This is a genomic window from Acrocarpospora corrugata (assembly GCF_009687845.1).
Taxonomy (GTDB): domain Bacteria; phylum Actinomycetota; class Actinomycetes; order Streptosporangiales; family Streptosporangiaceae; genus Acrocarpospora; species Acrocarpospora corrugata.
In genome coordinates, this window is the sequence record NZ_BLAD01000087.1 from 1 (window position 1) to 55,988 (window position 55,988).

The window sequence follows — 55,988 nt, forward strand, 5'->3', positions numbered from 1 at the left end:
GAGGAGTTCGGCTTGGGGGTGGGTGGGGGCGCAGAGGTAGGTGTAGAGGCCGATGAGGAGGCGTTGGACGTCGGCGTGGGGGCGGACTACCAGGCGGAGGAACTGGCTGGTGGTGCCTAGTTTGTTGCCGCATTCGCGGACGAAGACGCTGTGTTCGGCCATCAGGTAGTCGCGCAGGTCGCGGCCGTCTTTGCCGGGGGGGAGTTTGACCAGGACGAAGTTGCCCTGGGAGGGGAAGACGGTGAGGCCGGTGAGGGAGCGGAGCTGGCGGAGCATGGTTTCGCGGTCGTGGGCCAGGAGGCGGAGGCTGTGCTGGTATTCCTGCATGTGCTCCCGGAGCATGAACACGACGACTTCCGCGAACGAGTTCAGATTCCACTTAGGTAAGGATTTCCGGATATTTCCGGCGATGCCGGGGTTGGCTACTAGGTAGCCGAAGCGGATGCCGTGCAGGCCGAAGTTCTTGCCGAGGCTCTTGAGGACGATCACGTTCGGGCGCAGGGCGGCCTGGTCGGCCACGCTCGCGTACGGCTCCGCGTCCACGAACTCGATGAAGGACTCGTCCACGATGACCAGGTCGAGGTCGGTGAGGCGGTCCAGCATGCGGATGACCTCGTGCCGGGCCAGATATCCGCCGTCCGGATTGTTGGGGTTGCAGATGACCGCCACCCGCGAACCCCGGTCCCGTACAAAACGGATGTAGGACTCGATGTCCAGCCGGAAGCCCTGCGTCTCCAGGAGTGGGTACATGTCCACGCGTTTGCCGGTCTCCAGCGGCTGGTCGGTCCAGCGCCCGAAGGTGGGGACGGGGATGGCCAGGCTCTCCCGGACCAGCAGGTGGTCGATCCAGGTGATCAGCTCGGTGGAGCCGTTGCCCATGGCGACGGTGGCCGGGTTGAGGCCGAGCGTGGCGCAGAGTTCCTTGGTGATCGTGTCGGAGTCGCTCGGGTAGTACTTGAGCACGTCGACCAGGTTCCGGCGCAGCCCCTCGAACATCTCCTTCGTCGGAAAGTACGGGTTGCACGGAATGCAGAAGTCCACCAACTCCCGCCGATGGCCGGATGAACCACGCTTCAGCGCGAAATACGACGGGCTGTGCGCGCCGTTCCGCATCAACGCGAGATCGACCGATCCGCTCAACTCGCTCATCCTCCTCCGCGCGGGCACCCGCCCACACGCCCTGGAAGCGCGCCGGCTACGGGAAGCGCGCCATCACCCAGGGGTACGCGCGCGGTCACGCCCCGGTTCGACCCCGCGATCCGGCGTAGTCGACTTCTTGACCCTTGCTAACCATATGACTAGGTTGTATTCATTATCATGAAATAGGTGTTAGGCGAGGTCAGGCGCGTGACGGAACGTTCGCAAGTGTTCATCGGCGGCCGTTGGGTCACAGGCACCGAGTCGCGACCGATCGAGGTGCGCAACCCCGCCACCGGCGCCCGGGTGGGCCGCGCCGTCCTCGCGTCCCGGGCGGACGTCGACGACGCCGTCGCGGCGGCCCGGGAGAGTTTCGCGGCGGGCGGCTGGTCCGGCGCCACCCCCGCGCACCGCGCCCAGGTGCTGCGCACGGCCGCCGACCTGCTGGAGAAGCGCGCCGCCGAACTCGCCCGGCTGATCACGGCCGAACTCGGCTGCCCGATCTGGTTGAGCGAGCGGACGCACGTGCCAGAGCCGATCAGCCGGCTGCGCCAGTGCGCGGACCTGGCGGAAAGCTTCGAATACGAGGTACGCGGCGACCACAGCCTGGTCACCAGGGAGCCGGTCGGCGTGGTCGGCGCGATCACGCCCTGGAACGGCCCGCTCAGCATGCCCACCCTGACCGTCGCGCCCGCGCTGGCCGCCGGCTGCTCGGTCGTGCTCAAACCGGCGCCGGAAACCCCCCTCACCGCCTACCACCTGGCCGAGGCCCTGATGGAGGCCGGGCTGCCCGACGGGGTGCTCAGCGTGTTGCCCGGCGACCGGGACGCGGGCACGCACCTGGTCGAACATCCCGAAGTGGACCAGGTCGCCTTCACCGGCGGCAGCGCGGCCGGCCGCCGGGTGCTGACCGCCTGCGCCGATCGGATCGCCCGGGTGACACTGGAACTCGGCGGCAGATCGGCGGCGGTGATCCTGGGCGACGCGGACCTGGACCACGTCGTGTCCGGCCTGCTGCCCCAGGCGCTGCTGGTCAACGGCCAGACGGGGATCACGCAGACCCGGCTGCTGGCGCCCCGCCCGCTGGCGGCGCGGCTGGCCGAAGCCGTGGCAGAAGGGCTGCGGGCGCAGCGGCTGGGCGATCCGATGGACTCCGGCACCACGGTCGGGCCGATGGTCAGCCGGCGGTGGCGGGACCGGGTCGAGGCGTACCTCGCGCTCGCCCGGGAGGAGGGCGCGCAGGTGGTCGCCGAGCAGCTGCCCGCCGCGCTGCCGCATGGATGGTTCGTCGCGCCGACGCTGCTGACCGGCGTGGACAGCACGATGCGGGTGGCCCGGGAGGAGATCTTCGGGCCGGTGCTCGCGATCATCCCGTACGACCGCGAGGAGGAGGCGGTGGCGATCACGAACGACGCGCCCGCCGGCCTGTCGGGGTCGGTGTGGAGCGCCGACGAGGAGCGGGCGCTGGGGATCGCGCGCCGGATCAGGACCGGGACGATCAGCCTGAACGGACGTACGCAGGCAGCCGGGGAGCTGGGCCCCGACGCGCTCCGCGGTTACCTCGTGATGAAGTCCATCGCCCTCTGACCACGGGCGATCGGTGTGGCAGCCGCCTGACGCGCAGGTCCGGATGAGAACCTCTTCGGACCTGTATTCGTAAGGAGAGCGGTGTCCTCGGTCGAGATAGCACCCAGGGACACGGCGCTCTGGATCAACGAGGTGGTTCCGGACGGCGAACTGGGGGCAGCGGTCGACCGGTGGCTCGCCGAGATCCACGGGCTCTGCCCGAGCCGCCTGGAGCTGGCCAAGCTCCAGATGACCGTCGGAAAGGGGCCGGTTCATGAAGTACTTCCGTGAGCTGCGGCCGACGTTCGCCGACCGTACGGACTGGGCGCTGCCGGCGGTGTTGCGGCAGCACGCGGCGGCGCGCCCGGACGCGGTCTGGCTGGACGCGCCCGAGGAGGGCAGGACCTGGACCTTCGCCCAGATGCTGGCGGCGGCGGAGGCGGTCGGCGGCGGCCTGATCGAGGCCGGGGCGGTGCCGGGTGAGCGGGTCGTGATTGTGGCGGGGAACTCGTCCAGGTTCGTCCGTAGCTGGCTGGGGTGCGCGGTGGCGGGCCTGGTCGAGGTGCCGATCAGCACGGCGTACCAGCAGGAAGTCCTGGCCGATCAGGTCGGCACGGTCAAGGCCAGGTTCGCGATCGTGGACGACGTGTACGCCGAGCGCTTCGCGGAGATCACCGAGGCCGCCCAGGACATCGAGAGGTTCTGGGTGATCGACACCGGCCGGCTGGAGGACGCCATCCGGGTGCTCAACGGCGCCGGCTGGCCCGCCGCCCCCTGGGACGACCTGGAGGCACCCCGCGACGTGGATCTCCCGGTGGTCTCGCCCCGCGATCTCGGCGCGATTATGTTCACCTCCGGTGTCGGCGGACCCGCCAAGGGCGTGGCCATGCCGCACGCTCAGATGTACTTCTTCGCCGACCTGAGCGCCGCGCTGACCAGGCTCACCCCGGCCGACGTCTGGCTGGCGGTCACGCCGCTGTTCCACGTCAACGCCCGGTTCATGGCGGCCTATCCCACGCTGGTGACGGGGGCCAGGTTCGTGCTGCGGAGCCGGTTCGGCGCCGGCGAGTGGCTCGGCCAGATCCGGGAGAGCCTGGTCACCGTGACCAACGTCATCGGCGTGATGATGGACTTCGTCTGGAAGCAGCCGCCCAGGCCCGACGATGCCGACAACACGCTCCGCTGCGTCCTCGCCGTGCCGACGGCGGCCGCTCTGGTGGAACCGATGAAGGCCAGGTTCGGCATCGAGGCGTTCGTCGAGGTGTTCGGCCTGACCGAGATCGGCGCCCCGATCGCGACGCCGTACGGGGAGGATCGCCCGCCCGGGGCCTGCGGGCTGCAGGCGGACGAATGGTTCGAGGTCGCCCTGGTCGACCCGGACACCGACGAGGAGGTTGACACCGGGGAGCTCGTGGTCCGGCCGAAGGTGCCGTTCATCTGCGGCGACGGCTACTTCGGCAGGCCGGACCGGACCGTGGAGGCGTGGCGCAACCTCTGGTTCCACACCGGGGACGTGCTGAGGCGGGACGCGGACGGCTGGTTCTACTTCGTCGACCGGGTCAGGGAGACGCTGCGGCGAAGCGGCGAGAACTTCAGCCCGGGGGAGGTGGAGGCGGTGATCCTGGCTCATCCGGCGGTGCTGGAGTGCTGCGTCGTCGCCGTGCCGGGCGAGGACGAGGTGATGGCGTACCTGATCGTGGGAGACGAGGTCAGCCCGGAGGAGGTCTGGGCCTGGTGCGACAGCCGGATCCCCAACTTCGCCGTGCCGCGCTACCTGCGCTTCGTCGCCGACCTGCCGAAGACGCCGTCGCAGCGGGTCCAGCGGAACACGCTGCGGGCGGCCGGGGTCACGCCGGACACCCACGATCGCGTCTCAATGGGCTGAGACCCCTCTCTTCTCGCTCGTCCCAACTGAAGTCGCGTTGATCGCTTCCGATGCCAGCGCGTCGATGTGGCACTGCGGACCGGGCCTGACCCAGGCTGGCCCACCTCTACCGATTCGGTAGAAATGACGGTATTTCATCGCCGATCGGGTGGGCGTCTCACCGCCCGTGCTATGCGCCAGGCTGTTGAGGCGAGTACGTTCCCAGAAGCCGGGATGTCCGTTCAACCCTGACGTTGAGAACTGCTCAGGCGGAGCCCCAGACGACGGGGGCGGCCAGGGCTTCGGGGAACTTGCGTTCGGCGTAGCGGAGGTACTCGTCGAGGTGCCCGGCCATCGCCGTTTCCGAAGCTTCCGGGGAGCGTTCGGCCAGGGCCTGGTAGACGCGCAGGTGGGCCTTGTGGACGGCGCCGCGGCGGGCCTCCGGGTAGTCGACGCCGATGGCCGAGCTGTCCAGGACGCGGAGCAGGGCGTCGACGAGGTAGCCGAACATGGCGTTGCCCGAGCCGCGCGCGACCAGGTCGTGAAAGCGCCTGTTCTCGGTCAGGAAGACGCCCTGGTCGTCCAGGTTCTCGCGCATCCTGTCGACGCTCGACTTGAGCTCGGCGAGCTGCTCGTCGCTCATCCGCTGCGCGGCCAGCCGGGCCATCATCGGTTCGAGACCGGCCCTGGCCTCGGCGACCGTACGGAACGGCGCGTTCTCGAACTGGAGCAGCAGCGTCAGGGCGGTGGCCAGGCTGGTGGCGTCGGGCCGCTGGACGACGGGGCCGCCGCCGGGGCCGGGCTTGAGCGAGAGCACGCCCTGGAGTTCGAGGAAGCGCAACGATTCGCGCAGGGTGCCCCTGCCGACCTCGTAGGTGTCCAGCATCGCCTTCTCCGGCGGCAGGCGGTCACCGGCCCGGTTCCCGCGCCGGTTGATGTCCGCGACGATGCGCTGGGCCACCAGCATGGCCGTCTTCTGTGGACGCAATGACACCTGAGCCATGCTGCGCGACCTCCGGAAGCCCGTCCTTCGATGCGCATGAATACTACCGTTGACCGGAGCCGCCGGTGGGCCTCATCGCCCGCCGGCGGCTCCGGGACTCAGAAGCTGGACTCCAGTTCGATGGCCCGTCCGGTGCGTGCGGACTCGTGCGCCATGAGCATGATCTCCAGCGCGTGCCGGGCCACCTCGGCCCCCATGACCGGCTCGGCGGTCCCCGCCACCAGGTCCGCCAGATGGTCCACCAGCAGGGCCCGGCGCAGCTTGTCCACCCGCTGCTGCGCGGGCTCCAGGTGCGCGAGGTCCACGTCGATCCACCCGCTCAGCCCGCCGACCGCGTCCAGCAGGAACAGGTCGATGGTCCGGCCGCCGTTCTGGTTGATGTTGTTCGGCAGGTTGAGCGTGCCGGCCCGCCCGAACACCTCCAGCCGGGGGCCCTTCGCGGCGTTCACGTTGAACGTCCCGTCCACCACCGCGAACGTGCCGCCGCCGAAGTCGAGCATGATCAGCGTGTTGTCGTCGGTGGTGACGGTGATCTCCTTGCCCGCGTAGGGGCCGGACCGGACGACCCTGGTCGGCTCGGTGATCCCGGAGAACGCGCTCACCCGCTTGGCCGGACCGAGCAGGCCCAGCGCCTCGGTGATGCCGTACACGCCGACGTCGAAGAGCGGCCCCGAGCCCTCCTGGTAGAACCAGGTCGGGTCGGTCGGCCAGTTCATCATCGACGCGGGGCCGCCGTGCGAGGCGCGGATCTTCGCGAACGCCACCTTGCCGATCCGGCCCTCGCGGATCAGCCGGGCGGCCTCGATCCGGGTCGGGTAGAGCATGTTCGGCGGCGAGCACACCACCTGCAGGCCGCCCGCCCGAGCCGCCTCGATGATCGCGTCGGCATCCGCCATGGTCGTGGCCAGCGGCTTCTCCGTGGCGAGATGCTTCCCCGCCTCCAAGATTCGCAGCGAGGTCGACCCGTGCGCCGGGATCGGCGTCAGGTTCAGCACCGCGTCGATGTCCGCGCCGTCGAGCATCGCCTCCAGCGAGTCGTACGTCTGCGCCGCCCCGAACCGCTTGGCCGCGTCGGCGACCCGCTCCTGAACCGGATCGGCGAGCGCCACCAGCTCGACCTTGTCCTTGATGTGGTGCAGGTTGGGCAGCACCCCGTAGTCGACGGTGGCGATCGCGCCCACGCCGAGCACGCCAAGCTTCAGCACAATGAATCCTCTCTGAGGCGGGTCAGCCCTTGACGGCGCCCGCGACCATGCCCTGCATCAGCCGCTTCTGGACCAGCAGGAAGAACACCACCACCGGGATCGTGAAGATCACGCTCGCGGCCATCACGCCGCCCCAGTCCGAGTAGTAGCTGGAGAAGTACTGCTGCAACGCGACCGGCAGCGTCTCCCGGTCCGACTGCTGCATATAGGTGGCCGAGAACATCAGCTCGTTCCAGGAGGTGATGAACCCGTAGATGGAGCTCGCCGCCAGACCAGGCCAGACCAGCGGGAACACCACGAGCCTGACGGCCTTCATCCGGCTGGCGCCGTCCACCATGGCCGACTCCTCCAGCTCCACCGGGATGTCCAGGTAGAAACTGCGCAGCATGTACGTCGCCAGCCCCACGGTCAGCGCCAGATGGGACAGGATCAGGCCCTGGTAGGTCCCCAGCAGGCCGGTGTTGCGCAGCACCACGAACAGCGGGATCACCAGCACGGTCTGCGGCAGCATCTGGATGGACAGGATCACGATCAGCAGGTAGCGCTTGAGCGGGATCTTGTACCGGGCCAGCGCGTACCCGGCCAGCAGCGCGATCACCCCGGTGATCAGCGTCGTCGCGCCCGCCACCAGCACCGAGTTGAGGAACTGCCGGGGCACCGCGCCGTCGAACAGGTGCACGTAGCGGTCCAGGATCGGCGACGTCGGCAGGAACTCCGGCGTCTTGGTGAAGATGTCCTGGTCCGGTTTGAGGGAGGTGACCACCATCCAGAAGAACGGGAAGAGGCTCACCACCACGATCACGAGCATCGCTCCGTAGAGGAGCACCCGCCTGGTCATCGGTCCTCCTTCGAGAGCCGCACGTAGACCGCCGTGATCGCCGCAAGCAGCACGAAGGTGACCACCGCCATCGCCGCGGCGGCACCCTGGTCGAGCACGGTGAACGCCTGCAGCCAGGTCAGCAGCGACAGCACCTCGGTGCTGTGGCTCGGCCCGCCCGGCGGCGTGGTCATCACCAGGAAGTGGTCGAACGACTGGTACGCGAAGATCGTCGACATCACGCCGAGGATGGTCAGCAGCGGCTTCATCATCGGCAGCCTGATCCGCAGCAGCGACTGCATGAAGCCGGCGCCGTCCACCCTGGCCGCCTCCAGCACCTCGCCGCGGGTGGACCGCAGCCCGGCCAGCATCGAGATCGCGATGAACGGCACCGAGTGCCAGACCACCGCGATGGTGATCGCCACCAGCGAGGTGAACCCGCTGTTGAACCAGGCGAAGCCCTGGAACCGGTCGAAGCCGAGGCTGACCAGGAGCCAGTTGGCGATGCCGTACTGGTCGTTGAAGATCCACTTCCAGACGATGCCGGAGGCCACCCGGGGCATCGCCCAGGGCAGCAGCACGATCACCGTCACGATCTTGGCCATCCACGAGCCCGCGTCCAGCACCAGCGCGACGGTCAGGCTGATCAGGAGCGTGCAGGCGACGCAGACGATCGCGAACACCGTGGTCCTGATCAGCGCCGACACGAAGTACGGATCGGCGAACAGCGCGGTGTAGTTGTCCAGCCCGTTGAACGGGCCCGAGATCAGGTTCTCGCCCTCGTGGAAGGAGAGCCAGACGGTCCGGACGATCGGGTAGCCGACGACCCCGACCACCACCGCCAGCAGCGGCGCGATCAGCAGGCTGGGCAGGCCGTACCCGGCCAGCCGCCGGAATCGGGGGCGCCGGGGGGGACGGGCGCGCCGCGGCGCGCCCGCCTCCCGTTTCGCCGGTGCGGTAACCGTCATTGCTGACCGATCGCCGCGTCAATCTGGCCGGCCAGTTCCTGCATGGCCGCCTCGGCGGTCTTCTGCCCGTTCATGATCGACTGCATCGCGTTCACGATCGCGCCGGTGCCCTCGACCTTGCCCCAGGTGGACACGGCCGGGATCGACCGGGTGTTCGGGGCCTGCTCGGCGTAGGCCTTGAGCAGCGGCGCGGAGAACGAGCCGGTGGTGCGCTCCTTCTCCAGGGCGTCGGTGGTGGCCGGCAGCAGGCCGATCTTCGTGGTGACCGGGACCAGGTTGTCGGTCTTCATCATGAAGTCCACGAAGCTCTTCGCGGTCGCCTTGTTCGTACAGCCCTTGAAGATGGCCAGGTTGCTGCCACCGGCGAAGGTGTCGTTGTTGCCGCCGGGGCCGCTCGGCATCGGCGTGGTGGCGAGCTGCGCCTCCATGCCCGGGTTCTGGGCCAGGATCGTCTTCAGGTCCCAGCTGCCGCCCACCATCATGCCCACCTGGCCGAGTGCGAACGCCTTGGCCGCGTCGGCGCCCTGCCAGGTCACCGCGCCCTCGGGGGACAGCTTGTGCTTGGTCAGCAGGTCGGCGTAGAAGGTGAAGGCCGCGATCGCCTCCGGCGAGTTGACCTTCGCGGTCCAGGCGCCGCCGGTGTTGGTGGCGATCTCGCCGCCCCAGTTCCAGATCATCGGCAGCCAGTACCACTGGTTCCCGCCGACGATGCCGAAGCCGCTGACGCCCTCGTTGGCCTTCTGCACGGCGGTCGCCGAGGTCAGCACCTCGTCCCAGGTCTTCGGCGCGGCCAGCCCGGCCTTGTCGAACAGGTCCTTGCGGTAGATGAGGGCGCGCACCCCGGTGTCGTACGGCACCGCGTACGACACCCCGTCCAGCACGGTCGAGTCGATCATGCTCTGGGTGTAGGTGCCCTGCATCGACGCCGGGTCCTGGGCGATCGGCTCCAGCGCCTGCAGACCGGCGAACTCCGGGCTCCAGGTGTTGCCGATCAGCGCCACGCACGGCACGGTGCCGCCCGCGATGCTGGTCAGGTACGTCTTGTGCGCGTCCGCGCCGAGGAAGCGCAGATTGACCTTGGTGCCCGGGTGGGCGGTCTCGTAGTCCTTGGCGAGCTGGATGACGACCGGCTGCTGGGTGGCGCCGATCGGGTCGCCCATCCAGACGTCGATGGCCCCGGTGACCTCACCAGACCCGGTCGCGGGGGCGGGGGTGTCCTCCCCGCAGGCGGACAGCAGCAGCAGGCTCGCCGCGGCGGACGTCGCCGTCAAAATTCTCCATCGATCTTGCATGTTCACTCCTGGCATGGCGTTCTCGGTAGCGGTGTATGAGCGCCCCCGCGCGCTTTGCGTTGTCTGGGGTAGGAGCACGGCCTCGCGGCCGGGCTACCGGGGACGTCCACGTCCGGGAATCGGCCGTGACGACTTGTGGGGCTCCAGGTTGTTTCTGGCCATCACCTCGGCCTGCTGGAACTCCTCGTAGAGCGGTTCGTACCTGCGCACCAGGTCCGGCTCGGCGGGCACGGTTCTGGTGGTTCGCACCCATCGGTCGCGGAGGGTCGCCAGGCCCTCCAGGCCGTTGGGGTCGATCGCGGTGGCCGCGATCATGGCCGTACCGAGCAGTCCTGCCTCGGTGGTCTCCGGCACGAGCAGGTCGCGCCTGAGCACGGCGGCCAGGACGCGCAGCCACACCTGGCTCCGGGCTCCGCCGCCGACGGCGATGAGCTCGGCCGGGTCACGGCGGTCGAGCTCGGTGCCGGCGGCCGTGCGCAGCCACATCGCCGTGCCCTCCAGCACGGCTCTGGCCAGGTCGGCGCGGTCGTGGGCGAGGGTGAGGCCGAGGATCACGCCTCGGGCCGACGGGCGGGGCGCGTCGCCGCGCTCGCCCATCAGGTGGGGGAGGACTTTCACGCCGCGCGCACCCGGCGGTACGGCTGCCGCGGCGGCGGCGAGCGCCGGGGCGTCGTCGCCGACCAGGTCGGCCAGCCAGGCCAGGGCGGAGCCGGTCGCGGTGGTCGCGGCGAAGCAGAGCGGCTCGGTCAGCCGGTCGGCGGCCTGCGCGGACGCGAATCCGCCGACGGCTCCAGCGGTGCCGAGGTAGACGCAGGCCCGCCGCGGCAGTACGGCGGCCGAGCCGAGCAGGGTCGCCATCCAGTCGCCGGTGCCGGTGGCGACGGGAGTTCCGACGGCCAGGCCGGTACGGGCGGCCGCGGCGGGCGTGATCTCGCCGGCCAGGTCGTGCGGCTCCCGGATCAGCGGCAGCTGTTGTACCGAAATTTCGGCGTATGAGGTGGTGGTGGGGGACCAGGTGCCGCCGTCGGCGAAGCCGGTGCCGCCCGCGTCGTAGCGGTCGGTGGCGATCTCGCCGGTCAGCCGGAAACGCAGGAAGTCCTTGACCGGCAGATACCAGCGGGTACGGGCGGCGGCGTCCGGGTTCTCCGCCACCCACCACCGCATCCGCTCCACGCACGAGCCATCGGCCATCGGCCGCTGGTCGGGCCAGAGCAGGGCGGGCCCGGTCACGGTCCCGTCCTCGCCGAGCGGGACCAGCGTGTGCATGAAGCCGCAGACGGCCACCGCGCTGATCAGCTCGGCCGGAATCGGGCCGTTGAGCACCTCCCGTACGCAGGCCACCAGCGCCAGCCACCAGCGCTCCGGGTCGGCCTCGGCGGCGACCACGTCGGGATGGTCGATCGGGGTCCGCCGGGCGGCCTCCCGCAGCAGCCGGCCGGTGTCGTCGAAGACGGCGGCCTTGGTCCCGCTGGAACCCTGGTCGACAGTGAGCAGATAGGACAACGGGATCACCTCCGGGCTGTGCTTCAGGGCTGGATGAGGACCTTCATGGCGAGCGAGCGGTCCTTCTCCTCGGCGGCGACGAACGCCTCGACGATCCGGTCCAGCGGGTAGCGGTGCGTGATGAGCGCGTCGGCGTTCACCGACCGGGAGGCCAGCAGGTCCAGCGCGGTCACGTACTCGGGCGGCGCGTAGCTGTTGGACCAGTGCAGCGAGACCTCCTTGACGTAGGCCAGGTGCGGCTCCAGCCGGGGCGGGCTCGGGTAGACGCCCAGCACGCAGACGTGCCCGCCCGGCGTGACCAGCTCCACCGACTGCTGGAGGGTGACCTCGGGAACGGCCACCGCGTCCACGACCAGGTCCGCGCCGCGCCCCTGGGTGAACTCGGCCGCGGCGGCGGCCACGTCGTCGACGCCGACCAGCGCCACCTCGTCGGCGGCCCCGGCCTTGACGGCCAGGTCGAGCGACTCCCTGGTCATGCCGGTCAGCAGGACCTTCAGCCCGTTGGAGCGGGCGACCTGGCCCATGGTCAGGCCCATCGTGCCCGCGCCGAGGATCACCGCCGTGCTGCCTGGCGGGGACTCCACCAGGTTGTAGGTGTGCACGCCGCACGCGTAGCAGTCCAGGATCGCCCCCGCCGCCAGCGAGACGTGGTCGGGCAGCGGATGCGCGCGCCCGGCGGGGCAGAGGTCGTATTCGGCGAATCCCTCGCTGGTCACGTGGGTGTCGCCGACATAGCCGCGCCGCCGGCACAGATGCACCCGGCCGGCCGTGCACGGCGGGCAGCCGCCGCAGTTGATCAGGTGTTTCGGCTCCACCGCGACCCGCTGCCCGACCGTCAGCCCGGTCACTCCGGCGCCGAGCGCGGCCACCTCGCCGGCCAGCTCGTGCCCGTCCCGGCCCGGTTTGTCGGCGCTGTGCTGCCACGGGCCGAGGCCGCGGAAGGCCAGCACGTCGCTGCCGCAGATCCCGGCGGCGCCGACCCGGATGAGCACCTCGCCGGGCCCCGGCTCGGGGATCGGCAGGGTTTCGACGCGGATGTCCCTGCCGCCGTGGAAGACGGCGGCGCGCTGACTGGTCATCGGCCCTCCTGGACGTGGCGCTAGAGCGGCGGGTTGAGGTGCTTGGCGGCGGACTTGACGCTCGCGCCGCCGTGGACGATCTCCACCAGCGCGGCCACCATCCGGTCCGGGCGCTCGGCCTCGACGATGTTGCGGCCGTAGACCACGCCGCGCGCGCCGGCCTCGACGGCGTCGGCCGCCATCTGGAGTGCGTGGATGGGGGTGGGCTTCATCGGGCCGCCGAGGGCCAGCAGCGGGACCAGGCAGCCGTCGACGACGGTGCGGAACTCGTCCACGGTGCCGACGTACTGGGCTTTGACGAAGTCGGCTCCGGCTTCGGAGGAGAGGCGGGCGCCGTTGGCGACGTTGGTCACGGTGTGGGCCGCGAGGTCTTTGAAGGAGACCGGGATGGGTTCCGCCATGACGGGCATGCCCCACCGGTCGGCTTCCGCGCAGAGTTCGCGGAGTTCGCCGAGTTTGGTGACCTGGGGGTTGCCGGGGAAGACCTTGAGTTCGAGGGCGTCGGCGCCGAATCTGACGGCTTGGCTGACGCCGTACTGGGCGGACGGGATCTCGCTGTCCAGGGCCACGATGAGGCCGGTGCCGGCCAGTTCGGCGGCGGCGGCGCGGGCCAGGCCGATGGTGGCCAGGATGGCGTCCACCCCGCCGTCGACGATCCGGCGGACCGCCGCGCGGCCGTTCTCCAGGCCGGGGGCGACGCCCTTGATCCCGGCGTCCATCGCGGCGATGACGGCCCGGCCGTCGGGGGCGAAGACGTGGTGCATTCGACGGCGCGGCCAGCTGGTGTGGGTCATGACTTCCTCAGATGGGGGAGAGCGGGGGTCTCAGAGCTCGGACACGACGAGCGACTTGAGGCCTTTCTGCTGCCTGGTGGTCTCGAAGGCGTCGGCCACCGAGTCGAGGGAGAAGCGGTGGCTGATCAGGGGGGCGACGTCGACCAGGCCGAACTCCAGCAGGCGGAGCGCGGTGGCGAAGTCGTTGGGGATGAAGTCGTGGCTGCCGGTGATGGCGACCTGGTCGTAGTGCGGGACGTCGGGGTTGAGCTCGACGACGCCCTTCGGGTGGGTGCCGGCGAACAGGTTGACGGCGCCGTTGCGGGCGACCAGGTCGAAGGCGCCGGCGATCACGGCGGGGCTGCCGACGGTGACGATCACCACGTCCGCGCCGCGGCCCTCGGTGAGGGCCCGGACGGCCTCCCGGTCGGAGCCCACGACGGTGTCGTGCGCGCCCAGGGCACTGGCGGTCTCCAGGCGTTCCGGCTTCAGGTCGGCGACGATCACCCTGGCCCCGCGGGAGCGGGCCACCTGGGTGTGCAGCAGCCCGATCGGGCCCGCGCCGAGGACCAGGACGTTGCTGGTCAGCGGCATCGGCAGGGCCCGGTGCGCGTTCACCACGCAGGCCAGCGGCTCGCAGAACGAGGCGGCCTCCAGGCTCAGCCCGTCCGGGACCCGGCGCAGCTGGGTGACCGGCATCACGGTCGCGTCGGCGAATCCGGCGATCGGGAACTTCACCAGGTTCTCGCAGAAGTTGGCCGCGCCCCTGGCGCACTCGTGGCATCGGCCGCAGACGCCGCGCCAGTCCAGCACCACCCGGTCGCCCTCGGCGAAGCCGCCGGTGTCGCCGCCGAGTTCGCTGATCACGCCGGCGACTTCGTGGCCGGGGGTCCAGGGGGCTCGTTTGGCGGCGCCGGATCCGGTGTAGCTGCGGATGTCGCTGGGGCAGACGCCGGAGGCGTGGATGGCGACGACCGCCTCACCGGTCCCGGCGCGAGGCTCGGGTACGTCCTCGATGCGCAGGTCGTTGTGCCCGTAGAGCAGTGCGGCCTTCACTCCAACTCCTTCTCTGCTAATCAGACTGTCTGCTTGTCTGGCAGGTTTGAATTCTTACTTCCGTCGCCAGAGCTGAACAAGGCTCTGGTCGTATCTTATTTGTCACGTTTTGGTGTATTAAGCAGCTTTAAGGGGTGATTGAGAGTTTTTACCCAAAAAGCTGGCGGAGGACGTGGATGGTGCGGAGCTGATCCTGCGGTCCGCCGCCCTCGTGGTTGTTGTACGGCCAGACGGTGATGTCCTTCTCGCCGCCGTACGCGTTGTAGGCCGCGTACACGGTCGACGGGGGGCAAACGCCGTCCATCAGGGCCACCGAGAACGAGCCCCGGCAGCTCGCGCGGGCCGCGAACGCGGTGGCGTCGAAGTAGTCCAGGGTGGCGAAGGCGGTCTCGTGCTTGGTGCGGTGGATCGAGCACCAGCGGACGATCTCCGCGTACGGCTCCCTGTCGGTGATCGCGGTGCCGCGCCGGAACGCGCTCAGGAACGGCACATGCGGGATCGCGCCCGCGACGTCGTCCCGGAGACCGGCCGTGACCAGCGACAACGCGCCGCCCTGGCTGCGTCCGGTGACGGCGATCCGGCTGCCGTCCACGTCCGGGTGGGCCTTGGCGGCGTCGACGGCGCGGATCGCGTCCACGTAGAGCCGCCGGAGGTAGTGGTCCCGGGGATCGGTGATGCCCCTGGTCAGATAGCCGGGCACGGCGGGGCCGGTCGCCGACGGGTCGCCGGTGTCGCCGGCCCGCCAGCTGCTGCCCTGGCCCCGGGTGTCCATCACGAAGTGCCCGAATCCGGCGGAGGCGTACGCCAGGGACTCCAGTGGAATGCCGCGACCGCTGCCATATCCGAGATATTCGACAACGGTCGGCACGGGGCCGGTGCGATTCCCCGGCAGGAGCAGCCAGCCTTTGATGGGGTCGCCGCCGTACCCGCCGAATGTCACGTCGAACGCGTCCACCGTGCGCAATTCACCGTCATATGGTCGGAAAACCGGGTTAAGCGGCCCGGTGTCCCTGAGCGTTCCGGCCCAGAACTCATCGAAGTCCGAAGGTTCTGGATATGGATATCGATAAGCCCTCAGCTGCTCCAATGGGAGATCGAACTGGGCCATCAGATCACCTCCTTAAACAGGCGCGCGGGGTTGTCCACCGCCACCATCCGCATCGACTCCGGGCCGAGCACCCCGGCCGCCTCGTCGAAGCACGCCTGGACTGTGTCCGCGTCCACGAACGGGAAATCCGACCCGACCAGCACCCGCTCAGGACCGGTCAGCAGGGCCACGGAACCCAGCGCGTACGGCGTGGTGGCGAGCGCGAAGTCGTAGTAGAACGACCGCATCGTCCGATACACGCCGTCGACCTGAGCCAGCTCCGGCAGCGGTTCCGCGATGGCCAGGCGTCCGGCCAGGAACGGCGCGGTCCCGCCGCAGTGCGAGAAGATCCAGCGGATCCGCGGGAACCGGTCGGGCACGCCGTGGAGCATCAGGTTGACCAGGGCCCGGGTGCTGTCGAAGACGTACTCGATCAGCGAAGGCCGCAGGTCGATCTCGGCGGCGGGATAGTGCACGGGCAGAGTCGGATGCACGTGCACCACCGAGCCGCGCCGGTCGAGCTCGGCCAGCACCGGATCGAACTCCGGATCGCCCAGGTAACGACCGGCGTAGTTGGTCAGCAGCCCGACCCCGGCGAACGCCTCGTGCGCGCCGACCCGGTCGAGTTCGGCCAGCGCGTCCTCGGCTGACGGGAGCGGCATCGCGACGAAGGCCCGGAACCGGTCGGGGTGGGCCGCGACCGTCGCGACCAGGTCGTCGTTGGTCTGCCGGCACAGCTCCACGGCCAGGCCGGCGTCGCCGAAGAAGAACCCCGGCGAGCCGGCCGACAGGATCGCCAGGTCGATGCCGACCCGGTCCATCAGCGCCAGCGAGTCAGGCGCCGACCAGGCGGGCAGCCCGATGCCGGGCTGCGCGCCGATGCCGAGCTCGGCCAGCCGATCACGATATTTCGGAAATATCGCGTGGTGGTGGACGTCGACCTGCATGTCGTTAGTTTTCGAGAACCGCGTAAGCGCGGTAGTTGGACGAACCCGGACCGGCCGCGCGGTTCTTCAGGATCGCGGCGGCGCTGTAGGCGGGGGAGGACGCGGGCGGGTGCGCCGCCGCCGGCAGCGCGTTGCCCTTCGCCGGTTCCCGCGCCAGCAGCGCGCTCTTGATCGCCGAGCAGAACTCGGGCAGGTCGTTGGGGAGCCGGGAGGTGATCAGGTTGCCGTCGATCACGACCGGCTGGTCCACGTACCGGGCCCCGGCGTTGATCACGTCGTCCTTGATGGTCACCACGCAGGTGGCGTCCCGGTCCCGGACGATGCCCGCGGTCGCCAGCAGCCAGCCGGCGTGGCAGATCGCCGCCACCAGCAGGCCCTTCGCGTCCGCGTCCCGGACCAGCTTGACCATGTCCGGGTTGCGGCGCAGGTACTCCGGCGAGAATCCGCCGGGGATGATCACCGCGTCGACCGAGTCCAGGTCGACGTCGGTCACGGTCAGATCGGCGCGCGCGGGGTAGCCCAGCTTGCTGGCGTACACCTCGTCCACGGACGGGCCGACCACCCGCACGTCCGCGCCCTCCTCGCGGAACCGCAGCACCGGATACCAGAGTTCGAGCTCCTGGTAGAGATTCTCGACGAGCACGATGACACGTGCCTCGGTGAGCTGCACTCTCTCGCTCCTCAGACCTTGATGGACAGCACGCGGCGCGGGTTGTCGACGAGGATCGCCTGGATCTGCTCGTCGGTGACCCCCTTGCTCTTCAGCCGCGGCACGAAATGGGTGAACAGGTAGCCCAGGTCGACCCGCTCGTTGGCGAGCTGCGGGTCCGACTCGGTCACGTCGGAGCGCGGGTTGTAGAACCAGCGGTCGAAGGAGAGCACGATCTGGCTGCCGAAGCCGTCGGCGAGCAGCCCGACCAGCGCGTTCGCCATCAGCTCGTCCAGCTCCTCGGCCGTCTCCACCCGCCACGGGATGCCGATGTGGTCGATCTGCACGTTCGCGCCCCGGTTCAGGATCTCCCGCAGCTGGTCGTCGTTGGGCTCCACGAACGCGTGCCCGATGATCACCTTCGCCGGGTCGGCGCCCTCCTCCTCCAGGATGTCGAGCTGCTCGATCCCCGGGTTGGTGACCCGGTAGTCCATCGGGTCGGTGTGCGTGTTCACCGCGCACCCGACGATCCGCGACGCCCGCCCGGCCGCCCGGATCACCCGGTCCTCGACCTCGTGGATCCGCCGCCCGTTCGGCCCGATCGGGCTGGGCATCGGCGTCACGCTCTCCTGCCCGGTGGCGATCTTGATGGCCCCCGCCCTGTACGGCGTCTGCTGCCAGGCGAACACCATGCCCTCGGTGAGGTCCTTCACGAAGAAGTCGGTCAGCTCCTCCACCGTCTGCCGCCGCCAGTAGTACGGCACGCCCATCCGCTCCGGGAAGAACCCGGTGATCGCGATCACGTTCAGCCCGGTACGGCGGGCCACCTCCGCCATCAGCTCCGGATGCCGGCCCACCTCGGGCGGGGTCATGTCGACCAGCGTGCCGTACCCGTGCTCGGCCATGCCCTTGCTGACCTGCGCCGCGATGAACGAGACGTTGTTGTCGTAGTCGAGGACGGTGCGGTGGTCGAGTTCGGCGCCCGGGTATCCGTAGAGCAGGTGTTCGTGGGTGAGGATGACGCCGGACTTCTCCGGCGAGACGTCGCCGAGAACGGTCCTGAAGACTTCCATGCTGGTTACTCCTGTGTCAGCGTGCTGCGGATGGTGCCGAAGAAGGGGGCCAGGTCGTCGGTGCCGGCGGCGCGGATGATCCGCTCGCTCTGTCCGGGCAGGGCGGCGTCGGTCACCTCGGCGCCGTTGCCGACCGCGGCCACCAGGCCGCCGGCCGCGTGCACGGCGGCGACCAGCGCGAGCTGCCCCGCCGTGGCCTTCGGGCTCGCCCCGGCAGCCACTCCCGGGGCGACGATCAACGCGATCTGGGTGGGATCCACGTCCTCGGTGTCGGGGATGACGGGGTAACCGAGGATGCTCTCGGCGGCTTCGCCGACGATATTGCCGATGATGTGCACGGTCGCCCCCTCCTCGCGGCCGCGCAGCACCGGGTACCAGAAGTCGAGCTCCTGGTACTGCGGGTAGGCGAGCACGACGACCTTCTGCTGGGCCAGGGACATGGACGCTCCGGGATACTGGATGGGCTGTTGGTCGGTGAATACGGTCAGTCCGGCCTGCGCGCAGGCCAGGTCCACGGACGGGGCCGCGCCGCTCACGCCGAGCGCGCCGACCAGCCGGCCGTCCACCCGGATCGGCAGGCCGCCGGCCAGGATCACGATCCGCCCGCCGAGCGCCGAGGTGAGCCCCCAGTCGGCCGCGCCGGGCTGGGTGACCTCGGACCAGGCGTCGGTGGGCGCGTTGAACGCGGCGGCCGTGAACGCCTTGTCGATCGCGAGCCGCAGGGCGACGGGGCTCGCGCCGTCCATCCTGGTCGCCAGGATGACGTGGCCGGCGCGGTCGACCACGGCGATGCCCATCGGCTTGCCCAGCTTGCGCGCCTCGGCCTCGCTCCGGGCTGAGATGCGCCGGGCCAGGTCCAGGGACACGGTGGCTTCGGTCAGCAGGTCCGACATCGCACTCTCTTTCGCGTTTCTTAGGAGGCGAGCAGGCCGCCGTCGACGACGACCGCCTGCCCGGTGAGGTAGCGGGAGCCGGGGGAGACCAGGAACTCGATCACCGCGGCCACGTCGTCGGGCACGCCCTGCGCGCCGAGCGGGATCCGCGCCTCCAGCGCCTGCTGGGCGCTGTCCCTGCCCCCCACCCGCTGCCAGTACGGATCGTTGAACGGCGTGTCGATCCAGCCGGGGCACACGCAGGTCACGGCCACCCCGTCCGGCCCCATCGCCACCGCGAGCGACCTGGTCAGCGCCACCAGACCGCCTTTGGAGGCGGCGTACGCGAACGACCCGCCGCCACCGCGGAACGCGGCCGTGGACCCGGTCAGCACCACCCGGCCGTGCGGCGAAGCCGTCAGCGCGGGCGCGGCGGCCTGGACCATCAGGAACGGCGCCCGCAGGTTGAGCGCCATGGTGCGGTCCCACTCGGCCGCCGTGAAGTCGGCCAGCGCCGTCTCCACCAGCAGGCCCGCGCAGAACACGACCGCGTCCAGTCGGCCGTGCGCGGCCAGCGCGTCGACGACCGCCTGGGCCGGCCCGTCGCCGGTGGACAGGTCGCAGAACGCGGCGGTCCCCTGGCCCGGGTGGTGCGCCAGCGCGGCGACGACCTCGGCGGCCCCCGCGGCGTCGATGTCGGCCACGTGCACATCGGCTCCGGCCGTACGCAGCCGGGCCACGGTCGCGGCTCCGATGCCACTGGCACCACCGGCGATCAGCACGGATGTCACAATCACTCCAACCTGTCGGGCTGCCTGACATCATGTCCCCGGATTTGAGCCGTTGGCAAGTGCGTTGTGCCCGAAAATGTCGCTAGTTGACACTTTTGGACCCGTCGACTCAGAATCAACATGTCTGACAGCCAGGCATCCTGGACACCGGTCTCCATGACATGTCCACGGTAAGTGACCCGAGGGAGCGGCCTCTTCCATGCACCGCACGAGCGGCATCACGTTCCCTGTGATCAGCGTGACCGGACCCCCCGCGGAACGGGGCCTGCAGTACGGCACCCTGGCCCGCGAACGCATCCGGCGTTCCATCCAGGCCTACGAGCGGGTCTTCCAGCACTACGCCGGCTGGGACTGGACCACCGTGCGCCGGCACGCGGCCCGGTTCACCAAGACCATCGACGACTTCGCGCCCGCGCTGATCGTCGAGATGCGCGGCATCGCCGCGGGCGCGGGCGTGGACCTGGAGGAGATCCTCGCCCTCAACACCCGGAGCGAGATCATGTTCGCCGCCGGGGACACCGGCATTCCGCACGAATGCACATCGTTCGCGTTACTGCCGCACCGCACGGCCACCGGTACAATGATCGTCGCCCAGAACTGGGACTGGCTGCTGCACGCTCAGGAGACCGCGACCGTGCTCGAAGTGACCCGCGACGACGGGCCGAGCTTCGTCACCCTGGTCGAGGCCGGGCTGCTGGCCAAGGTCGGAATGAACGAGGCGGGCCTCGGGCTCTGCACGAACACCCTGGTCAGCGATGGGGATGAAGGGCGCATCGGTGTGCCGTACCATGTGCTGCTCCGGGCCGCGCTCGACAGTGAGTCGGGACCGGCCGCCGCCGAGGTCATCACCTCGGCCGAACGCGCCCTGTCCGCCAACTACCTGCTCGCCGACGACACCGGTTTCGCCGTCGACCTGGAGACCGCGCCCCGCCCCGACGGGGTCCGCCGCATCACCCCCGAGAACGGCCAGATCACGCACTCCAACCACTTCCGCTCGGCCGAGCTGACCGGCGAAGACCTCTACGCCAGGCGCAAGCCGCACACGCTCAACCGGCTGCGCAACATCACCAGCGGCCTGACCTCGACGGACGTGCTGTCCGTCGAGGACATGAAGCTGGTGCTCGCCGACCACCGAGACCACCCGTCCAGCGTCTGCCAGCACCCCGACGAGGCGCTGCATCCGCGTGAGCGCACCGCCACCATCGCGGGCATCATCATGGACGTGAAGGATCGCACCATGCACCTCGCTCCCGGACGCCCCTGCGTGGCACGGTGGGAGACGGTCAAAGGCGTGGTCAGCAACCGCCAGCCCCCCATGCACGGCACCTTCGAAAGGAACCGTCCGGAATGAAGGTCGTCCCGGTCGAGCACAAGAGCGCGGCCGAACACGTGCGCTCCCAGCTCATCGAGCTCATCGAGTCACGGCACTTCGCCGTCGACGACAGGCTGCCTTCCGAGGCGGACCTGGCCGCGTCCTTCGGCGTCAGCCGCTCGGTGATCAGGGAAGCGCTGCACAGTCTCAACGCGCTCGGCCTGACGAAGTCGTACGCCGGGAAGGGCACGTTCGTCGCCGCCACCCGGGCGCAGTCGCAGCTGCTGATCGGGCGTTACCTGCCGGCGCAGCTGAACGAGGTGCGCCGCTATCTGGAGGTGCCGGCCGCCCGGCTGGCCGCGGAACGCCGCACCCAGGAGGATGTGGACGGCCTGGCCGCGCTGGTCGAGGAGTTCGACAAGAGCGAGGAACCCGCCGACCGCATCAAGATCGACGCGCTCTTCCACATCGCCGTCGCGTCCGCGACCGGCAATCCGCTCTTCTCCCGCCTCGTCGAGGACCTGCGCGCCGTGCTCCAGGAACAGGCGCTCGCCGTCTCCGCCTCACCAGGCAGGGCCGCCCAGGCCCGCGCCGAGCATCGGGCCATCTTCGAGGCCATCCGCGACGGCGACGCCGAGATGGCCGACCTGGCCATGCGCCGCCACCTCGCCGCGGTCGTCGCCACCTCCACCAGCCTGACGGACGGGTGACGCAATATCCTTTGGTCGGAGTATTTGGCGCGTCTGCGTCGCTTCGCCGCTCCGGCGGCTTCGACCAGCCTGACCGATGGGTAGCACCATGTCTGGGTCCTTGCAGTCCGCGTCCTCGAAGTCCTGGTCGTTCGACGAAACCGAACTCGCGCACCTGCGCCGCTGCGTCGCCCTGGCCGCCGAGGCCATCGACGCCGGCGACGAGCCGTTCGGCTCCGTCCTCGTCTCCGCCGACGGCACCGCTCTCGCCGAGGATCGCAACCGCGACAACACCGGCGCCGACCAGACCCTGCACCCCGAATTCCAGCTGGCCCGCTGGGCCGCCGCCCACCTGACCCTCGCCGAACGCGCCGCCGCCACCGTCTTCACCTCCGGCGAGCACTGTCCCATGTGCTCCGCCGCCCACGCCTGGGTCGGCCTCGGCCGCATCGTCTACGTGGCCTCCTCCACCCAGCTCGTCACCTGGCTCAGCGAGCTCGGCCTCGGCCCCGCGCCGGTCAACCCCCTCCCGATCCAGCAGATCGCCCCCGGCATCCGCGTCGAAGGCCCAATCCCCCAGCTAACCGAAGAAATCCACGCCCTTCACCTCCTCTACCGCTCAAAGCTCTAGCGTTCGTGTTCGTCGGGGAGGGCGTTGGTCCACTTCATCGTGTCGTCGGTGATGTGGATCGCCCGGCCCACGGCGGGAGCGGCCAGGATCAGAAGGCCGAAACAGGTCCAGAACAGCGCCCAGTTCGTGATGATCAGGGCGATTCCGCCGGTCGTGAAGACGAGCAGGACGGCGGCGACGTAGATCCACGAGATGAGGCGGCCGTGTGGATGGCCGCCTCTCCCGCGAGGGGCACTTCGTGGCACGTCGGTCATGACTGATTCCTGCCCATAAGTCATGCGCTACCCCATCTGAGCTGGTCATATTGCATCTCGTACCAAACAGGCTCAACGGCAGTTCACTCAAGCCCATCTACGACTGGGTGAGGACCTACGAGCAGACATGGTCCCGGCGCTTCGACCAGCTGGAACAGCTCAAGAACCACTAGCGGCACCGTGCTGGAGAAGATCGCCGTCTCGCTCGGCTGATTCTCCAAGTTCGGCACAGGTTGCCGACAAGTCGAATCCCCGAAACTTGCCGCATGACGGAATTCCTGGACGCCTTTCAAGGGGTCACCCCAGCACGACGCGGCCCCGGCCCGCTGGGAAAGATCATTCTCGTGATCCTTTGGCTGGGTGTCTGCGTGCTGCCCCTGGCGCTGTCGGTGTCCGCCATCCAGCTGACCACCGGCCGCATCGGCACCCCGGGAACCCTCACCGTCCTCTCCTGCCAGCCCCTCGGCCAGGGCCGATACGACTGCAAAGGCAGCTTCCTGCCCGATTCCGGCGGCCCGGCCGTCCCCGTCGACGCCTCCCCCGACTCCGACGCGGGCGAGGTGACCCGAGCCCAGCTCACCCCCGCCGGCGACCGCGCCGTCCCCACCGGCGCCAAGGGCCTGCTCGCCGCCCTCGCCCTGCCCGCCGTCGGAGCCGGCGGCCTCGGCTTTCTCCCGTACGTGCTGCTCTACTGGTCGGGCGCCCGCCGCGGCCGACGCACCGCGATCATCGTCGGATCGGTGCTCACCGCCGCCGGCCTGCTCCTCGCCATCGTCGGCATGGTCGCCGCCGCTTAGGTAGATCTTTTGCGGTCCTCAGTAACTATTGCCCCCTTCACACCATTTCCCAATGTCAAATGACATCCGGGACACGGAGGGGTTGGGGCGGTGACGAGCGATCGAGAACGGTTCACCACCATCTACGACGAATGTCGGCAACGCGTGTGGGCCTATGTGGTCAGTCGCGCGGGACGGCAGGTGGCGGACGAGGTGGTGAGCGAGACGTTCGCCATCGCCTGGCGGAAGTTCGACCAGGTGCCGGAGCACGCCCTGCCCTGGCTGCTCGGCGTCGCGCGCAACGTGCTGCGCGACAACATCCGGGCCGAGATCCGCCGCGACGGTCTCGCGCAGGAGATGCGCGAATGGGTCTCCGGCGACGTGGCCGACCACGTGGCCGAGCGCCTCGGCGTCCTGAAGGCCATGGCCAAGCTCACGCCGGAGGACCGGGAGATTCTCATCCTGGTCGCCTGGCAGGGCTTGAGTCCACGGGACGCCGCCCGGGTGCTCGGCTGCACGGTCACCACCTTCCGGGTCCGTCTGCACCGCGCCCGCAAACGCCTCGCACAGGAACTCGAACCGGCCACCCCCGCGCTGTCCCGCGTCCAGCTTACGAAGGAGTGGTCGTGAACCCTCTAGACGAATTGCGCGCCGCCCGCCCCAGCCACCTGGGCGATGCCCCCGTCGACCCGCACACCCGGCAGTCCGAACTCTCCCGCGCCTTCGCGCAGCCCCAGCCCGTACGGCGGAAGAACCTCAAGCCCGTCTGGGGAATCGGCGTCGTCGGCGCCGCCGCGGCCGTCACCGCGGTAGCCGTCCTGGGCTCCAGCGCGGGCGGCGGCACGGTTCCACGCGCCCCCGCCAGTGTGCAGGCCGACGCGCCGCCGGTCGCGTTCACCGCGAAGCAACTCCTGCTCGTGGCCGCGACCAGCGCCGCGAAGGAACCCACCCCGAACGGGAAATACTGGTACATGAAGACCCGGTCGCGGTCCCTGATGGCCGTCGACGGCGGCTACGTCATGGCCAGCGAGCAGGACGGCGAGAGCTGGCTCGGCGACGGCTCGCAGTGGCACAAATACCAGTCGCTCGGCACCAAGCCCGCGACGGCCGCCGACCAGGCCGCCTGGGAGGCCGCCGGTTCCCCGGCGACCATGTCCGCTGGCATCGGCAAGAAGCGGCTCCAGGTGTCGACCGCGGCCGGGAAGCCGTACACGGACAAGTACCGCAGTAAGTACGTCTACTGGCTCGGGCGTAACGTCACCCTCGCCGACATGCGCGCCCTGCCGTCCGACGAAGCCAAGCTCAAGGCGTCCCTGCTGAAGTACTACACGGGCGCCAGCACCGAGGCCGCGAGTGTGCCCATGGCCGAGGACGCCTGGCTGTTCACCGTCGCGGGGAACCTGGTGATCGACGCCCCGGTGACCCCCGAGGTCCGGGCCGCCGCCTTCCGGATGCTCGCCGATCTTCCTTCGGTCGAGTCACTCGGGCGGGTCACCGACTCCACCGGCCGTTCTGGTACGGCGATCGCCATCGAGACCGACAGCAAGACTCAGGTCGATGACCCGGACAAGGGCGTGCTCCAAGATCGGCTGATCATCGACGAGAAGTCCGGGCGAGCACTGGCCCGGGAGTATGTCGTGGTCAAGCCGGGTGGCTTCCAGAAGGGCCTCAAGGTGGGCGACATCGCCAGCGCGAGCACGCTCGTCGATTCCGGCTGGGTCGACACTCGCACTGCTTGACCGTGCTTGCTTGGTCACGCTTGCCTGACCGTGCTTGCTTGGTCGCGCCTGCTTGTCCGTGTCTGCCTGATCGCGCCTGCCTGTCCGCGCCTGCTTGTCCGTGTCTGCCTGATCGCGCCTGCCTGATCCTGTCTCGCTTAACCTGTCGAAACGTGCCGCGAGGGCCCTCGCGGCACGTTTCCTTTTGCGTGCCTACGCACCGCGGACATTGGTCATGATCGCGTACACCGAGCTGGTCGCCGTCATGAACAGCCAGTTGCGTTTGAGGCCGCCGAAGACCAGGTTGGAGGTCTTCTCCGGGAGCTTGAGCTTGCCGATCAGCGTGCCGTCCGGGTCGAAACAGTGCACGCCCTCGTGTACCGCCGCCCAGATCCGCCCCGCCGTATCCAGCCTGATCCCGTCGAAGCTACCCCCCGAACATTCCGCGAACACCCGGCTGTTCCGCAACGAGCCCCCGACCACGTCGAACACCCGCAGGTGCTTCTCACGTGTGTCCACGACATACAGCTGCGACTCGTCCAACGAGAACGCCAGCCCATTCGGCCGGACGAAATCATCCGCGACCGCCGTGACCTCTCCCGTCGCAGGATCGACCCGATAGACCTGATCGTTGCCGATCTCGCTCTCGGCCTGGTGACCTTCGTAGTCGCTGTCGATGCCATACGCGGGATCGGTGAACCAGATCGACCCGTCCGACTTCACCACGACATCGTTCGGACTGTTGAACCGCTTCCCTTCCCACCGATCCGCGACCACAGTGATCGACCCATCGTGCTCGGTCCGGCTCACCCGCCGATTCCCATGCTCACACGACACCAACCGCCCCTGCCGATCGATCGTGTGCCCGTTCGTATACCCCGCCGGCGTCCGGAACGGCCCCACATTCCCGGTCATCTCATCCCACCGGAGCATCCGATCGTTGGGGATATCGCTCCACACCAGGTAACGCCCCGCCGCGAAATACGCCGGCCCCTCCGCCCACCGGCACCCCCGGTAGATCCGCTCGACCTGCTTGTCCCCGCCAACCCCCGCGAAGCGCTTGTCCAGCACCTCGAACTCCGCCGGAATGACATCCATCCCGCGAACCTCCTCGCTCCCTCGGCAGGCGTCCCTCCGTCGTAGAGACTAGCCAGCACCTCCATCCACGAGATCATCGGTCTGCGACCCGAGGACTACGTGGTCCTGATACCAGCGGCGGTAGGCGGCCTCGGGCTCTGGCCAGCGCCTGGATACTGCCAGGACAAACCCCTTTCCCCATCCGCCCTGATCGTGGCAGATGTGGGCGATGACCTTGGGGCCCTCGGCTTGGGGGCAGGTCGCGTCGCCGTGCAGGTAGTGGATCTGCGCCATGACCGGCACGTTATCCGGCCCCACCGACAGAACCGCTCCACGGAGGTGGAGGGTGGGGTCGAATCAGACACACGCAGGCGGGGGACCCCTTTGAGGCTGACGTTTTAACCCCACACGGGCTAATTGCGAAGTTCTTAGAGGCAAGATGGGCTGCATGCGATATCGGCTTGAGTATCTGGATGGCCGCCATCGGAGGGGAGAGCCATGAGAGCAGCGCGTACCCGCCGACCGCTGCAGGTCATCGCGCTCCTAACCCTATCGCTGATCGCCACGGCCGGGGCGGTCAACGCTCACGCGGCCACATCCACGAGCAGCCCCTTTCCCTGCCAGGCGTCGGGCGCCGAGAAGCCGACAATCATCCTGGTTCACGGAGCCTGGGCCGGCACGTCAAGCTGGAACGGCGAGGTGAACGCCCTCCAAGCTGCGGACTACGTCGCCCGGGCCGTACCGAACCCACTCCGGAACCTGGACACCGACGCCGCGGCCGTGGCCGCCTACCTGAGAACCATCTCCGGCCCGATCGTCCTCGTCGGGCACTCCTACGGAGGATCGGTCATCACGAACGCCGCCACGGGCAACCCCAGCGTCAAGGCCCTCGTGTACGTCGACGCGAACGCGCCCGACGTCGGAGAAACGACCGATCAACTCAGCGGCTCCGGATCCGTACTCAACGACAATCCCGCCTCCCTGTACTACGACGTGTCCTATCCGGGCTCACCCGAAGGCGCGAAAGACCTCTACCTCCAACAGGGCACCTTCCTCCGCTCCTTCGCCTCCGACCAGCCCCGCAGCGCCGCAATGCGCCTGTGGGCCTCCCAACGTCCCGTCTCCACCGTCGCCTTCACGACACCGTCGAAAACAGCGGCATGGAAGACGATCCCGTCCTGGTTCTTCATCAGCACCAGCGATCAGATCATCACCCCAACCTCGAAACTGGCCATGGCCCACCGCGCCCACGCAAAGATCACCGAGTTCCGAGGCGGTTCCCACCTGTCCCTGATATCGCATCCAGACAAGGTGACGGCAGTGATCGCATCCGCGGTCTGCTCCGTCCAGTAGGTGTCGGATCCGCGCCCTGATCACCAATGGTGTCGCTAGCGGTCAGGCAGGACCGGCTGGCCTGTCGGCCTGGTCCAGGCGGTGCACGCTGAAGTTCCTAGCCACGCAGGCGTTCCAGCCGTTCGGCATGGACGGCGCAGATGAAGGGGCCGACGGAACTCGCCATCGTGAAGATCGCTTGTTGATTCGTCACGAACCGTTCGGCGTAGGCCGCGGAGGTCAGGTCACCACGAGTGATCACGAAGCAACGAGCGTGATGTTTGATGACGGCCTCGATCTCGGCCTGTCGGTAGCGGATACGTTTGTCTTTCATCAGCACCGGCCAACCGAGTTTCGCACTGTCTTCGATCCAGCGCGTGTCCTCAACCGTTTCGTTCTCGGGGACACCGTAATGCTCAGCCAGCGTGATCAGATCCCATCCGGCCGCGCGCAACAGGCCGGGGACGGCCACTCGTCCCAGGCTGCGGTCGATGAAGAATCTATGCGGCTGCGCGGGTCGCGACACGAAGAGCATCCTCGATCTCGGCCCTGCTGAGCCCATACTCCGCCGCGACGACATCGACCGGCTCGCCCGCCTGGAAGAGGTCGATCACGTCTTCGAGTTTCGCTCCGCCCCGAGCGAACCGGGGCCGGCCGAATGCGTGGGCGACGTCGATCCGGACGTCGGCGACCCGATACTGCGGGAGGGTGATCACCTGGGCGTATCCGTCGGACGCGAAGTCGATGTGGCGGAGGTAGTTTTCCACAAGTTCGGAGAACACCCGCTGGTTGTTGCGGACGACCACCAGCTCCCGGGCCGACGCGTCATCGGCATTTTCGGCGTAGTCGAACAGGACTTCGGCGCCGTCAGTGAAGAGTCGTCGGCTGGCGAGGGCGTGTTCGATTCCGAGTTCGCGCTGTAGTGCGTCGATCGCCGGTCTGATTCGCTGGAGCGGCACTCCCGCTTGTCGGAAGGCTGCCAGCGCGTAGCCCTCAGCCAAGCCGATGAACGGCACAGATGCCTCATTCGGCCGTCCCGGCCGCGAGGCAGTGATGACCGGTCGTCCGTGCACAGAAGGTCCGTCACGCTGGCGACGCTGGTAGCCGAAAGCCCAGCTAGTGAAGGTGGACATGGGAACAGCGAGGTAACTGGCGGCTTCGGCGACACCGTACAGCGGGGTCGTGAACCGGTCGATCGTCATATCCACCCCCTGCCACTGGCCGGTCATGGTCTGGCTCTCAATGATGAGGCATACGTCCGTACATACGTACGGAAACGCTTTGGAGGAGTTGCCTCGGCTTACGATTTTCGACGAGCAAAAGATGGACGGTTATCGGCGGAACTAGTAGCGTCGGCGGGGCAGGTCAGACAGTGGAGGAGTCGTCCATGTCCGTGAAGGCGCGCCGGAAGCCGATCGTTTCGCCGCCGACCGCTGCGGGGCGTTTCACCGGGCGGGTGTACGGCGTGCTGGTCGCATCTGTTGTCGTGGCCGGGCTGGCCGGAGGTGCGCTCGGATACCTGGTCGGGAGTCCGAGCGCGACGGACACCGCCATCGCCGATCTGCACAAGGCCGACGTGGTCCGGGACACTCAGCAGGTTGAGGAGCTGACCGGGCTGGCCAAGTCCACGGCGGTCGAACTGGACAAGGTGCTCGCGGAACTCGCGCTCGCGGTTCCCGAAGCGGAGACGACCGCCCCCAAGCCCGCCGTGCCGGAAATCGTCCGGGGCTGGCAGGACGCGGTACGGAAAGTCGCCGACAAGCATGCGGAATCGCCTTCGGGGATGACCGCGACCAATGTTGCCCGGGGTGGGTTCCGTAGTGCGGTGAGCGCGCTCGCCGGGGCACTCGACACTTACGCCGCGGTTCTGGGGCTTCCTGAGGATCGGCGGGCTAGCTTGGTCGGCCTGGTCGCCCGGCAGCGCTCTACCGCCGTCGCGATGTGGTCGGTCGCCGCTACCCAGCTCGACCAGCTCAATGTCGACGTCGGCAAGGGTCACCAGCACGCATACCTGACGTCCGGTCACAGCGACGGCGCGATCTCCGTCGACCAGGTTCCCGAAGGGACCGAGTAACCTTCCCCACGCGCTCTTCGAGGTAGTCACAGCTACCGGGAGATCGCGCTTGAGTGTCCCTCATGTTCCATCCGGGACTTCCCCTGAATCCGCAGGTCAGCACGTTGGTCATGGAGCGGATGTGCCACCGCGTTCCACCCTGTTCCAGTCACGCCGGAACCACCCGGAACGCCGACAGGGGAAAGGCCAACGGAAGGTAAGTCATGACATCGACGGATATGGCGTACTCGCCCGCGACAGCCGTACCGGCGTGGTCTCTGGGTGGGGATGACTCGCGGAGGGGAGATCGGCGGCGGGAGCCTGCCGGTGGGCGGGACGGGCGGCGTGGGCCCACCACCGGGCCCGGCGGGCGGCCGGACGGCAGGCGGGCGAATCCGGGGCGGCGTCCCGAGGTGTCGCGTCGGCCGAACCGGGGTGCGTTGTGAGACGCGTGGGTTTGGCGGTGTTCGCCATCGCGTTGACGACCGTGCTGACCGTGGGGAACGCGATCGCGGCGGTTCCGGTCAAGGGCTACCTCACCTCGTGGGGTCTCAATCATCGGGGCCAGATCGGCGATGGGACCACCACGAGTTCCCCCATTCCGGTCGTGGTCGGCAGGCTCCCGCAGTGGGGCCACCGAGCCGGACATGTACGGCAGGTCGCCGTAGGAAGCGATTTCTCCGCCGCGCTCAGTAAGAACAGTGTCGTGTACGTCTGGGGCAACCGGCGTTTCGGCGACGAAGGCAACACCAACGACTTCGCCACCCGTCCCGAGGAGGTGCCCGGTCTCACCGGGATCACCCAGCTCTCGCTCGGCGCCAAGCACATCCTGGCCCTCGGCGGCGACGGCACGGTCTGGGCCTGGGGCGACAACGAATACCGCCAGCTGGGCGACGGCACTCAGACCAGACGTCCGATCCCGCAGCAGGTGGCTGGCCTGACCGGCATCGTCCAGGTCGCGGCGGGTTACCGATACAGCCTGGCGCTCGCGTCCGACGGTTCCGTCTGGGCCTGGGGCCACAACGGGTACGCGGAGCTCGGCGACGGCACCACCGTCAACCGCCCGAGGCCGGTCAAACTCGCCGGAATCACCGGCGCGACCCAGATCGCCGCGTCCGCCCATGGGGTGCACTCGATGGCGATACGTTCCGACGGCACGCTCTGGACCTGGGGCAACAATGCGAACGGCCAGCTCGGGCTGGGCGGGAGCGTACCCCGATATGTCCCGACACAGGTGCCGGGCCTGACCGGGGTCACCGCCATCGCCGCCGGCGAGAAGTCCGCCTTCGCGGTGGCCGATCCCGCCCGGAGCGTCTGGGCCTGGGGTTCCAACACGGTGGGCCAGCTTGGCGACGGGACCACCACGGAACGGCGCACTCCGGTACGGATCTCGCTTTCCGGGGTTTCCCAGATCGAGGCGGGCGCGGGCGGCACCACCGCCGCACTCCTCGACAACCGCCGAGTCTGGACCTGGGGAAGCAACGAGTCCGGCGCGCTCGGTACGGGCGACACCGCCGCATACATCCCCACTCCGTCCATGGTCACCGGCGTGGCCGAGGTGGAGCAGATCGCGGTCGGCCGGGCCACCGTGGCCACCGTGGTCGACATCCACAGCGTCCCGCCGGACCCGACCCCGACCCCCACCCCCACGGCCGGTCCCACGGCACCCCCGACGATTCAGGTGCCCGACCTGATCGGCAGGCTGCGAAGCTCCGCTTTCGAGGCCATTTCGTCGGCCGGCCTGAACCTCGGTTCCGAGGACACCGTCATCGACCATCAGTGCAACGACATCGGCCAGGTCACCGACCAGCACCCGGATGCCGGGACTGCGGTGGCCCCCGGGTCGAACGTCTCGATCGTGGTCGCGATCCGGCCGGACCATCCCTGTCCCTGATCTTTCTGTCCCGCGGCCCGCTTGCTCTCGCCCCCGGTAAGCGGGCCGCCTCTTGCCCGTCCCTTGGCGTTGGGGGATCGCTGACACGGCCGACTGACCCTCATATAAGGGACCAATGGCCCTGGGTTGGGCTGGCATTTACATAGTGGAATGGGAGGTAGATAAAGGAGACGCCATGATTGATCTTGCTGCCGCCGGGGATCCGGTGGTCACCAGTGAAAATTCCCATCCGCACCAGAAGGTCGGTGTCGTGGTCGGGGTGGATGAGACAGTGGGCTCGGAGCCCGCGCTGCAGTACGCGTTCGAGCAGGCCCAGCAGGGCCGGCAGATGCTCCGCGCCGTACACGCCTGGCGGGAACCGACGCACGACTGCGCACCCTGGGTCTGCTACGACCTGGAGGTGCTTGGCCTGGCGAAGAAGAAATTTACCTCCGGACGGCTTGACACCTGGCGGCCGCACTACCCGGAGGTCACCGTGATCGAGGATATTCGCCACGGTTGTCCGGTGGAGGCGCTCGTCGACGCCTCGGTTGGCGCGGATCTGCTCGTCGTGGGGGCGCGCGGCCGGGCCGCTGACTCCGGAACCCTTGGCTCGGTGTGCGGCGCGGTGCTGCTCCGGGCGAGTTGCCCCGTCGTGGTGGTCCGTTGCCGCAAACAAGGTCGGGACAATGACTGACCGTGGTCGTGCCTGAAAGCTCAGGTGGAACAATGCTGGTATGACGCTGGATGAGTCGCATCCGCTTCTTCCCAGCATGCACCTCGACGAGTTGCTGGCAGAGCTTCAGAGCCGGTTGGCGACGGTGCTCGCCACTCGCGACCGGGTGCACGCTCTGCTTGAGGCCGTCGTCTCGGTGGGCAGCGATCTCCAGCTGGAGCTCGTGCTCCGCCGGATCGTGGAGACCGCCACCACCCTCGTCGACGCCAGCTATGGCGCACTGGGCCTGGTCGGCGAAGAGAACACACTCGTGGAGTTCATCCCGGTCGGCCTGACCGAGGCGGAGATCGCCACCATCGAACACTGGCCACACGGCCTCGGCCTGCTCGGCCTCCTGATCAAGGAACCGGAGCCACTCCGGCTGACCCGCATCTCCGACCACCCCGAGTCGTACGGGTTCCCGCCCGGACATCCCCCCATGGGCTCCTTTCTCGGCGTGCCCCTCCGGGTCCGAAACGAGGTGTTCGGCAATCTCTACCTGACCGAGAAGCGCGGCGGCGCCGAGTTCGACGAAGAGGACGAAGCCGTCGTCATCGCCCTCGCCACCGCCGCCGGGGTCGCCATCGAGAACGCCCGGCTGTATGAGGAGACCCGCCGCCGGGAGATCTGGCTACAGGCGTCCACCGAGGTCACGACCAGTCTGCTGTCCGGGGACGACGTGGACGAGGTGCTGTGCCAGGTGGCCGCCCGGGTCCGGGTGATGGCCGGAGCCGACGTCACCACCATTCTGTTCCCGGTCGGCGACGACAAGCTGCGGGTGATGATCACCGACGGCTGCGACGAACTCGTCGGCGTCGAAGTGCCGCTGGCCGGATCGTTCTCCGGAATGGCGTTCACCGCCGCGGAACCGCGCATGGTCAACGACCTCGCCGAGGCGGGCCTGCAGATCTGCGGCCTCCCCCCGATCGGCCCCGCCGCGGCCGTCCCCCTCGGCATCGGGCATTCGGTCCGCGGCGTACTCGCCCTGGGCAGACGCCAGGGCCGGCTCCCGTTCACGCCCGCCATGCTCCGCATGCTGCACGCGTTCGCCGGACAGGCCGCCGTCGCCCTGGAACTGGCCGAAGCCCGCCGCGACGCCGAACGCCTGGGCCTGCTCGAAGACCGCGACCGGATCGCCAAAGACCTGCACGACGTCGTCATCCAGCGCCTGTTCGCGGTGGCGATGACCCTGATGAGCACCACCCGCCTGGTCGACCACCCCGAAGCCGAGGCCCGCCTCCAGCACGGCATCGACGAACTAGACGAAACCATCCGTCAGATCCGCTCGACGATCTTCGCCTTCCAGGCCCCCCGCGTGTCCGCCGACCCCGGCCTCCGCACCCGAATCATCACCCTCGTCGAAAACGCCCGCGTCCGCCTCGGCTTCATGCCCGGCCTCCGTATGGACGGCCCCCTCGACAACACCATCCCCGACCCCATCGCCGACCACCTCCTGGCCGTCCTCCAAGAAGCCCTCTCCAACGTGGTACGGCACGCCAAAGCCTCCAAAACCGACGTAACCATCCACACAACCCCCGACAACCACGTCATCCTCACCATCGAAGACAACGGCATCGGCCTCCCCGCCAACGGCCGCCGCAGCGGCCTCCGCAACCTCAACGACCGCGCCACCCAACTCGGCGGCACCTTCACCGCCACCCCCCTCCCCAACGGCGGCACCCGCCTCACCTGGGCAGCCCCATTCCGCTAACCCAACACAGAGCGCAACCACTCGGCGAGAGGATCATCTCTTCCGGTATGTGCGTCAGGGCGATGGGGGCGGGGGTGGGGTCAGAGGATTTGGCGGCCGGTGAGTTGTTGGGCGTGCATGACGATGAAGTGGTCGCGGTCGCCTGGGGCCCAGGAGGTGAGGGGGAGGGCGGTGAGGCGTTGGAGTTCTTCGAATTCGGTGACGGCGCGGGCGCGGCCGACAGCGGTGACGGACCAGCCGGTGCGGGTTCGGGGGTCGAAATCGTCGATTTCGAAGGCGACCACGGTGTTGCGGGTGGCGGCGGCCAGTTTGGAGCCGGTGGCGGTGCGGATGACGATGTCCTGGCCGACCAGCAGATAGTTGACGGGCTGCACGGCCGGGAGGGCGCGGTCGGTGAAGACGATCCGGCCGATGGGGGCGCGGGTCAGCAGGTGCAGGCACTCGGCGGGCGAGAGCACGCGCAGGCCGGCTGAATCGACCTCACCGTCGTCGTCGGAAGCTTTCGGCGGCTCGCGGGTTCCCGAAGGGAGATCGTGCCACCGAAGAGAAGTCATGTCGTGTGGAAATGGAGTCATGATCACTCAGGCCGTTCCGCTTTGATCCGGGCCACCATGGCGGCCGCTTGGGTGCGGCGCTTCATGTCGAGCTTGCCGAGCAGGTTGGACACGTAGTTCTTCACCGTCTTCTCGGCCAGGAAGAGCCGCTCACCGATCTGCCGGTTCGTCAGTCCCTCACCGATCAGGTCGAGGACCAGCCGTTCCTGTTCGGACAGCGCGGCCAGCGGATCCTGGCGCATGGACTGATCACGCAGCCGCTGCAACATCGCGGCCGTGGTCTGCGGATCCATCAGCGAATGCCCGCCCGCCACCGTGCGCACCGCCCCGACCAGGTCGGAGCCGTGGATCTGCTTGAGCACGTAACCCGAAGCACCGGCCATGACCGCGTCGAACAGCGCGTCGTCATCCGCATATGACGTCAACATCAGACAGGCCAGCTCGGGAATCCTGGACCGCACCTCACGGCACACGTCCACCCCGTTGCCGTCCGGCAGGCGCACGTCCAGCACCGCGACGTCAGGCTTCATCGCGGCGATCCGGGTGATCGCCGATTCGGCCGTTCCCGCCTCTCCGGCGATCTCGATGTCGTCCTCGGCGTCGAGCAGCGCCGCCACACCGCGCCGGACGACCTCATGATCGTCGACCAGGAACACTTGAATCATGCCTACGAACCTAGGCGAGCGTTCCGGCCCGGAGTAGGGACCAAGGTCCCACGACCTGGCCTTATCTCGGGCTTTACCTTCGCGGCCGTCCGTCAGCAGCGCCTTGTGTGGTCATGACGGGACTGGGGGTGTGGCGGGTTCGTGGAGGTCGCAGCCGACGGCGCCCTTGGCGAAGTCGAAGATGAGTTCCAGGGCCTCGTGCTGGGTCATGCTGGCGCCGGTGACGACGTGGAAGCCGTAGATGTCCTCAAGGCCGACGAAGTTTCTGGCGATGGAGAGTGCGGAGCAGCTGAGGGTGAAGACGCCGAGTGCCGCGCCGGTGGTGATCACGGATTCGTAGATCGAGACCTGGCTGTCGTTGTGGCTTTTCCAGGAGATCTGGTAGATCGGGTTGCGGCGGATCAGGCCGGTGAACTCGTTGAGCAGGCAGAGGAGCTCGTCGTCGGGGCCGGTGGCGACGCCGCGCTCGATCAGAGCACGTAGCCTGGCGACCGGGTCTTCGATGGTCCGGACGAGTTCCCAGCGCGAGTGCGCGAACCGGGCGATCACGTCCGCCTGCACTTGGCGGAGCAGTTCGTCGATCGTCGGGAAGTAGTACGTGACCGAGCCGGGAGACATGCTCGCGGCCTGGGCGATGTCACGGACACCGACCGACTCCAGGCCGCGCTTGAGTATGGCCTTGCGGGCGGCCTCCAGCAGGTGCTTCCGCCGGGCGGCCTGATCCTTCTTCCGTGACATGTGTGCTGCGCCGTCGCCGCGACCTTGATGGCCACCGGGTGCGCGGAGCGCGCCGGGCAGCCGGGCCCGTCCGGGGCCGCCGCGGCCTCCCCGCCGGCGACGCCCGGGTTCCTCGCGGTGGCCGATCCGGTCGCGGCGGCGGGTGGCGCGGTCCCCCTGCAGGTGGCGGCGGACAACGCGGCCGCGGCGGGGCTGGACCCGCAGCTGTCGGCGGCGGCGGCCGCCTGGAACCTGATGAGCTTCGTCTACCAGCCGCTGGTCACCGTGGGGCCGGACTACACGATCGAGCCGCTGCTGGCCGAGAAGTGGGAGAACCCGGACCCGACCACCTACGTCTTCACGCTCCGCTCCGGCGTCTCCTTCTCCAACGGCCGCGCGATGACCGCCGACGACGTGGTCGGCAGCATGCGGCGGCTGCTGGCCGGCCAGTCCGTCTGGGCCGGTCAGCTGGGGCCGGTCGAGTCGGTGGAGAAGACGGCGGACAACCAGGTGACGTTCAAGCTGAAGTCGCCGTACACGCCGCTGCTGGGGGCGCTCGCGAACATCAACGCGTCGATCCTGCCGATGAAGGAGATCGACGACAAGTCGGTCAACGTCGCCAAGGAGATGCTGGGCACCGGGCCGTTCGTGGTGGGTGAGCACCGGCAGACCAGCGCGTACGGCAGGCCGTCAACATCGCCATCGACCGCGAGCAGATCGCGAAGGTGGCCACCGGCGGCCAGAGCAAGGCCACCGGCGTCACCCCGCAGGGCCTGCCCGACGCCTGCGACCCGGCCAAACTGCCGTCCGCGACCGCCGGCCTGGAGAAGGCGAAGGCGCTGCTCAAGGAGGCGGGCGCGGAAAACCTCACCTTCACCATGTCGACGTACACCACGGACCCGGTGCTTGGGCAGATCGCCCAGATCATGCAGCGGATCGGCGTCAACATGAAGATCGAGCTGACCGACGAGGGCACCTGGGCCAACCGGGTGTATGTGGAGAGCCCGCCCAACTTCGAGGCTTCGATGACGTGGTTCGCCGGCTACGTGGACGGCGCGATGGTTTCGAAGTGGTGGAACCCGGACACCTCGCTCTGGAACAAGGCCTTCATGAAGACCGACCCCGAGCTGAACGCCCTGATCGACAAGGCGGCCGGGGATCTGCCCGGCCCGGCCAGGGCGGCGACGTTCCAGCAGCTGTGCGACCGCGCCGACACGAACGCGGAGATGATCCCGCTCGCGACCAGGCCGCAGTACCTGGCCTACCGGTTGGACACGCTGAGCCCGAGCATCGTGGCGAGTGAGGGCTACGGCAACCCGTACCGGATGGTTTCGGCCTTCCGTGAGCTGGGACGATGACCTGAGATGCGACTGCTCGCGTGGTCGGCCGCCCGTCTGCTCAGCGCGGCGGTGACGCTGCTCGGCGTCTCGGTTCTCATCTTCGGCGCGATGCGGGCGATGCCGGGTGGTTTCGCCGCGATCGTGCTCGGGCCGCTCGCCTCACCGGAGCAGCGCGCCGAGCTCACCGCGAGGTTCGGGCTGAACGATCCGGTTCTGGTGCAGTACGGCCACTGGATCCAGACGGCGTTCGGCGGTGATTTCGGCCGTTCGCTGGTCAGCAACGAGCCGGTCACCGCCGAACTGGGGTCGCGGCTGCCGGTGACCCTGCAACTGACGCTGATGGCGGCGATCCCGGGCGTGCTGATCGGCGCGGCCCTGGGTGTGCTGATCGCGGTCCGGTGCCGCAGCCGGGGCGGCGCCCTGGGCCGGATCGCCAGCGCGCTCGGCGTGAACCTGCCGGAGTATGTGGTCGGCGGCATCGCCGTGTACTTCTTCTCCCGCTACTACCTCGGCCTCACCGTCGGCGGATATGTGCCGTTCGGGGAGGATCCGGTCACCAATCTGGCCGCGATGGTGCTGCCTGCGGGGGTGCTGGCCGTGTTCGTGGTGTCGGCGACCGCGCGGACCACCCGGGACGCCGTGCTGAACGTGCTGCACGAGCCGTACATCACGACGGCGGTGTCGCGGGGCCAGTCGCCGTGGTCGATCATCCGGCGGCATGTGCTGCGGAACGCGGCGATTCCGGTGCTGGTGGTGGCTTCGACGGTGACCGCGTACCTGCTGGGCGGGGCCGTGATCGTCGAGTATCTGTTCAATCCGCCCGGAGTGGGGTCCTACGTGGTTCAGGCCATCACCCGCCGTGACTACGCCGTGGTCCAGGCCGGGGTGCTGCTCGCGGCGGCGCTCTTCATTCTCACGAACATGGTCGTGGACCTGCTCGTGGGGGCGATCGATCCTCGGCTCGGGGTCTCCTCGAAGGGCGGCCGCGGATGAGGCGGCTCGACGCGATCGCGCGGGCCGGGCTGATCTTCCTGGTGGCGCTGGTGGTGCTCGTCGTGGTGGCCCGGCTGACCGGGCTCGGCGGCGACCCGGAGAAGATCGTCGGGCCTCGGCTGGCGCCGCCGGGTCCGCAGTGGTGGTTCGGCACGGACAGTCTCGGCCGGTCCATGCTGCCCCGGGTGCTGCAGGGCACGGGCACGTCGCTGCTGCTGTCGGCGGTGGCCGTGCCGGCCACCGCGGTGGTGGCGACCGCGCTCGGCGTGCTGGCCGGGTATCGGGGCGGCTGGCTGAACGAGCTTGTGATGCGCGTCGTCGACGTCCTGTACTCGTTCCCGGCGATCATCCTTGCGATCCTGGTCGCCGCGCTGGTGCGGCTGGCGCAGAGCCGCCCGGCCGACCAGGCGACCCTGCGCGGTCAGCTCGAACGGGTGCGGCTGTCCGACCCGGAACGGATCATGCGGGCGTTCCCGCATCAGCTGTCCGGCGGGATGGCGCAGCGGGTCGGGATCGCGATGGCGATGGCCGCCAGGCCCCGGCTGCTGGTGGCGGACGAGCCCACGGCCGCGCTGGACAGCCAGGTCCGCCAGGACGTGCTGGACACTGTGTTCGCGCTGGCCGCCGAGGGGCCGGGATCCTGCTGCTCACCCACGACCTGTCGGCCGTGTCCCGCCGCTGCGCGCGGATGGCCGTCATGTACGGCGGGCGCGTGGTCGAGGACGGTCCCACCGATTCGGTGCTGGGGGCTCCGCTGCATCCGTACACGGCGGCGCTGGCGAGTTCTGTGCCGGGCAACACGGTTCGGGGCGCGCGGCTGGAGTCGATTCCGGGCCGGCCGCCGGTGCTGACCGCGGCAGCGTCCGGGTGCGCGTTCGCGGACCGGTGTTCCTTCGCGGTGGATCGATGCCGGAACGAACGGCCGGCCCCGACCAGGATCGACGGCCGCACGGTGCTCTGCCATCGGGCGGCGGAAGTGGGAGCGAACGCATGACGGAGCCCCTGCTCGAACTGGATGACGTGACGGTGCGATTCCGTACCGGTCGGCGGTCCGGCGGCACACGCACGACGCGATGCGGCACGTCTCCCTGCTGGTACGGCCCGGCGAGACGCTCGGCTTGGTCGGCGAGTCCGGCTCGGGCAAGACCACGACCGGGATGACCGCGCTCGGCCTGCGCCGCCCCACCAGCGGGCGGGTCCGGTTCGGCGGCGTGCCGTTCGACCGGCGGCTGCTGACCGGCCGCCTGCAGGCGGTTCTGCAACATCCGCAGTGGTCGCTGAACCCCAGGATGCGGATCGCGCAGAGCGTCTCGGAACCACTGGACGTGCTCGGCCGGGCCGGCAAGCGGAGACGGCGGATCGGGTGTCGAGCCTGCTCGCAGACGTCGGCCTCGACCCCAGCCTGGCCCGGCGTTACCCGCACGAACTGTCCGGCGGGCAGCGGCAGCGCGTCTCGATCGCGCGGGCGCTGATCACCCTGCCCGAGTTCATCGTCTTCGACGAGCCGGTCAGCGCGCTCGACGTCTCCGTCCAGGCGCAGATCCTGAACCTGGTCCGCGACCTGCAAGCCCAGTTCGGATTCGGCGCGCTGTTCATCTCGCACGATCTGGCGGCCGTGCGGTACGTCGCCACCCGGATCGCGGTGATGTGCGACGGCGAGGTCGTGGAGACCGCCGACACCGAAGTTTTCTACACCCATCCCCAGCACGAATATTCACGACGGCTACTGGAGGCATTGCGACCACCCGCTCCCACCTCGCGCCCGTTTCCCGGTTCGCCCGGGGCGTCATCGGCAACCGGGATCTGCGCCTGGTGCCGCAGGCGAGTCCCGGCGCGCGTACGGTCCCTTTCGATTTTCCGGGGGTGACGGTGGGGACCGCCGAGTATGCCGAAGGGCCGACCGGGTGCACGGTGGTTCATGTTCCGGTGGGCGCGCGTACGTTCATGGACGCGCGCGGCGGCGCGGTTGGGATGAGCGGGGCCTATGACCGCAACCACGCGATCTGCCTGACCGGCGGCTCGGTGTACGGATTGTCGGCCGTGGCCGGGGTCAGCGCCGAGTTGCTGGAACGGCAGGAGAACTGCACCCGCTGGGACGTGCTCCAGCGCGTGTCGGGGGCGGTCATCTACGACTACTCGGCCCGCGACAACGCGATCACGCCGGACGAGGAACTGGGCCGGGCCGCGCTGCGGCACGCCCGCGCCGACCGGATCGCGGTCGGCCGGGCGGGGGCCGGGATCGGGGCCACCGTCGGGAAGGTCGACAATGCCCGCGCCGAGTTCGCCGGCCAGGGCGCGGCCTTCCGGCAGTACGGCGAGGTCAAGATGCTCTTCCTGACGGTACTCAACGCCGTCGGCGTGATCGTCGACGGCGTTGAGTACCGTCGGCGTGATCGTCGACCGGTCGGGCGGCGTCGTGCGCGGCAACCTGCGGGCCGAGTCGCTGGAACGGCGTCATCCCGTCACCGACTACGAGGACGGGATCCGCGGCGCGAGCCACGCCCCCGTGCACGGCAACACGACGATCAGCGTGCTGGTCACCAATGTGAAGCTGTCGGACTATTCGCTGCGGCAGCTGGGGTTGCAGGTGCACAGTTCGATGCATCGCGGCATCCAGCCGTTCCACACCGAGAGCGACGGCGACACCCTGTTCACGCTCACCACCGACGAAGTCGACCTGACCGGGGTCAATACGACGGGACTGGGCACGCTGGCGTCGGACACCGCCTGGGATGCCATTCTGGCTGCCCTCGACTAGCGACTAACGTTCGTGGCATCCGACCTCAATCCGACCGATCTCGATGGGATCCTGCTATGACCGGCCATGATTTCTTCGCGCAACCGAATCTGCGCCGCCCCGCGGTGAGTCTCGACCAGGTGCGGGTGGTGGCCGCGAAGCTGTTCGGGGTGGAAGGCCCGATCGAGGAGCTGGGCAGTAATCAGGATCGGAACTACCTGGTTGATTCGCGGTTCCTGCTGAAGGTCGCGAATCCGGTGTTCTCCGATCTGGAGCTGGACGCGCAGGATCGGGCGTTGCTGCGGTTGGCGGAGGCCGTGCCGGAAATGCGGGTGCCGCAGCCCCAGTTGAGCCGGGACGGGGAGTATGTCGCGCGGTTCGACGCGGATGGGGTTGAACTGCGGGCGCGGTTGCTGACTTTCGTGCCCGGGTTTCCGCTGTTCGATTCGCGGCATCTCGCGCCGGTGGTGGTCGGGCGGCTGGGGGAGCTGGCGGGCCGGGTGGTGGCGGGGCTGGCGGATTTCCAGCATCCGGGATTGGAGAGGCTCAGCCAGTGGGATCTGCGGAACGCCCGGCGGGTCTGCGAGGCCCTGGCCGGATTCATAGCCGACGCCGGGCGGGCCGCCGCGGTACGCGACGCGGTCGCGATGGCGTGTGACCGGCTGGACGCGCTCACGCCCGAGTTGCGCGTGCAGGCCATTCACGGTGACGTCACCGACGACAACGTCGTGTGTGAGCGCGAGGCCAATGGTCGGCCCGTCCTGACCGGGCTCATTGATTTCGGCGATCTGGGCTGCGGCTGGATCGTCGGCGAACTGGCCACGACCTGCGCCGCGATTCTGCACCACGAGCCGGAACGTCCACTCGCGATCCTGCCCGCGGTCCGGGCCTTTCACCGCCTCGTGCCGCTCACCGACGCCGAGATCGAGGCGCTCTGGCCCGCGATCATCGCCCGCACCGCCGTCCTGGTGGTCAGCGGTGAATATCAGGAGCGCATCGACCCCGACAACGAATACGCCACCCAGCGAACCGACTATGAATGGCACTCATTTGAGGCCGCCTTCAGCCTCCCCGCCGAAGTGGGCCACGCCGCCATTCGCGACGCTCTCGCCAAGCCCCGGCCGGTTCCCGCGATCAGCTTGGGCCGCCTTCTCCCCGCGCTCGACGAACCCGATGTTCTCGACCTGACCGCCCAGAGCGAAACACTCCAGGACGGAAACTGGCTGGATCCCGAATGGCGAATCGCGAGCGACTCGACCGTCATTCTCCGGTACGGCGAGGCGCGCCTGACGAGAACGGCGATCCACAGCGACCGCGCCCCCGAAACCGTCGCACTCGGCGTAGAGATCTTCTGCCCACCCGGAACCCCGGTGACGGCTCCCTTCGCGGGAGTCGTTCGATCCGACTCGGTTTTCTCGGGCGACGACGCTGACCTGCATCTTCAAGGCGTCACCTTCACTCGGTCCCCGGGCGAACGCCTCGAAGCGGGGGACCTTCTGGGCGAAGTGGCTCCGCTTCCTGATCTCGCGATGGGACGGCTTTTCGTCCAACTCTGTACCGTCAAAGGCTCGACGCCACCCGCCTTCGTGACACCCGAGACGGCATCCGCGTGGATGAGCGTCTGCCCCGACCCTTCGCCACTGATCGGCCTGGACTGCGCCGCCCCCGCCGAACCGACCAGCGCCGACGTGCTCGGCCTGCGCCGGCAGGCGCTCGCGGAGGTTCAGGAGAACTACTACGAGGACCCGCCCAGAATCGAGCGCGGCTGGCGCCAGCACCTCACCGACCTCAATGGCCGGACATATCTCGACATGGTGAACAACGTGGCCGCTGTCGGCCACGCACACCCCCGCCTCAACGCCGCCGTCAGCCGCCAATGGAACCTGCTCAACACGAACTCCCGATTCAACTACCGCGCCATCGCCGAGTTTTCGAAACGTCTGGCAGACCTGCTCCCCGACCCGCTGGACACCGTTTTCCTGGTGAACAGCGGATCCGAAGCCGTGGACCTGGCCCTCCGCCTGGCTCAGACCTTCACCCAGCGCGAGGACGTTGTCTGTGTGGCCGAGGCATATCACGGCTGGACGATCGGCTCGGACGCCATCTCCACCTCGACCGCCGACAATCCCCACGCCCTCACGACGCGACCCTCCTGGGTCCACCCGGTCCTGGCCCCCAACATGTTCCGAGGCCAATTCCGCGGCCCCGACGCCGCCGCCCGCTACATCGAGAACGCCCGCCAGGCAATCGAAACCGGCCGCCCGCCCGCCGCGTTCATCTGCGAACCCTTCTACGGAAACGCCGGCGGGGTCCCCCTCCCCGACGGCTACCTCCCGGCCGTCTACGAAACCGTCCGCGCCGCCGGCGGCCTGTGCGTCGCCGACGAAGTCCAGGTCGGGTACGGCCGCCTCGGCCACCACTTCTGGGGTTTCGAGCAGCAACACGTGACCCCCGACATCGTCACCATCGCCAAAGCCATGGGCAACGGCCACCCCCTCGGCGCGGTGATCACCCGCCGCGATATCGCGGAAACGTTCTCCCGGAACGGCTATTTCTTCTCCTCCGCAGGCGGCAGCCCCGTCAGCTGCACCGTCGGAACAACCGTTCTCGACATCATCGCCGACGAGAACCTTCAGCAGAACGCCGCCACGATCGGCGACCATCTCCGCCGCCGCGTCGAACAACTCGCCCAGGACCACCCCATGATCGGCGCCGTCCACGGAATGGGCCTCTACATGGGCGTAGAACTCGTCCGCGACCCCCACACCCTTGCTCCGGCCCCCGACGAAACCGCCGCCATCTGCGAGCGAATGCTGGACCTGGGAGTAATAGTCCAGCCCACCGGCGACCTCCTGAACGTCCTCAAAATCAAACCCCCCATGTGCCTGACCATCGAAAGCGCCGACTTCTTCGCCGACATGCTGGCCCGGACACTCCGCGACGGCTGGTGACCAGCGGACCCTGCTCCCGGCGAGGCGCGGCCTCCGGAAAACAAGTCGCCGTCAGCGGACCTGCTCACGACACAGGTCGGCCAGGGTCATCAGCGAGCCCCCGCTCCCTGCGAAGCGGCGGCTTCCGGTCGTAGGTCGGCCAGGGTCATGAGACGCGCCGGCGGCTCCGACAGGATCAGCTGGCGGCTGATCGCGAGGTTCGCGCCCGCGTGGATGAGTTCGCCGGGTTTGAGGAGTTCCCAGTTCGGGTTGTCGTCCATTGGCTCGCTGGCGACCACCACGCACGGGATGGAGGCCATGTCGGTGCATCTCACCCGGATTCGCCCGCCGGTGCCCTGGTGGTCGAGGTGCCGGTTCATGGGGTCGCGGTCCAGCAGGTACAGCTGGTGGGTGTCGGGGTAGCGCAGGGCCCACAGACCGGTCGGCGTGATCAGGACGATGTTGAGCGCGTACAGCGGGAGTTCGGCGGCGATCCACTGGACCGCGCTGGTGATGCCGGCGCTCACGTTGCCGCCGTGGGCCCGGATCTCCCGGGTGATCAGGGCGAACACCCGTTCCGAGTCGGTGTCGCCGGCCACCATGGCGAGATCGGGGCCGAGGTGCTCGTCGAGCAGATCCAATCCCTCGACCACGCCGTTGTGCGCGAACAGGCGGCCTTCCTGCTCGAAGGGGTGGGTGTTGCGGTCGGCCAGCCCGCCGGTCGAGGCGTACCGGACGTGCGCGATGAACGTGGTCGACTCGGCGTCCCGGGCCGCCGTGGCGAACTTCCGATCCTCATAGGCGGCGATGGGCGCTTTGTAGATCATCGGGGTGCCGTCGGCGTCGTAGTAGCCCAGGCCGGCTCCGTCCGGCTCGCGATAGCTCTGCGCGTACAGGCTGTCCGGCGCGTCCAGGAGCCAGAAGGTGGCCCGGGTCCGGCACGGCGCTCCACTCATCCCGAACAGACGGCACATGCAGATTCCCCCCGATGACTGATCCCCCCACCGGACGTACCCAGCTTTCGCATTCAGCCGCCTTTTTGTGCGAACTAACCTTAATTTAGTCGTGATCCGGGCCATATTCGCCGGAGTATTGACTGGTATTGCCGCGACACTGATACTCGGGTCACTGCAAGAGAGCGTTCTCACGAGCGGAAGAGTGCTATGTCGCCCCCAGACTCGACGTCGTCCCAGCGCGTGGCGAACCGCGCCCGCGTGGTGCGCGCGTTGCGGGAGCGAGGGGCGCAGAGCCGTCGCGAGCTGACCGAGATCGGGCTGTCCCGGTCGACGGTGAAGAGCGTCGTGGAGGAGCTCATCGACGCGGGCACCGTCACCGAATACCCGGACACGAAGGCGGCCAGGGGCACCGGGCGTCCGCCCATGCTGGTCGGCCTCAAGGGCGACCTCGGGGTGGCGGTCGGCGTCGAGATCGCCAACGGGGTCGTCCGGGTGGCCGTCTGCGACACGGCGCAGCAGTTGCTGGCGCACGACTCCGTACCCACCGATGATCACACCCCGCCGCAGGGGACGCTCAAGACGGTGGGGGCGCTGATCGACCGGATGCTGGACCGGCTCGACCTGGCCAGGTCGCAGGTGATCGGGGTCGGGATCGCGGTGCCGGGGCCGATCCAGCGGCGTACCGGACTGAACGGGCGGGCCACCACCCTCAAACCGTGGGTGAACGTCAACGCGCACGTGGCGGCGGCGGAGGCGTTGCGGATGCCGCTGCTGGTCGACAACGACGCCAACTTCGGGGCGCTGGCCGAGCTGACCTGGGGCGCGGCCCGGGGACTGCGGGACGTTGCCTACGTCTACACCGCCTCCGGCATCGGCGTCGGCTTCATACTCAACGGCGCGCTGTACGTCGGCGCCAACGGCACCGCCGGAGAACTCGGCCACACCACCATCGACGAGAACGGAGAGGTCTGCGAATGCGGCGGACGGGGCTGCCTCAACACCCTCGCCAACGCCGACTCCATCTCCCAGAAACTGTGGCGCAGCTACGGCGACCGCCTGTCCATCGCGGACGTGATCAAGATGGCCCAGCTGGGTGACGTCGGTTGCCGCCGCGTCATCGCCGACGCGGGCCGGCACATCGGCCTGGCCGCCGCCAACATGTACAACCTGCTCGACCCCGAGCTGATCATCCTGGGCGGCAATCTCGCCCCCGCGGGCGACATCCTGCTCGGGCCGCTCCGGGAGTCCATGGCCAGGCGTGCGATCCACGCCGGTGAGGTGCTCCCGCCCTTCGTCGTCGGCGAGCTCAACGAGAACGTGGTCGTGGTGCTCGGCGCGGCGGCCGCGGTGCTGCGGGACGCCGACGCGTTCCCCCTGCCCAGCCGGAACAGCCAGCACAGCACAACGGTCAGAGCCCGAAGGCCCTGACCGTTTCGCCGCACGCGAGTGCGGGTCGCACGGTTCGACCGCGGTTGCCGCCGCAGCCGGACCAGTTACGCCACGGGGTGGGCCCGTGGCGGCGATACAAGGTGGAGCAACCATGAATCTACATCGGTATGGGCGGCTGCTCGTCGCCGCCCTCGCGCTGTCAATCGCGGCGGCGTGCGGTTCCCCGGCGTCCGAGGCCCCGGCCGCGCAGCCCTCCGGCAGCGCCCCCGCCGCGAAGCTGAAGATCGCCCTCTCCAACTCCTTCATCGGCAACCAGTGGCGGGTGGAGATGGAGAACGTCTTCAAGGCCGCCTGCGCGATGCCGCCGTACGTCGACCAGGTGGAGTGCAGCGTCTACAACGCGGGCAACGACGTCTCGACGCAGTCCCGGCAGATCTCCAACCTGATCTCGCAGGGCGTGGACGGCATCGTCGTCAACGCGGCCTCCACCAGCGGCCTCAACGGCGTGGTCCAGCAGGCCTGTGACCGCGGCATCGTGGTCGTGTCGTTCGACAACACGGTGGACGCGGCCTGCGGGCTGACCGTCAACACCGACCAGGTCAAGTTCGGCCAGCAGCTGGCGCAGTTCCTGGTGGACCAGCTGAAGGGCCAGGGCAAGGTCATCATGGTGACCGGCGTGGCCGGGACGGGGGCCGACAACGACCGGAACAAGGGCGCGAAGGAGGTCTTCGCGGCCAATCCCGGGATCGAGATCGTCGCCACGTACAGCGGGATGTGGGATTCGGCGACCGCGCAGCGGGCGACGTCCGGGCAGCTGCCCGGCCTGCCGAAGGTCGACGGGGTGTGGGTGTCCGGCGGGACCGACGGCGTGATCAAGGCGTTCAGCGCGGCCAAGCGGCCGATGCCGGTGTTCGCGGGCGAGGCCGAGAACGGGTTCCGCAAGTACATGGCGGGCATTCTTGAGCCGAAGGTCAACGGCATGTCGATCGGGCAGCCGCCGTTCCTGTCGGTGATCGCGCTCGAACTCGCCCGTGGGGTGATCAAGAACGAGCACCCGAAGGAGAGCGTGACCATCCCGTTCCCGGTGGTGACGTCGGACTCGCTGGTGCCGGGGGAGACGGTCTTCCCCGACCTGCCGGACAGCTTCTTCGCCGACTTCACCGACTCGGGGCCGAACGCCACCGTGATCCTGTGCCAGCAGGGGGCGACGGACGGCACCCCCTGTCCGGGTAAGACGCTAGACGTCAACTTCGGCACCCGATGAGACCGATGGTCACCGAGACACCGCCCGAGACGGAGGTGCTCGCGGTCCGGGCGTCCGGCGTGCACCGCGCCTTCGGCGGCGTCCTGGCCCTCCGGGACGCGTCGTTCGCGGCGCGTCCCGGCGAGATCCACGCCCTGGCCGGGGAGAACGGCGCGGGCAAGAGCACCCTGATCAAGGTTCTGTGCGGGCTGATCAGCGCCGACCGGGGCACGGTCGAGATCTTCGGCCAGCAGGTACGGCGGGTGGTCGAACCGGCCGCCCGCCGCCGCCTCGGCGTCGCCACCGCCTTTCAGGAGCTGTCCCTGATTCCGGATCTGACCGTGGCGGAGAACCTGCTGCTTCAGGATCCGCCCCGGGGACGGCTCGGGCTGGTACGGCGCGGCCGGCTGGCTCCGACGGCGGACGCGATCCTTCAGCGGTACGGCGTCGACTACATCGACAGCCGCACCACCACCGCCGACCTGTCGGTGGCGCAGCGGCAGATCGTCGAGCTGGTCCGGGTGCTCGCGCAGGAACCGCGCGTGGTCATCCTGGACGAGCCGACGGCCGCGCTGCCAGACAGGCAGGTCGAGTGGCTGGCCGGCCACATGCGCCGCCTGCGGGACGCGGGGTGCTGCGTGATCTTCACTTCGCACCGCTGGCGGGAGATCGAGCAGCTGGCGGATCGGGTCACGGTCTTCCGGAACGGGACGCATGTGGCGACCCGGGATGAGATGTCGGAGTCCGAGGCGGTCACGCTGATGAGCGGACGGACCCTTGAGGGGACATATCCGGATGTGGCCGCGCTGCCGGTCGGCGAGACCGTGCTCAGGGTCGACCAGCTCGCCGGCGGCCGGCTGCGTGGCGTCTCGTTCGACCTGCGCCGAGGCGAGATCCTCGGCGTCGGCGGGCTCGCCGGGCAGGGGCAGCGGGAGCTGTTCCTGACCCTGTTCGGGGCCCGCCGGGCCGCGTCGGGCACGCTCAGCGTGGGCGGAACGCCGGTAACCGTCCGCCGCCCGAAGGACGCGATCCGGGCGGGGCTCGGCATCGCGTACGTGCCGGAGGACCGCAAAGCGGAAGGGCTCTTCCTGCCCCTGTCGATCCGGGACAACATCGCCCTGGCCACGCTGTCCCGGCGGTCGGCGGGCGGGTTCGTCCGGCGGCGCGGCGAGAGGGCGGCCGTCGCCTCGATCGCCGAGCAGCTGCGCATCGGGGGCGGGCGGGCGACCAGCCAGGCCGTGGCCACGCTGTCGGGCGGCAACCAGCAGAAGGTCGTGATGGCGCGCTGGCTGCTCACCGACGCCCGCATCCTGCTGCTGTTCGACGTGACCCGCGGCGTGGACGCGGCCACCAAACACGACATGTACCAGCTGGTCGCGGACCTGGCCGCGCAGGGGAAGGCGATCCTGTTCTACTCCAGCGAGACCGAGGAGATCGCGAACCTGTGCCATCGGGTGCTCGTCCTGCGGGAAGGCCGGGTCTCGGCCGAGCTGGCAGGGCCGGTGGGGGACGCGGACCGGATCGTGGCCGCGTCCCTGAAGGAGGAGTCCGATGCGTGATCGGCTCGGGTACGTCGTGCTGGTGGCCACCATCGCCGCCTACCTGGTCGTCTACTCCTCCAGCCTCGGGCGGCTGCCGACCTCGTTCGACTATCTGTCCATCCTCAACACGATGTTGCCGCTGGTGTTCGTGGCGATCGGGCAGAGCCTGGTCGTGCTCACCGGGGGGATCGACCTCTCGGTCGGCGGGATCGTCAGTCTCTGCGTGGCCGTCACGGCGACGATCGTGACGGGGGACGGGCTGGCGCCGTTCGGCTGGGTGCTGGTGGTCCTGGTGCTGGGCGCGGCGTGCGGTGCGGTGAACGGGGTGATCGTCTCGGCTGGGCGGATCGCACCGATTCTGACCACGCTCGCGACGTTGTCGATCTTCACTGGGCTGGCGCTCTGGGTGCTGCCGGTGCCGGGCGGGTCGATTCCGCCGGTGGTGCGGAACGTGCTCTCCAATCCGAACGTGCCCACCGGGCTGATCTGGCTGGGGGTGGCGATCGGCGGGTGGCTGGTGCTGCGGCGGACCCGGTTCGGGATGCGGGTCTACGCGGTCGGGAGCGACGAGACCAGTGCGCGGGCGGTCGGCGTGCCGGCGGCGCGGGTCAAACTCGGCGTCTACGCCCTGTCCGGGCTGTGCAGCGGGCTGGCGGCGGTGTTCTACGTGTCCACCACCACGGCGGGAGACGCCAACGCGGGCGCGCCGTTCATCCTGACCTCGATCGCCTCGGTCGTCGTAGGCGGTGTCGCCTTCAGCGGCGGGCGGGGGAGCGCGCTCGGGGCGGTCGCGGGCGCGGTGGCGCTGACCCTGGTGATCGACGTGCTGTTCTTCGCGGGGATCGATCCGCTCTACCAGTCCCTGTTCCAGGGGCTGTTCCTGGTCGTCGCGGTCCTGCTCGGGACCGTGGCCACGCTGGTGACCCGCCGACGGAGGGCAGTGACGTGAACGGAGAGATTCTCCGGCGGTTCGACACGATCACGCCGGGCGCTCGGCGCGTGCTCTACGCGTACGCGGTGGCGGCTTCGGTGCTGCTGCTCGGGGCCGTCCTGAATCCGGGTTTCGCGTCCTGGACGAGTCTGCGGGCGGTGCTGGTCGTGGCCGCGTTCACCGGGTTCGTGGCGGCGGGGCAGATGCTGGTGGTCCTGGTGGGCGGGATCGACCTGTCGATTCCGTGGGTGCTCAACGGCGCGGCGATCGTGCTGACGACCACCAGTCTGGGGCAGTCCGTGCGGCTGCCGTACGCGCTGGCGCTGGCGCTCGGGGTCGGCGCGCTGGCCGGGTTCGCCAACGGGATGGGGGTCGCCTGGCTGGGCGTGCCCGCCGTGGTGATGACGCTCGGCATGAACGGCGTGCTGCAAGGGCTGTCGCTCGGGTTGTCGAAGGGGCTGACCTGCGCGTCCTGCGGCTCGTACGCGCCGCAGCCGCTGCGCGACCTGTTCGTCGGCGGGGTGGCCGGGGTGCCGGCCGCGCTGCTGGTGTGGATCGGGGTGGCGCTGCTCATGACCGTGCTGCTCACCCTCACCACGTTCGGGCGGCGGGTGTACGCGGTGGGCGTCAACTCGCGGGCGGCCTTCCTGTCCGGGGTCGGCGTGCGCGGCGTGACCGTGGCCCTCTACACGCTCAGCGGCGTCTTCGCGGCGTTGGCCGGGATCATGCTGGTTGGGTACGGCGGGCAGCCCTCGCTGGGGCTGGGCGATCCGTACCTGTTCGAGTCGATCGCGGCCGTCGTCGTCGGCGGGGTGTCCATCCTCGGTGGCCGGGGGCACTACCTCGGCGTCGTCGCCGGTTCGCTCACTCTGGTCGCCGTCACCACCTTCCTCCAGGCCCAGCGGGTGCCCGAATACGGCCGCCTCATGATCTACGGCCTGGTGATCCTGGTCATCCTCTTCGCGTACGGACGGGACAAGTCTCATGACTGACATCGACGTCTTCGGCGACGTCACCTGCGAGCTCGGCGAGAGCGCCCTGTGGGACGGCAGCCGTTTCCACTGGGTCGACATCACCGGCCGGCGCGTGTACGCGAAGGACTGGCCGGACGGCGACACGCTGGCGCTGTCCACTCCGGACCCGGTCGGCAGCGTCGCCCTCCGGGCCGGCGGCGGGCTCGTCGCGGCGTTCCGGCACACGATCGCCTTCTGCGACCTGGACCGGGGCAGCATCGAGATCGCCGGCGAGGTCGAGCCCGGCCGGCCGGGCAACCGCCTCAACGACGGCGCGGTCGATCCCTCCGGGCGGTTCTGGGTGGGGTCGATGGACCTGTCCGAATCCGAGCCGACCGGATCGTTCTACCGGATCGATCCAGACCTCACGGTCACCACCGCCTTCAACGGGATCATCTGCTCCAACGGCCCGGCCTGGAGCCCGGACGGGCGGACGATGTACCACGTCGACTCGACCCGGCGGGTGATCAAGGCGTACCCGCTCGACCCTTCGACCGGGGAACTCGGCCCCGGCCGGGTCTTCGCCTCGGACGAAGGGCAGGACTGGTTTCCCGACGGGGTGACGGTCGACGCCGACGGGTTCATCTGGAACTGCAAATGGGACGGTTCCCGCATTGTCCGCTACGCCCCCGACGGAACCATCGACCGCGTCCTGATGGTCCCCGTGCCACGCCCGACCCGATGCGCGTTCGTCGGCCCCGACCTGACCACCCTCGCGGTCACCACCGCGCGCATCGGCCTGACCGAGGCCGCCGTGGCCGACGCTCCGCTGTCCGGGCGGGTGCTCCTGCTGGATCCCGGCGCGCGCGGACTGCCGACACCCGCGTTCGGCGGCTGAACCCTCTCCGGCAAGCTGTACCGAGTACAGCTGTAGCCGCGAAAAGGGACTGATCATATGTGTCACAGCACGGACAGCCGCCCGCCCGCTCCGCCCGTCGTGGGCGAGGTGGCCTCACACGGCACGACCGAGCTGGTTTCCGGGGACGGCACGAGGGTGCTCGCCTATCGTGCCGAACCGGTTACCCCCAACGGGCGTTCCGTGGTCATCCTGCCCGACATCCGGGGGCTCCACCCGTACTACCGGGACCTGGCCGTCCGGTTCGCCGAGGCCGGGTTCCGGGTGATCGCCATCGACTACTTCGGCCGTACCGCCGGGGACGACGACGACCGGGGCGAAGCCTTCGACTGGCAGTCGAAGATCGGTGAGGTGACGCCGGAGCAGGTCCGCCTCGACGTCGCCGCCGCCGCGAAGGAGCTGCCAGGCCCGGTGTTCACGGTCGGGTTCTGCTTCGGCGGCTCGCAGTCGTGGTGGCTCGGCGCGAACGGCAACGGGCTCGCCGGAGCGATCGGCTTCTACGGCGCGATCCGCCGGATCGGCGACCTTCCGGACACGCCGGGCGCCCCGATCCTGCTCCTGCGCGGCGGCGCCGACACCGCCTCCACGGACGAGGAGTTCGAAACTTTCACGGCCACGCTCGACCGGGCGGGCACCGAAAATGAGACCCACATCTACCCGGGCGCGCCGCATTCCTTCTTCGATCGATCGTTCGCCGAATGGTCGGACGCCTGCGCCGACGCCTGGCGGCAGATCCTGTCCTTCACCGAACGCCACGCGCCGCCGCGCTAGCCGCGCATAGATGGCGCATGGACCGTGCCCAACGCTGAACCGTGCCACGCCCTCCGCCGTAGCTGCTGGCGAGGGGCTGTCGAGATTCTCGATCAACGGAGTGGTCATGAAGATGCGATGCGAGTCGGCGGGGTCCAGCGTTGCCTAGATCGCTTGAGGTGCTCACCACCGAGCTGGCCATCGGGGGGATGACCTGCGCCGCCTGCGCGTCCAGGATCGAGCGCAGCCTGCGCCGGTTCCACGGCGTGTCGGTGACGGTCAACTACGCGACCGAGCAGGCCACCGTCACCCACCCGGCCGCCATCGACCCCGCCACCCTGGTGGCGGAGGTCGAACGGGCCGGCTACACGGCCGAACTACGCCAGGCGATCCGCTCGGAAGAGCCCCTGCGGGCCCTGGAGGAGCGCCTGATCATCGCCGCCAGCTGCGCGGCCGGCGTGATCGCGCCCACGCTGATCCCGGCTCTGTGGGCGCCCGGCTGGGAGTGGATCTCGCTGGCGCTCACCATCCCCATCGTCGGGTATGGCGGCTGGCCGTTCCACCGCGCCGCCTGGCTCGGCGTCCGCCGGGGCGTGATCACCATGGACGCCCTGGTGTCGCTGGGCACCCTGCTCGCCTTCGGCTGGTCGCTGGCCCAGCTGCTGTCGCCGCACGACCCCGCCCGGCCGCTCGGCTACTTCGAGATCGCCGCCGGGCTCACCGTCGCCCTCCTCACCGGCCGCTACCTGGAGGCCAGAGCCAAACGCCGAGCCGGTACGGCCCTGCGTTCCCTGCTCCAGCTCGGCGCCCACGAGGTCACCCTGCTCCGCAACGGCCGCGAGGTGCACGCCTCCGCCGAACGCCTGACCGTGGGCGACGCCTTCCTGGTCCGCCCCGGCGAGAAGATCGCCACCGACGGCGTCGTCATCGAAGGCTGCTCCGCCGTCGACGCCAGCCTGCTCACCGGGGAATCCGTGCTGGTCGAGGTGAGCGCGGGCGACCCGGTGGCCGGCGCGACCGTGAACGCGGGCGGGCGGCTGGTGGTCCGGGCGGCCCGGGTCGGCCTCGACACCCGGCTCGCCCAGATCACCCGCCTGGTCGAGACCGCCCAATCCGGAAAAGTCGCAATACAGCGCCTGGCGGAGCGGCTGTCGGCGGTTTTCGTCCCCACCGTCCTCGCGGTCGCCGTCGCCACCCTGCTGATCTGGTTCGCCCTGGGCGCGCCCGCCTCCGACGCCATCGGCGCCGCCATCGCGGTCCTGATCGTGGTGTCCCCGCGCGCGCTCGGCCTGGCCACCCCGACCGCCCTGCTCACCGGCACCGGCCGGGGCGCGCAACTCGGCATCCTGGTCAAGGACGCGGAGACGTTGGAGCGTACCCGCAAGATCGACACGATCGTGCTGAACAAGACCGGCACGGTGACCGAAGGGCGGATGCGGCTGGTCACCGTGGTCGCCGCGGAAGGCGAAACCCGGGACGAGATCCTCGCCCTGGCCGGCGCGGTGGAACGCGCGTCCGACCATCCCATCGCGCGGGCCATCGACGAAGCCGGTAACTCGGCCTTACCGGTCGACGAGTTCGCCGCGCTGCCCGGTCTCGGCGTCGAAGGGTGGGTGGCCGGGAAGTGGGTGCTGGTCGGGCGGCGGGAGCTCGTGGTGCAGCGGTGGGGGGAACTGCCGCGGCAGCTGGAGGAGGCGCTGGGCGAGACCGCAGGCACCGCGGTCGTGGTGGCGTGGGACGGGATAGCGCGCGGGGTGCTGGTGGTCGCCGATGTGGTGAAACCGACGTCGGCGCAGGCCGTACGGGAGCTGAAGGCGCTGGGGCTGGCGCCGTTCCTGCTGACCGGGGATCGGGCGCCGGTGGCGGAGGCGGTGGCGGCCGAGGTCGGGGTGGAGACGGTGGTGGCCGGGCTGCTGCCGGAGGGGAAGGTCCAGGCGATCCGGGAGCTCCAGCGGCAGGGGCGGGTCGTCGCCATGGTCGGCGACGGGGTCAACGACGCGGCGGCGCTCGCTCAGGCGGACCTCGGGATCGCGATGGGGAAGGCCACCGATCCGGCCATCGAGGCGTCGGATCTGACGTTGGTCCGCCGTGACCTGCGGGTCGCCGCCGACGCGATCCGGCTGTCCAGGCGGACGCTGGCGACCATCAGGGGGAACCTTTTCTGGGCGTTCGCGTACAACCTGGTGGCTCTGCCGCTGGCCGCTGCCGGTGTGCTCGACCCCATGCTCGCGGGTGTGGCGATGGCGCTGTCCAGCGTTCTGGTGGTGGGCAACAGTCTGCGGTTGAGGCGGTTCCGCTAGTTCATCCAGTGCCACATCCCGATGCGTACGGGCACGCCGAGGGACGCGTGCACCAGGGGAGGGCCGACCGGGGAGGGGAGACCGGCCGCCCGGAGAACGGTTTCGTCGAGATTCAGGAGATCGGCCCGATTGAGCGGCCAAGGGGGATGTTCGACCGTCGCCGCGGCGAGCCGCCCGGCGACCAGATTGAAGAGCTGATACCGAGCCGTCAGGAAATGGGCCAGTTCATCAGGGGAGTCGAGCTGGGGGCCCACCCGGACGTCCAGATTGGCACGTGCGCCCGAGCGTCGGCGCTGACTGCGATAGGTCCAGCGCGTGGCCGCACAACTGACGGACATATCCGACCAGAAATAGGGAAGGCGGAATCCCGCCCGCCCACCGAGCACCGCGGGAAGCCGGGCGGCGTCCAAAGAGAAGAACCAGACACCGGAACGACCGGCGGCGTCCGTGACATAAGTACGGACATTCGTCTCCGGGAAACGCGATATCCAGGGCAAAGGAGGAGTGCCAGCTACACGAACCCCTTTCATGAGAAAAGGGACCAAACCCACCCAAGCACTGCCATCGAACGTTTCGACGGCAAGCTCCGCCGGCAGCAGACCGGCGACGGATTCAACCGGAAAACGCCAGTGCACGAAGGTCAGCTCGGACCAGCGCTGGTGCATGACCGGCCTGGTCGCGGTGGGAGAAGCTGGGGCTCGCATGACGTGCTCCTACCCGGCGACAACCGATGCACCGATATGAGGATGTTCGTGGATTAGTCCAAAATGATGCGCGTCTGTTACCTCAGCCGCCACAATAGCCACCGGAAACCAAGGATCGGTCCATACAAGCACGACGAAACCGGCGTCCCAACGCGCCCGGAGGCCAAGCGCAATGGCCCAAGCGCACTCCGAACCCCGCCGCTCCCGCCTGCGCCTCCTCGTGCCCGGCGTCCTGGTCGCGATCGCGGTTCCCGTCGTCCTCGTGGCCACCCGCAGCGAGACCACCGTGGTCCCCATCGCCGCCGAGCGCCCCACCGACGCGCGAACTCAACGAGACCAGCCCCTGGAACCCGGCGACGCAGATCACCCCCACCCGGTACGCGGACGACGCCGCCCTCGAACTCGGCACGCGTTTCACCGTGGCCAAGGAGGGACTGGTCGCCGGAGTGCGCTTCTTCAAGGCGGCGGGCGAGACCGGCAGGCACACCGGCAGCCTGTGGACCTCCCGCGGCGTGAGGCTGGCCCGGGTCACCTTCACCGCCGAGA

The 55,988-nt window shown here is 69.2% G+C and carries 56 protein-coding genes and 3 pseudogenes (1 of these 59 running past the window's edge); 32 read left to right on the forward strand and 27 right to left on the reverse strand.

Annotation, left to right across the window (positions count from 1 at the left end):
* Positions 1-1,149, reverse strand: a 1,149-nt coding sequence (locus Acor_RS33770) for a pyridoxal phosphate-dependent aminotransferase (protein ID WP_155340834.1), incomplete at its 3' end; no start/stop codon positions are given.
* Between the two features lie 198 nt (positions 1,150-1,347).
* Between Acor_RS33770 and Acor_RS33775 the strand changes: the two genes are divergently transcribed.
* The 3 genes from Acor_RS33775 to Acor_RS33785 all read left to right on the forward strand — a co-directional run bounded on the left by Acor_RS33775 (position 1,348) and on the right by Acor_RS33785 (position 4,588).
* On the forward strand, positions 1,348-2,724 hold the full coding sequence (locus tag Acor_RS33775) for an aldehyde dehydrogenase family protein (RefSeq protein WP_170317209.1): 1,377 nt from the start codon (positions 1,348-1,350) through the stop codon (positions 2,722-2,724).
* 81 nt (positions 2,725-2,805) lie between these two features.
* Positions 2,806-2,994, forward strand: a complete 189-nt coding sequence (locus Acor_RS33780; RefSeq protein ID WP_155340836.1) for a hypothetical protein — start codon at positions 2,806-2,808, stop codon at positions 2,992-2,994.
* A complete protein-coding gene (locus tag Acor_RS33785) occupies positions 2,978-4,588 on the forward strand; it encodes an AMP-binding protein (RefSeq protein ID WP_155340837.1) in 1,611 nt (536 codons plus the stop codon). The genes Acor_RS33780 and Acor_RS33785 overlap by 17 nt, the downstream gene beginning before the upstream one ends.
* Positions 4,589-4,832: 244 nt before the next feature.
* Here the strand turns inward: Acor_RS33785 and Acor_RS33790 are convergent, their stop codons facing one another.
* The 15 genes from Acor_RS33790 to Acor_RS33860 form a co-directional block, all read right to left on the reverse strand.
* Positions 4,833-5,570 (reverse strand): FadR/GntR family transcriptional regulator, encoded by a 738-nt coding sequence (locus tag Acor_RS33790; protein WP_155340838.1) that lies wholly within the window; start codon positions 5,568-5,570, stop codon positions 4,833-4,835.
* A 98-nt stretch (positions 5,571-5,668) separates the two neighbouring features.
* Positions 5,669-6,775: a Gfo/Idh/MocA family protein gene (locus Acor_RS33795; protein WP_218034640.1), complete on the reverse strand. Its 1,107-nt coding sequence runs from the start codon at positions 6,773-6,775 to the stop codon at positions 5,669-5,671.
* A gap of 22 nt (positions 6,776-6,797) precedes the next feature.
* On the reverse strand, positions 6,798-7,613 hold the full coding sequence (locus Acor_RS33800) for a carbohydrate ABC transporter permease (RefSeq protein WP_155340840.1): 816 nt from the start codon (positions 7,611-7,613) through the stop codon (positions 6,798-6,800).
* Entirely contained in the window at positions 7,610-8,560 is a 951-nt protein-coding gene (locus Acor_RS33805; RefSeq protein WP_155340841.1) for a carbohydrate ABC transporter permease, read from the reverse strand. The genes Acor_RS33800 and Acor_RS33805 overlap by 4 nt, the downstream gene beginning before the upstream one ends.
* A complete protein-coding gene (locus Acor_RS33810; protein WP_170317210.1) occupies positions 8,557-9,831 on the reverse strand; it encodes an extracellular solute-binding protein in 1,275 nt (424 codons plus the stop codon). The genes Acor_RS33805 and Acor_RS33810 overlap by 4 nt, the downstream gene beginning before the upstream one ends.
* A gap of 114 nt (positions 9,832-9,945) precedes the next feature.
* Complete coding sequence (locus Acor_RS33815; RefSeq protein ID WP_170317211.1) at positions 9,946-11,355, reverse strand: xylulokinase; 1,410 nt, start codon at positions 11,353-11,355, stop codon at positions 9,946-9,948.
* Between the two features lie 23 nt (positions 11,356-11,378).
* Entirely contained in the window at positions 11,379-12,434 is a 1,056-nt protein-coding gene (locus Acor_RS33820; RefSeq protein ID WP_155340844.1) for a zinc-dependent alcohol dehydrogenase, read from the reverse strand.
* 20 nt (positions 12,435-12,454) lie between these two features.
* Positions 12,455-13,228 (reverse strand): class I fructose-bisphosphate aldolase, encoded by a 774-nt coding sequence (locus Acor_RS33825; RefSeq protein ID WP_155340845.1) that lies wholly within the window; start codon positions 13,226-13,228, stop codon positions 12,455-12,457.
* A gap of 30 nt (positions 13,229-13,258) precedes the next feature.
* A complete protein-coding gene (locus Acor_RS33830; protein ID WP_155340846.1) occupies positions 13,259-14,263 on the reverse strand; it encodes an alcohol dehydrogenase catalytic domain-containing protein in 1,005 nt (334 codons plus the stop codon).
* 148 nt (positions 14,264-14,411) lie between these two features.
* Complete coding sequence (locus Acor_RS33835; protein ID WP_155340847.1) at positions 14,412-15,371, reverse strand: acetylxylan esterase; 960 nt, start codon at positions 15,369-15,371, stop codon at positions 14,412-14,414.
* The gene (locus Acor_RS33840) at positions 15,371-16,297 is read right to left on the reverse strand and encodes an amidohydrolase family protein (protein ID WP_155340848.1); all 927 of its coding nucleotides are present in this window, start codon (positions 16,295-16,297) and stop codon (positions 15,371-15,373) included. The genes Acor_RS33835 and Acor_RS33840 overlap by 1 nt, the downstream gene beginning before the upstream one ends.
* A 4-nt stretch (positions 16,298-16,301) precedes the next feature.
* Complete coding sequence (locus tag Acor_RS33845) at positions 16,302-16,967, reverse strand: type 1 glutamine amidotransferase domain-containing protein (protein ID WP_155340849.1); 666 nt, start codon at positions 16,965-16,967, stop codon at positions 16,302-16,304.
* 11 nt (positions 16,968-16,978) lie between these two features.
* Entirely contained in the window at positions 16,979-18,019 is a 1,041-nt protein-coding gene (locus Acor_RS33850; protein WP_155340850.1) for a phosphotriesterase family protein, read from the reverse strand.
* A 5-nt stretch (positions 18,020-18,024) separates the two neighbouring features.
* On the reverse strand, positions 18,025-18,912 hold the full coding sequence (locus Acor_RS33855; protein ID WP_155340851.1) for a heme-binding protein: 888 nt from the start codon (positions 18,910-18,912) through the stop codon (positions 18,025-18,027).
* Positions 18,913-18,932: 20 nt separating this feature from the next.
* Positions 18,933-19,682: an SDR family NAD(P)-dependent oxidoreductase gene (locus Acor_RS33860; protein ID WP_170317212.1), complete on the reverse strand. Its 750-nt coding sequence runs from the start codon at positions 19,680-19,682 to the stop codon at positions 18,933-18,935.
* 199 nt (positions 19,683-19,881) lie between these two features.
* Here Acor_RS33860 and Acor_RS33865 point away from each other — a divergent pair, with 199 nt between their 5' ends.
* The 3 genes from Acor_RS33865 to Acor_RS33875 all read left to right on the forward strand — a co-directional run bounded on the left by Acor_RS33865 (position 19,882) and on the right by Acor_RS33875 (position 22,314).
* On the forward strand, positions 19,882-21,033 hold the full coding sequence (locus Acor_RS33865) for a C45 family autoproteolytic acyltransferase/hydrolase (protein ID WP_155340853.1): 1,152 nt from the start codon (positions 19,882-19,884) through the stop codon (positions 21,031-21,033).
* Positions 21,030-21,704 (forward strand): FadR/GntR family transcriptional regulator, encoded by a 675-nt coding sequence (locus Acor_RS33870; RefSeq protein ID WP_155340854.1) that lies wholly within the window; start codon positions 21,030-21,032, stop codon positions 21,702-21,704. Before Acor_RS33865 ends, Acor_RS33870 begins: the two co-directional genes overlap by 4 nt.
* An 88-nt stretch (positions 21,705-21,792) precedes the next feature.
* Entirely contained in the window at positions 21,793-22,314 is a 522-nt protein-coding gene (locus Acor_RS33875; protein ID WP_155340855.1) for a nucleoside deaminase, read from the forward strand.
* Here the strand turns inward: Acor_RS33875 and Acor_RS33880 are convergent.
* Positions 22,311-22,568 (reverse strand): hypothetical protein, encoded by a 258-nt coding sequence (locus tag Acor_RS33880; RefSeq protein WP_155340856.1) that lies wholly within the window; start codon positions 22,566-22,568, stop codon positions 22,311-22,313. The two genes, Acor_RS33875 and Acor_RS33880, sit on opposite strands and share 4 nt — an antisense overlap.
* A 266-nt stretch (positions 22,569-22,834) precedes the next feature.
* Here Acor_RS33880 and Acor_RS33885 point away from each other — a divergent pair, with 266 nt between their 5' ends.
* The 3 genes from Acor_RS33885 (at position 22,835) to Acor_RS33895 (ending at position 25,083) form a co-directional block, all read left to right on the forward strand.
* Positions 22,835-23,365, forward strand: coding sequence for a hypothetical protein (locus Acor_RS33885; protein WP_155340857.1), 531 nt, complete (start codon positions 22,835-22,837; stop codon positions 23,363-23,365).
* Between the two features lie 90 nt (positions 23,366-23,455).
* Positions 23,456-23,974, forward strand: a complete 519-nt coding sequence (locus tag Acor_RS33890) for an RNA polymerase sigma factor (RefSeq protein ID WP_170317213.1) — start codon at positions 23,456-23,458, stop codon at positions 23,972-23,974.
* Positions 23,971-25,083, forward strand: coding sequence for a CU044_5270 family protein (locus Acor_RS33895; RefSeq protein WP_155340858.1), 1,113 nt, complete (start codon positions 23,971-23,973; stop codon positions 25,081-25,083). The genes Acor_RS33890 and Acor_RS33895 overlap by 4 nt, the downstream gene beginning before the upstream one ends.
* Before the next feature lie 192 nt (positions 25,084-25,275).
* Here Acor_RS33895 and Acor_RS33900 read toward each other — a convergent pair whose 3' ends face one another.
* Both Acor_RS33900 and Acor_RS33905 read right to left on the reverse strand, forming a co-directional pair.
* On the reverse strand, positions 25,276-26,160 hold the full coding sequence (locus Acor_RS33900) for an SMP-30/gluconolactonase/LRE family protein (RefSeq protein ID WP_155340859.1): 885 nt from the start codon (positions 26,158-26,160) through the stop codon (positions 25,276-25,278).
* Positions 26,161-26,208: 48 nt separating this feature from the next.
* Entirely contained in the window at positions 26,209-26,433 is a 225-nt protein-coding gene (locus tag Acor_RS33905) for a macro domain-containing protein (protein ID WP_218034641.1), read from the reverse strand.
* Between the two features lie 204 nt (positions 26,434-26,637).
* On the opposite strand from Acor_RS33905, the gene Acor_RS33910 reads away from it, so the two are divergent.
* A complete protein-coding gene (locus Acor_RS33910; RefSeq protein WP_155340860.1) occupies positions 26,638-27,492 on the forward strand; it encodes an alpha/beta fold hydrolase in 855 nt (284 codons plus the stop codon).
* A gap of 97 nt (positions 27,493-27,589) precedes the next feature.
* On the opposite strand, the gene Acor_RS33915 is transcribed toward Acor_RS33910, so the two are convergent.
* Both Acor_RS33915 and Acor_RS33920 read right to left on the reverse strand, forming a co-directional pair.
* Complete coding sequence (locus Acor_RS33915; protein ID WP_155340861.1) at positions 27,590-27,997, reverse strand: PIN-like domain-containing protein; 408 nt, start codon at positions 27,995-27,997, stop codon at positions 27,590-27,592.
* On the reverse strand, positions 27,972-28,700 hold the full coding sequence (locus tag Acor_RS33920) for a DUF433 domain-containing protein (protein WP_155340862.1): 729 nt from the start codon (positions 28,698-28,700) through the stop codon (positions 27,972-27,974). Before Acor_RS33920 ends, Acor_RS33915 begins: the two co-directional genes overlap by 26 nt.
* Positions 28,701-28,858: 158 nt before the next feature.
* Between Acor_RS33920 and Acor_RS33925 the strand changes: the two genes are divergently transcribed.
* The 4 genes from Acor_RS33925 (at position 28,859) to Acor_RS33940 (ending at position 33,823) form a co-directional block, all read left to right on the forward strand.
* Positions 28,859-29,545, forward strand: a complete 687-nt coding sequence (locus tag Acor_RS33925; protein WP_155340863.1) for a hypothetical protein — start codon at positions 28,859-28,861, stop codon at positions 29,543-29,545.
* A 421-nt stretch (positions 29,546-29,966) separates the two neighbouring features.
* Positions 29,967-31,418, forward strand: a complete 1,452-nt coding sequence (locus Acor_RS33930) for an RCC1 domain-containing protein (protein WP_155340864.1) — start codon at positions 29,967-29,969, stop codon at positions 31,416-31,418.
* Positions 31,419-31,593: 175 nt separating this feature from the next.
* The gene (locus Acor_RS33935) at positions 31,594-32,094 is read left to right on the forward strand and encodes a universal stress protein (protein WP_170317214.1); all 501 of its coding nucleotides are present in this window, start codon (positions 31,594-31,596) and stop codon (positions 32,092-32,094) included.
* Positions 32,095-32,134: 40 nt separating this feature from the next.
* Positions 32,135-33,823 carry a sensor histidine kinase gene (locus Acor_RS33940; RefSeq protein ID WP_155340866.1) on the forward strand — a complete coding sequence of 563 codons (1,689 nt, stop codon included), beginning with the start codon at positions 32,135-32,137 and terminating at the stop codon, positions 33,821-33,823.
* A gap of 80 nt (positions 33,824-33,903) precedes the next feature.
* On the opposite strand, the gene Acor_RS33945 is transcribed toward Acor_RS33940, so the two are convergent.
* The 3 genes from Acor_RS33945 to Acor_RS33955 form a co-directional block, all read right to left on the reverse strand.
* Positions 33,904-34,377: a pyridoxamine 5'-phosphate oxidase family protein gene (locus tag Acor_RS33945; protein WP_155340867.1), complete on the reverse strand. Its 474-nt coding sequence runs from the start codon at positions 34,375-34,377 to the stop codon at positions 33,904-33,906.
* A 23-nt stretch (positions 34,378-34,400) separates the two neighbouring features.
* Positions 34,401-35,042, reverse strand: a complete 642-nt coding sequence (locus Acor_RS33950) for a response regulator (RefSeq protein ID WP_155340868.1) — start codon at positions 35,040-35,042, stop codon at positions 34,401-34,403.
* Positions 35,043-35,153: 111 nt separating this feature from the next.
* Positions 35,154-35,780: a TetR/AcrR family transcriptional regulator gene (locus tag Acor_RS33955; protein ID WP_155340869.1), complete on the reverse strand. Its 627-nt coding sequence runs from the start codon at positions 35,778-35,780 to the stop codon at positions 35,154-35,156.
* Positions 35,781-36,014: 234 nt separating this feature from the next.
* On the opposite strand from Acor_RS33955, the pseudogene Acor_RS44950 reads away from it, so the two are divergent.
* The 7 genes and pseudogenes from Acor_RS44950 to Acor_RS46500 form a co-directional block, all read left to right on the forward strand.
* A pseudogene (locus tag Acor_RS44950) lies at positions 36,015-36,364 on the forward strand (ABC transporter substrate-binding protein); the annotation flags it as partial.
* 120 nt (positions 36,365-36,484) lie between these two features.
* Complete coding sequence (locus tag Acor_RS33965; protein WP_246239498.1) at positions 36,485-37,117, forward strand: ABC transporter substrate-binding protein; 633 nt, start codon at positions 36,485-36,487, stop codon at positions 37,115-37,117.
* A gap of 6 nt (positions 37,118-37,123) precedes the next feature.
* On the forward strand, positions 37,124-38,092 hold the full coding sequence (locus tag Acor_RS33970; protein WP_155340872.1) for an ABC transporter permease: 969 nt from the start codon (positions 37,124-37,126) through the stop codon (positions 38,090-38,092).
* Positions 38,089-38,943 (forward strand): ATP-binding cassette domain-containing protein, encoded by an 855-nt coding sequence (locus Acor_RS42465; RefSeq protein ID WP_170317216.1) that lies wholly within the window; start codon positions 38,089-38,091, stop codon positions 38,941-38,943. Before Acor_RS33970 ends, Acor_RS42465 begins: the two co-directional genes overlap by 4 nt.
* Positions 38,832-39,086 carry an oligopeptide/dipeptide ABC transporter ATP-binding protein gene (locus Acor_RS46495; RefSeq protein WP_170317217.1) on the forward strand — a complete coding sequence of 85 codons (255 nt, stop codon included), beginning with the start codon at positions 38,832-38,834 and terminating at the stop codon, positions 39,084-39,086. The genes Acor_RS42465 and Acor_RS46495 overlap by 112 nt, the downstream gene beginning before the upstream one ends.
* Positions 39,087-39,165: 79 nt before the next feature.
* Positions 39,166-39,959: pseudogene (locus Acor_RS46055) on the forward strand (ABC transporter ATP-binding protein).
* Between the two features lie 44 nt (positions 39,960-40,003).
* Positions 40,004-40,291: pseudogene (locus Acor_RS46500) on the forward strand (6-aminohexanoate hydrolase); the annotation flags it as partial.
* Here Acor_RS46500 and Acor_RS45700 read toward each other — a convergent pair.
* Entirely contained in the window at positions 40,225-40,440 is a 216-nt protein-coding gene (locus tag Acor_RS45700) for a hypothetical protein (protein WP_170317207.1), read from the reverse strand. The pseudogene Acor_RS46500 and the gene Acor_RS45700 sit on opposite strands and share 67 nt — an antisense overlap.
* Positions 40,441-40,466: 26 nt before the next feature.
* Between Acor_RS45700 and Acor_RS45705 the strand changes: the two genes are divergently transcribed.
* Together Acor_RS45705 and Acor_RS33995 are read left to right on the forward strand one after the other, a co-directional pair.
* Positions 40,467-40,850: a P1 family peptidase gene (locus Acor_RS45705; protein ID WP_170317208.1), complete on the forward strand. Its 384-nt coding sequence runs from the start codon at positions 40,467-40,469 to the stop codon at positions 40,848-40,850.
* Positions 40,851-40,906: 56 nt separating this feature from the next.
* Positions 40,907-43,780: an aminotransferase gene (locus Acor_RS33995; protein ID WP_155340874.1), complete on the forward strand. Its 2,874-nt coding sequence runs from the start codon at positions 40,907-40,909 to the stop codon at positions 43,778-43,780.
* A gap of 89 nt (positions 43,781-43,869) precedes the next feature.
* On the opposite strand, the gene Acor_RS34000 is transcribed toward Acor_RS33995, so the two are convergent.
* Positions 43,870-44,733, reverse strand: a complete 864-nt coding sequence (locus tag Acor_RS34000) for a class II glutamine amidotransferase (protein ID WP_155340875.1) — start codon at positions 44,731-44,733, stop codon at positions 43,870-43,872.
* Between the two features lie 189 nt (positions 44,734-44,922).
* On the opposite strand from Acor_RS34000, the gene Acor_RS34005 reads away from it, so the two are divergent.
* From Acor_RS34005 to Acor_RS34040, 8 genes are all read left to right on the forward strand, one after another.
* Positions 44,923-46,143, forward strand: coding sequence for an ROK family transcriptional regulator (locus Acor_RS34005; protein WP_155340876.1), 1,221 nt, complete (start codon positions 44,923-44,925; stop codon positions 46,141-46,143).
* 112 nt (positions 46,144-46,255) lie between these two features.
* Positions 46,256-47,368, forward strand: coding sequence for a sugar ABC transporter substrate-binding protein (locus tag Acor_RS34010; RefSeq protein WP_155340877.1), 1,113 nt, complete (start codon positions 46,256-46,258; stop codon positions 47,366-47,368).
* A gap of 5 nt (positions 47,369-47,373) precedes the next feature.
* Positions 47,374-48,906 (forward strand): sugar ABC transporter ATP-binding protein, encoded by a 1,533-nt coding sequence (locus Acor_RS34015; protein WP_155340878.1) that lies wholly within the window; start codon positions 47,374-47,376, stop codon positions 48,904-48,906.
* Entirely contained in the window at positions 48,899-49,837 is a 939-nt protein-coding gene (locus tag Acor_RS34020; RefSeq protein WP_155340879.1) for an ABC transporter permease, read from the forward strand. The genes Acor_RS34015 and Acor_RS34020 overlap by 8 nt, the downstream gene beginning before the upstream one ends.
* Entirely contained in the window at positions 49,834-50,811 is a 978-nt protein-coding gene (locus Acor_RS34025) for an ABC transporter permease (RefSeq protein ID WP_218034646.1), read from the forward strand. Before Acor_RS34020 ends, Acor_RS34025 begins: the two co-directional genes overlap by 4 nt.
* Complete coding sequence (locus Acor_RS34030) at positions 50,804-51,670, forward strand: SMP-30/gluconolactonase/LRE family protein (RefSeq protein ID WP_155340880.1); 867 nt, start codon at positions 50,804-50,806, stop codon at positions 51,668-51,670. Before Acor_RS34025 ends, Acor_RS34030 begins: the two co-directional genes overlap by 8 nt.
* Before the next feature lie 57 nt (positions 51,671-51,727).
* Positions 51,728-52,459, forward strand: coding sequence for a dienelactone hydrolase family protein (locus Acor_RS34035; RefSeq protein WP_155340881.1), 732 nt, complete (start codon positions 51,728-51,730; stop codon positions 52,457-52,459).
* Between the two features lie 140 nt (positions 52,460-52,599).
* The gene (locus tag Acor_RS34040; RefSeq protein ID WP_281353290.1) at positions 52,600-54,738 is read left to right on the forward strand and encodes a heavy metal translocating P-type ATPase; all 2,139 of its coding nucleotides are present in this window, start codon (positions 52,600-52,602) and stop codon (positions 54,736-54,738) included.
* Here Acor_RS34040 and Acor_RS34045 read toward each other — a convergent pair.
* Positions 54,735-55,403, reverse strand: coding sequence for a YqjF family protein (locus Acor_RS34045; protein WP_218034647.1), 669 nt, complete (start codon positions 55,401-55,403; stop codon positions 54,735-54,737). The two genes, Acor_RS34040 and Acor_RS34045, sit on opposite strands and share 4 nt — an antisense overlap.
* Positions 55,404-55,804: 401 nt before the next feature.
* On the opposite strand from Acor_RS34045, the gene Acor_RS45710 reads away from it, so the two are divergent.
* Positions 55,805-55,988, forward strand: the beginning of a protein-coding gene (locus tag Acor_RS45710) for a DUF4082 domain-containing protein (RefSeq protein ID WP_281353291.1). Its footprint extends 611 nt past the window's final position; 184 of the gene's 795 nt are visible here — the first part of the coding sequence; the start codon lies at positions 55,805-55,807; its stop codon lies beyond the right edge, outside the window.

Excerpts from the sequence above, each read along its gene's own strand:
- Acor_RS33820 (WP_155340844.1), bottom strand. The coding sequence starts at position 12,434 with ATGACCAGTCAGCGCGCCGCCGTCTTCCACGGCGGCAGGGACATCCGC.
- Acor_RS34035 (WP_155340881.1), top strand. The coding sequence starts at position 51,728 with ATGTGTCACAGCACGGACAGCCGCCCGCCCGCTCCGCCCGTCGTGGGC.
- Acor_RS33785 (WP_155340837.1), top strand. The coding sequence starts at position 2,978 with ATGAAGTACTTCCGTGAGCTGCGGCCGACGTTCGCCGACCGTACGGAC.
- Acor_RS33950 (WP_155340868.1), bottom strand. The coding sequence starts at position 35,042 with ATGATTCAAGTGTTCCTGGTCGACGATCATGAGGTCGTCCGGCGCGGT.
- Acor_RS33885 (WP_155340857.1), top strand. The coding sequence starts at position 22,835 with ATGACGGAATTCCTGGACGCCTTTCAAGGGGTCACCCCAGCACGACGC.
- Acor_RS33855 (WP_155340851.1), bottom strand. The coding sequence starts at position 18,912 with ATGTCGGACCTGCTGACCGAAGCCACCGTGTCCCTGGACCTGGCCCGG.
- Acor_RS33835 (WP_155340847.1), bottom strand. The coding sequence starts at position 15,371 with ATGGCCCAGTTCGATCTCCCATTGGAGCAGCTGAGGGCTTATCGATAT.
- Acor_RS34045 (WP_218034647.1), bottom strand. The coding sequence starts at position 55,403 with ATGCACCAGCGCTGGTCCGAGCTGACCTTCGTGCACTGGCGTTTTCCG.
- Acor_RS33790 (WP_155340838.1), bottom strand. The coding sequence starts at position 5,570 with ATGGCTCAGGTGTCATTGCGTCCACAGAAGACGGCCATGCTGGTGGCC.
- Acor_RS33850 (WP_155340850.1), bottom strand. The coding sequence starts at position 18,019 with ATGGAAGTCTTCAGGACCGTTCTCGGCGACGTCTCGCCGGAGAAGTCC.
- Acor_RS34030 (WP_155340880.1), top strand. The coding sequence starts at position 50,804 with ATGACTGACATCGACGTCTTCGGCGACGTCACCTGCGAGCTCGGCGAG.
- Acor_RS34015 (WP_155340878.1), top strand. The coding sequence starts at position 47,374 with ATGGTCACCGAGACACCGCCCGAGACGGAGGTGCTCGCGGTCCGGGCG.
- Acor_RS42465 (WP_170317216.1), top strand. The coding sequence starts at position 38,089 with ATGAGGCGGCTCGACGCGATCGCGCGGGCCGGGCTGATCTTCCTGGTG.
- Acor_RS33940 (WP_155340866.1), top strand. The coding sequence starts at position 32,135 with ATGACGCTGGATGAGTCGCATCCGCTTCTTCCCAGCATGCACCTCGAC.
- Acor_RS33840 (WP_155340848.1), bottom strand. The coding sequence starts at position 16,297 with ATGCAGGTCGACGTCCACCACCACGCGATATTTCCGAAATATCGTGAT.
- Acor_RS33805 (WP_155340841.1), bottom strand. The coding sequence starts at position 8,560 with ATGACGGTTACCGCACCGGCGAAACGGGAGGCGGGCGCGCCGCGGCGC.
- Acor_RS33910 (WP_155340860.1), top strand. The coding sequence starts at position 26,638 with ATGAGAGCAGCGCGTACCCGCCGACCGCTGCAGGTCATCGCGCTCCTA.
- Acor_RS34000 (WP_155340875.1), bottom strand. The coding sequence starts at position 44,733 with ATGTGCCGTCTGTTCGGGATGAGTGGAGCGCCGTGCCGGACCCGGGCC.
- Acor_RS34010 (WP_155340877.1), top strand. The coding sequence starts at position 46,256 with ATGAATCTACATCGGTATGGGCGGCTGCTCGTCGCCGCCCTCGCGCTG.
- Acor_RS33825 (WP_155340845.1), bottom strand. The coding sequence starts at position 13,228 with ATGACCCACACCAGCTGGCCGCGCCGTCGAATGCACCACGTCTTCGCC.
- Acor_RS33880 (WP_155340856.1), bottom strand. The coding sequence starts at position 22,568 with ATGACCGACGTGCCACGAAGTGCCCCTCGCGGGAGAGGCGGCCATCCA.
- Acor_RS33935 (WP_170317214.1), top strand. The coding sequence starts at position 31,594 with ATGATTGATCTTGCTGCCGCCGGGGATCCGGTGGTCACCAGTGAAAAT.
- Acor_RS34005 (WP_155340876.1), top strand. The coding sequence starts at position 44,923 with ATGTCGCCCCCAGACTCGACGTCGTCCCAGCGCGTGGCGAACCGCGCC.
- Acor_RS33800 (WP_155340840.1), bottom strand. The coding sequence starts at position 7,613 with ATGACCAGGCGGGTGCTCCTCTACGGAGCGATGCTCGTGATCGTGGTG.
- Acor_RS34020 (WP_155340879.1), top strand. The coding sequence starts at position 48,899 with ATGCGTGATCGGCTCGGGTACGTCGTGCTGGTGGCCACCATCGCCGCC.
- Acor_RS33955 (WP_155340869.1), bottom strand. The coding sequence starts at position 35,780 with ATGTCACGGAAGAAGGATCAGGCCGCCCGGCGGAAGCACCTGCTGGAG.
- Acor_RS33970 (WP_155340872.1), top strand. The coding sequence starts at position 37,124 with ATGCGACTGCTCGCGTGGTCGGCCGCCCGTCTGCTCAGCGCGGCGGTG.
- Acor_RS33900 (WP_155340859.1), bottom strand. The coding sequence starts at position 26,160 with ATGGATGTCATTCCGGCGGAGTTCGAGGTGCTGGACAAGCGCTTCGCG.
- Acor_RS33920 (WP_155340862.1), bottom strand. The coding sequence starts at position 28,700 with ATGACCGGCCAGTGGCAGGGGGTGGATATGACGATCGACCGGTTCACG.
- Acor_RS33875 (WP_155340855.1), top strand. The coding sequence starts at position 21,793 with ATGTCTGGGTCCTTGCAGTCCGCGTCCTCGAAGTCCTGGTCGTTCGAC.
- Acor_RS33905 (WP_218034641.1), bottom strand. The coding sequence starts at position 26,433 with ATGGCGCAGATCCACTACCTGCACGGCGACGCGACCTGCCCCCAAGCC.
- Acor_RS33925 (WP_155340863.1), top strand. The coding sequence starts at position 28,859 with ATGTCCGTGAAGGCGCGCCGGAAGCCGATCGTTTCGCCGCCGACCGCT.
- Acor_RS33870 (WP_155340854.1), top strand. The coding sequence starts at position 21,030 with ATGAAGGTCGTCCCGGTCGAGCACAAGAGCGCGGCCGAACACGTGCGC.
- Acor_RS33945 (WP_155340867.1), bottom strand. The coding sequence starts at position 34,377 with ATGACTTCTCTTCGGTGGCACGATCTCCCTTCGGGAACCCGCGAGCCG.
- Acor_RS33995 (WP_155340874.1), top strand. The coding sequence starts at position 40,907 with ATGACCGGCCATGATTTCTTCGCGCAACCGAATCTGCGCCGCCCCGCG.
- Acor_RS33865 (WP_155340853.1), top strand. The coding sequence starts at position 19,882 with ATGCACCGCACGAGCGGCATCACGTTCCCTGTGATCAGCGTGACCGGA.